General features: G+C 69.0%; 46 protein-coding genes. 19 read left to right on the forward strand and 27 right to left on the reverse strand.

Features of this window, described 5'->3' with window-relative positions; genetic code table 11:
• Positions 1 to 79 precede the first annotated feature (79 nt).
• The 9 genes from ACIRB1_RS46085 to ACIRB1_RS46125 form a co-directional block, all read right to left on the reverse strand.
• Complete coding sequence (locus ACIRB1_RS46085) at positions 80 to 307, reverse strand: hypothetical protein (RefSeq protein ID WP_403469952.1); 228 nt, start codon at positions 305 to 307, stop codon at positions 80 to 82.
• 12 nt (positions 308 to 319) lie between these two features.
• Positions 320 to 1,129: a peptidoglycan-binding protein gene (locus tag ACIRB1_RS46090; RefSeq protein ID WP_403469953.1), complete on the reverse strand. Its 810-nt coding sequence runs from the start codon at positions 1,127 to 1,129 to the stop codon at positions 320 to 322.
• Positions 1,130 to 1,232: 103 nt separating this feature from the next.
• The gene (locus tag ACIRB1_RS46095) at positions 1,233 to 1,565 is read right to left on the reverse strand and encodes a hypothetical protein (protein ID WP_403469954.1); all 333 of its coding nucleotides are present in this window, start codon (positions 1,563 to 1,565) and stop codon (positions 1,233 to 1,235) included.
• A 12-nt stretch (positions 1,566 to 1,577) separates the two neighbouring features.
• Entirely contained in the window at positions 1,578 to 2,216 is a 639-nt protein-coding gene (locus tag ACIRB1_RS46100) for a hypothetical protein (RefSeq protein WP_403469955.1), read from the reverse strand.
• 95 nt (positions 2,217 to 2,311) lie between these two features.
• A complete protein-coding gene (locus ACIRB1_RS46105) occupies positions 2,312 to 2,647 on the reverse strand; it encodes a hypothetical protein (RefSeq protein WP_403469956.1) in 336 nt (111 codons plus the stop codon).
• A 10-nt stretch (positions 2,648 to 2,657) separates the two neighbouring features.
• Positions 2,658 to 3,491: a hypothetical protein gene (locus ACIRB1_RS46110; protein ID WP_403469958.1), complete on the reverse strand. Its 834-nt coding sequence runs from the start codon at positions 3,489 to 3,491 to the stop codon at positions 2,658 to 2,660.
• Between the two features lie 64 nt (positions 3,492 to 3,555).
• Positions 3,556 to 4,278, reverse strand: a complete 723-nt coding sequence (locus ACIRB1_RS46115) for a hypothetical protein (protein WP_403469959.1) — start codon at positions 4,276 to 4,278, stop codon at positions 3,556 to 3,558.
• A 61-nt stretch (positions 4,279 to 4,339) separates the two neighbouring features.
• A complete protein-coding gene (locus ACIRB1_RS46120) occupies positions 4,340 to 4,825 on the reverse strand; it encodes a hypothetical protein (protein WP_403469960.1) in 486 nt (161 codons plus the stop codon).
• On the reverse strand, positions 4,825 to 5,850 hold the full coding sequence (locus tag ACIRB1_RS46125; protein ID WP_403469961.1) for a hypothetical protein: 1,026 nt from the start codon (positions 5,848 to 5,850) through the stop codon (positions 4,825 to 4,827). Before ACIRB1_RS46125 ends, ACIRB1_RS46120 begins: the two co-directional genes overlap by 1 nt.
• 240 nt (positions 5,851 to 6,090) lie before the next feature.
• On the opposite strand from ACIRB1_RS46125, the gene ACIRB1_RS46130 reads away from it, so the two are divergent.
• On the forward strand, positions 6,091 to 6,558 hold the full coding sequence (locus ACIRB1_RS46130) for a DUF3515 domain-containing protein (RefSeq protein ID WP_403469962.1): 468 nt from the start codon (positions 6,091 to 6,093) through the stop codon (positions 6,556 to 6,558).
• 804 nt (positions 6,559 to 7,362) lie between these two features.
• Positions 7,363 to 8,337: a ribosome-inactivating family protein gene (locus tag ACIRB1_RS46135; RefSeq protein ID WP_403469963.1), complete on the forward strand. Its 975-nt coding sequence runs from the start codon at positions 7,363 to 7,365 to the stop codon at positions 8,335 to 8,337.
• 222 nt (positions 8,338 to 8,559) lie between these two features.
• Here ACIRB1_RS46135 and ACIRB1_RS46140 read toward each other — a convergent pair whose 3' ends face one another.
• The 3 genes from ACIRB1_RS46140 to ACIRB1_RS46150 all read right to left on the reverse strand — a co-directional run bounded on the left by ACIRB1_RS46140 (position 8,560) and on the right by ACIRB1_RS46150 (position 14,071).
• Complete coding sequence (locus ACIRB1_RS46140) at positions 8,560 to 9,900, reverse strand: hypothetical protein (RefSeq protein WP_403469964.1); 1,341 nt, start codon at positions 9,898 to 9,900, stop codon at positions 8,560 to 8,562.
• Positions 9,901 to 9,968: 68 nt separating this feature from the next.
• Positions 9,969 to 12,407, reverse strand: coding sequence for a hypothetical protein (locus tag ACIRB1_RS46145; RefSeq protein WP_403469965.1), 2,439 nt, complete (start codon positions 12,405 to 12,407; stop codon positions 9,969 to 9,971).
• Between the two features lie 1,124 nt (positions 12,408 to 13,531).
• Positions 13,532 to 14,071 (reverse strand): hypothetical protein, encoded by a 540-nt coding sequence (locus ACIRB1_RS46150; protein ID WP_403469966.1) that lies wholly within the window; start codon positions 14,069 to 14,071, stop codon positions 13,532 to 13,534.
• Positions 14,072 to 14,361: 290 nt separating this feature from the next.
• Here ACIRB1_RS46150 and ACIRB1_RS46155 point away from each other — a divergent pair, with 290 nt between their 5' ends.
• Positions 14,362 to 14,907 carry a hypothetical protein gene (locus ACIRB1_RS46155; protein WP_403469967.1) on the forward strand — a complete coding sequence of 182 codons (546 nt, stop codon included), beginning with the start codon at positions 14,362 to 14,364 and terminating at the stop codon, positions 14,905 to 14,907.
• A 59-nt stretch (positions 14,908 to 14,966) separates the two neighbouring features.
• Here the strand turns inward: ACIRB1_RS46155 and ACIRB1_RS46160 are convergent, their stop codons facing one another.
• The 6 genes from ACIRB1_RS46160 to ACIRB1_RS46185 are packed head-to-tail and all read right to left on the reverse strand — an operon-like array spanning position 14,967 to position 18,129.
• On the reverse strand, positions 14,967 to 15,347 hold the full coding sequence (locus ACIRB1_RS46160; RefSeq protein ID WP_403469968.1) for a hypothetical protein: 381 nt from the start codon (positions 15,345 to 15,347) through the stop codon (positions 14,967 to 14,969).
• Entirely contained in the window at positions 15,337 to 15,930 is a 594-nt protein-coding gene (locus tag ACIRB1_RS46165) for a hypothetical protein (RefSeq protein ID WP_403469969.1), read from the reverse strand. Before ACIRB1_RS46165 ends, ACIRB1_RS46160 begins: the two co-directional genes overlap by 11 nt.
• A gap of 15 nt (positions 15,931 to 15,945) precedes the next feature.
• Positions 15,946 to 16,755, reverse strand: coding sequence for a hypothetical protein (locus ACIRB1_RS46170; protein WP_403469970.1), 810 nt, complete (start codon positions 16,753 to 16,755; stop codon positions 15,946 to 15,948).
• Between the two features lies 1 nt (position 16,756).
• Complete coding sequence (locus tag ACIRB1_RS46175; RefSeq protein ID WP_403469971.1) at positions 16,757 to 17,437, reverse strand: hypothetical protein; 681 nt, start codon at positions 17,435 to 17,437, stop codon at positions 16,757 to 16,759.
• 26 nt (positions 17,438 to 17,463) lie between these two features.
• Positions 17,464 to 17,736, reverse strand: coding sequence for a hypothetical protein (locus ACIRB1_RS46180; protein WP_403469972.1), 273 nt, complete (start codon positions 17,734 to 17,736; stop codon positions 17,464 to 17,466).
• A gap of 60 nt (positions 17,737 to 17,796) precedes the next feature.
• Positions 17,797 to 18,129: a hypothetical protein gene (locus ACIRB1_RS46185; RefSeq protein ID WP_403469974.1), complete on the reverse strand. Its 333-nt coding sequence runs from the start codon at positions 18,127 to 18,129 to the stop codon at positions 17,797 to 17,799.
• Positions 18,130 to 18,343: 214 nt separating this feature from the next.
• On the opposite strand from ACIRB1_RS46185, the gene ACIRB1_RS46190 reads away from it, so the two are divergent.
• Positions 18,344 to 19,243, forward strand: a complete 900-nt coding sequence (locus ACIRB1_RS46190; RefSeq protein ID WP_403469975.1) for a hypothetical protein — start codon at positions 18,344 to 18,346, stop codon at positions 19,241 to 19,243.
• 97 nt (positions 19,244 to 19,340) lie between these two features.
• Here the strand turns inward: ACIRB1_RS46190 and ACIRB1_RS46195 are convergent, their stop codons facing one another.
• Together ACIRB1_RS46195 and ACIRB1_RS46200 are read right to left on the reverse strand one after the other, a co-directional pair.
• Positions 19,341 to 19,796: a YqaJ viral recombinase family protein gene (locus tag ACIRB1_RS46195; protein WP_403469976.1), complete on the reverse strand. Its 456-nt coding sequence runs from the start codon at positions 19,794 to 19,796 to the stop codon at positions 19,341 to 19,343.
• An 86-nt stretch (positions 19,797 to 19,882) separates the two neighbouring features.
• A complete protein-coding gene (locus ACIRB1_RS46200) occupies positions 19,883 to 20,176 on the reverse strand; it encodes a helix-turn-helix domain-containing protein (protein ID WP_403469977.1) in 294 nt (97 codons plus the stop codon).
• A 151-nt stretch (positions 20,177 to 20,327) separates the two neighbouring features.
• On the opposite strand from ACIRB1_RS46200, the gene ACIRB1_RS46205 reads away from it, so the two are divergent.
• The gene (locus ACIRB1_RS46205; protein ID WP_403469978.1) at positions 20,328 to 20,801 is read left to right on the forward strand and encodes a helix-turn-helix domain-containing protein; all 474 of its coding nucleotides are present in this window, start codon (positions 20,328 to 20,330) and stop codon (positions 20,799 to 20,801) included.
• Between the two features lie 120 nt (positions 20,802 to 20,921).
• On the forward strand, positions 20,922 to 21,974 hold the full coding sequence (locus ACIRB1_RS46210) for a hypothetical protein (RefSeq protein WP_403469979.1): 1,053 nt from the start codon (positions 20,922 to 20,924) through the stop codon (positions 21,972 to 21,974).
• 608 nt (positions 21,975 to 22,582) lie between these two features.
• On the opposite strand, the gene ACIRB1_RS46215 is transcribed toward ACIRB1_RS46210, so the two are convergent.
• The 5 genes from ACIRB1_RS46215 to ACIRB1_RS46235 all read right to left on the reverse strand — a co-directional run bounded on the left by ACIRB1_RS46215 (position 22,583) and on the right by ACIRB1_RS46235 (position 27,990).
• Complete coding sequence (locus ACIRB1_RS46215; protein ID WP_403469980.1) at positions 22,583 to 23,563, reverse strand: aldo/keto reductase; 981 nt, start codon at positions 23,561 to 23,563, stop codon at positions 22,583 to 22,585.
• Positions 23,564 to 23,685: 122 nt separating this feature from the next.
• Positions 23,686 to 25,401 carry a chloramphenicol-biosynthetic FADH2-dependent halogenase CmlS gene (gene cmlS, locus ACIRB1_RS46220; RefSeq protein ID WP_403469982.1) on the reverse strand — a complete coding sequence of 572 codons (1,716 nt, stop codon included), beginning with the start codon at positions 25,399 to 25,401 and terminating at the stop codon, positions 23,686 to 23,688.
• A gap of 121 nt (positions 25,402 to 25,522) precedes the next feature.
• A complete protein-coding gene (locus tag ACIRB1_RS46225; protein WP_403469983.1) occupies positions 25,523 to 26,968 on the reverse strand; it encodes a fatty acid--CoA ligase family protein in 1,446 nt (481 codons plus the stop codon).
• Entirely contained in the window at positions 26,969 to 27,658 is a 690-nt protein-coding gene (locus tag ACIRB1_RS46230; protein WP_403469984.1) for an SDR family NAD(P)-dependent oxidoreductase, read from the reverse strand. It lies immediately after the preceding gene.
• Between the two features lie 26 nt (positions 27,659 to 27,684).
• Entirely contained in the window at positions 27,685 to 27,990 is a 306-nt protein-coding gene (locus ACIRB1_RS46235) for a hypothetical protein (protein ID WP_356586970.1), read from the reverse strand.
• A 269-nt stretch (positions 27,991 to 28,259) separates the two neighbouring features.
• On the opposite strand from ACIRB1_RS46235, the gene ACIRB1_RS46240 reads away from it, so the two are divergent.
• The 8 genes from ACIRB1_RS46240 to ACIRB1_RS46275 all read left to right on the forward strand — a co-directional run bounded on the left by ACIRB1_RS46240 (position 28,260) and on the right by ACIRB1_RS46275 (position 39,554).
• Positions 28,260 to 29,279: a diiron oxygenase gene (locus tag ACIRB1_RS46240; RefSeq protein ID WP_403469985.1), complete on the forward strand. Its 1,020-nt coding sequence runs from the start codon at positions 28,260 to 28,262 to the stop codon at positions 29,277 to 29,279.
• Complete coding sequence (locus ACIRB1_RS46245) at positions 29,276 to 30,463, forward strand: hypothetical protein (protein ID WP_403469986.1); 1,188 nt, start codon at positions 29,276 to 29,278, stop codon at positions 30,461 to 30,463. Before ACIRB1_RS46240 ends, ACIRB1_RS46245 begins: the two co-directional genes overlap by 4 nt.
• The gene (locus ACIRB1_RS46250) at positions 30,438 to 33,293 is read left to right on the forward strand and encodes an AMP-binding protein (RefSeq protein ID WP_403469987.1); all 2,856 of its coding nucleotides are present in this window, start codon (positions 30,438 to 30,440) and stop codon (positions 33,291 to 33,293) included. The genes ACIRB1_RS46245 and ACIRB1_RS46250 overlap by 26 nt, the downstream gene beginning before the upstream one ends.
• Positions 33,294 to 33,315: 22 nt before the next feature.
• Positions 33,316 to 34,911: an MBL fold metallo-hydrolase gene (locus tag ACIRB1_RS46255; protein WP_403469988.1), complete on the forward strand. Its 1,596-nt coding sequence runs from the start codon at positions 33,316 to 33,318 to the stop codon at positions 34,909 to 34,911.
• Between the two features lie 74 nt (positions 34,912 to 34,985).
• Positions 34,986 to 37,046, forward strand: a complete 2,061-nt coding sequence (gene pabB, locus ACIRB1_RS46260) for an aminodeoxychorismate synthase component I (RefSeq protein ID WP_403469989.1) — start codon at positions 34,986 to 34,988, stop codon at positions 37,044 to 37,046.
• Positions 37,043 to 37,987 carry a prephenate dehydrogenase dimerization domain-containing protein gene (locus ACIRB1_RS46265; RefSeq protein ID WP_403469990.1) on the forward strand — a complete coding sequence of 315 codons (945 nt, stop codon included), beginning with the start codon at positions 37,043 to 37,045 and terminating at the stop codon, positions 37,985 to 37,987. The genes pabB and ACIRB1_RS46265 overlap by 4 nt, the downstream gene beginning before the upstream one ends.
• On the forward strand, positions 37,984 to 38,295 hold the full coding sequence (cmlD, locus tag ACIRB1_RS46270; protein WP_403469991.1) for a 4-amino-4-deoxychorismate mutase CmlD: 312 nt from the start codon (positions 37,984 to 37,986) through the stop codon (positions 38,293 to 38,295). The genes ACIRB1_RS46265 and cmlD overlap by 4 nt, the downstream gene beginning before the upstream one ends.
• Positions 38,296 to 38,375: 80 nt before the next feature.
• Positions 38,376 to 39,554 (forward strand): 3-deoxy-7-phosphoheptulonate synthase, encoded by a 1,179-nt coding sequence (locus tag ACIRB1_RS46275; protein ID WP_403469992.1) that lies wholly within the window; start codon positions 38,376 to 38,378, stop codon positions 39,552 to 39,554.
• Positions 39,555 to 39,637: 83 nt separating this feature from the next.
• On the opposite strand, the gene ACIRB1_RS46280 is transcribed toward ACIRB1_RS46275, so the two are convergent.
• Positions 39,638 to 40,849: a Cmx/CmrA family chloramphenicol efflux MFS transporter gene (locus ACIRB1_RS46280; RefSeq protein ID WP_403469993.1), complete on the reverse strand. Its 1,212-nt coding sequence runs from the start codon at positions 40,847 to 40,849 to the stop codon at positions 39,638 to 39,640.
• Positions 40,850 to 41,142: 293 nt separating this feature from the next.
• Between ACIRB1_RS46280 and ACIRB1_RS46285 the strand changes: the two genes are divergently transcribed.
• Positions 41,143 to 42,462 (forward strand): cation:proton antiporter, encoded by a 1,320-nt coding sequence (locus ACIRB1_RS46285; protein ID WP_403469994.1) that lies wholly within the window; start codon positions 41,143 to 41,145, stop codon positions 42,460 to 42,462.
• Positions 42,459 to 43,199 carry a 4'-phosphopantetheinyl transferase gene (locus tag ACIRB1_RS46290; protein ID WP_403469995.1) on the forward strand — a complete coding sequence of 247 codons (741 nt, stop codon included), beginning with the start codon at positions 42,459 to 42,461 and terminating at the stop codon, positions 43,197 to 43,199. Before ACIRB1_RS46285 ends, ACIRB1_RS46290 begins: the two co-directional genes overlap by 4 nt.
• Here the strand turns inward: ACIRB1_RS46290 and ACIRB1_RS46295 are convergent.
• A complete protein-coding gene (locus ACIRB1_RS46295; protein WP_403469996.1) occupies positions 43,196 to 44,185 on the reverse strand; it encodes a transcriptional regulator in 990 nt (329 codons plus the stop codon). The two genes, ACIRB1_RS46290 and ACIRB1_RS46295, sit on opposite strands and share 4 nt — an antisense overlap.
• Positions 44,186 to 44,741: 556 nt before the next feature.
• On the opposite strand from ACIRB1_RS46295, the gene ACIRB1_RS46300 reads away from it, so the two are divergent.
• Genes ACIRB1_RS46300 through ACIRB1_RS46310 form a run of 3 tightly spaced genes read left to right on the forward strand, consistent with a single transcriptional unit; the run spans position 44,742 to position 47,020 of the window.
• Positions 44,742 to 45,239 carry a hypothetical protein gene (locus ACIRB1_RS46300; RefSeq protein WP_403469997.1) on the forward strand — a complete coding sequence of 166 codons (498 nt, stop codon included), beginning with the start codon at positions 44,742 to 44,744 and terminating at the stop codon, positions 45,237 to 45,239.
• A gap of 42 nt (positions 45,240 to 45,281) precedes the next feature.
• Positions 45,282 to 45,803, forward strand: a complete 522-nt coding sequence (locus ACIRB1_RS46305; protein WP_403469998.1) for a hypothetical protein — start codon at positions 45,282 to 45,284, stop codon at positions 45,801 to 45,803.
• Positions 45,797 to 47,020, forward strand: coding sequence for an MAB_1171c family putative transporter (locus ACIRB1_RS46310; protein ID WP_403469999.1), 1,224 nt, complete (start codon positions 45,797 to 45,799; stop codon positions 47,018 to 47,020). Before ACIRB1_RS46305 ends, ACIRB1_RS46310 begins: the two co-directional genes overlap by 7 nt.
• Positions 47,021 to 48,215 lie beyond the last annotated feature (1,195 nt).

Below are 48,215 nucleotides of genomic sequence, written 5' to 3' on the forward strand. Positions count from 1 at the left end.
TCGACGTCCTGTGGGCGATGCTGCGTGACAAAAGGCTGTTCACCTCCGCCCCGCCCGTCACGCAAGCAGCTTGACACGATCATTGAGATTCCTCCGGGTCATCGGTGCGCAGCCAGCGCGGAAGGAGGGCCTGAACCTGCGCAAGGGCCATGACCCGGGCGAACCCCCCGGCAACCGCCAGGGCTGTGACAACCCACGGCCACGTCGTGGGGATGTCGGCCGCATCGGCGATCGCCGGGAGCGCGACGGCCAGGGCAACAGCCGTCTGCAAGACCGTGCGCAGCGCCCGCTTGGTGTCGGTGTTCACCGCTGCCCCCGCTCAGACGTTCGGCACGCGGAGCTCGTCCCACGTGCTCCGGCCGGGCGGCCACTTCGCCTCAGCGCCGCTGAACCCGCACTTGCGCTGCCATGCCTCGTAGGAGTCGACGTCGGCCTGCCCGAGCACAGGGCCGGGGCCGACCTTGTACCGGCCGCACCCCTCCGCGACGAGCCGCTCCCCCATGGCGGTGAAGATCGGCGACCGCTTGCCGAGCGCCGGCCGCGTCCCGTTCAGGAAGAACGCCGCGCCGGGGTACGGCTCGGTCGTCGGCTTGCCCGGCGCGGTGCCGGTGGCGCGGGCGACGATCCCGGGGAACACCACATCGTGGAACTGCTTCACGCGGGCATCCCCCGGGCACGCGTGGGCGTCGGGGTTCCACGCCGCGAACTGGCGGTGGTAGCCGAACCCGGGATCGTTTGGCGAGCGGCACACACGGAGCGGGATGTCGTGCTTCTGGTGCAGCCAGACACCGAGCCGGATCAGCGTCTCGACCTGCTGGGCCGTCCACGGGTCCGACGCCTTCAGGTTGGACGCCGATTCCAGGGAAACAGCGCCGGTACCGTCAGCCCGCCGGTTCGCCGCCGCGTTCGCGTCCGCTCGGGTCTGCGTGCCGATGTACTGGCCGAGCGAGCCGTCGTAGCCGAGGCCGAAATGGCTCTCCAGGTTGGTCGTGCGCCAGTACTCGTAGGTCCGCTCGGGCGTCCACGGGGCGACGATGCTGTGCACGATGAACTGCGTCGGCCGGATCGCCGGCTGGTCATCCGACTCCGGCTGGAGCTCCATCTTCTTGGCGAACGGGCACCAGGCCACCGTCAGTTCCCCCTTGCGGTCAGAAGTCCATGAATGTGCGCGGCCAGCGCCGGGTTCGGTGCGGAGGCGGACGGGAGCGTGGGGACGGCCGCGGCCTGCGGGCTCATGAGCCTTCCTCCAGTGACGCCGGGCCGGTGTAGCCGGACATGCGCCGCGCTGTCGCGTCGGGCGCGCCGAGCGCGATGAGCGCCGTGTAGTCGTCCCGGGCCTGCTGCGCTTCGGCAGCGGCCTGCTCGGCGCGGTGGGTGGCAGTGTGGGCCGTCAGCTCGTCGAGCCGCGCCTGGTACTCCTGCTGCGTCACCAGGCGTCCGGGCCGGGACAGCAGCGGTGCCTCCTCGTCGGTGGTCTCGATCAGGCCGGCCGAGCCGTCGTCGTAGACAACCCAGTACGTGGAGGTCGTCTCTGCGCCGACAGCGCCGTAGGCAGGCGTCAGCATGGGCAGGGCTCCTTAGAGGCTGATCAGCAGGGCCCGGATGAACACCAGGATCCTGTGGAAGGTGGCGCCGTTGGTGCCGCGGCCCACGCCGACGTCGACCGTGAGCGTCGTGGATGCGCCGGGCGCCAGCAGGCCCGGGTTCGGCAGCACCTTCGTGCTCTGCGTGTGCACGTCGGCATCCGTGGTCGTGCCACGGTTGCGGTAGTAGTACATCTCGTCGCCGAGGTAGCCGGACGCTGCGCCGCCGCCTGGGGGGAGGTCGAAGTAGACGTCGACTTCCCGCTCGACGACGACCAGCGCGGGCCGGCAGGGGTCCGGATTGGTGATCGTCCGGGAGAACCTGTCGGCGAGCTGGTCGGCCGCGGCGGGCACGATGATGTCCGGATAGTCCCGCGTTTCGCTGTACGACGTCATGGAGGACTGGCCCCGCGGCTCGCCGCGGAGGATCCCGTCGTCCCCGCAGACGATCACGCCGCCGCTCGTGTCCGGGTCACACGCGTAGGGCCAGGCGCCGACTGCCACGGCGAGCGGGGAGGCGTCAGTGCCGTCACCGCTCAGGCCGCATCCGGTGACCGGGGGCTTGGCGCTGATGACGTACGGGCCCGTTGTACTGCCGTTGCCGTCGACCTGCACGCCGCTGCCGGCGGTCACCGTGCAGGCACACCGGCGGCTGCATCCGCATCCGGACAAGGCCACTCCCAAATGGAGAGATCTCGCCCGGCCCACAACCAGCAGCTACCCGGAGTCTAGCTTTCGCCCACGACAGGCAGGTGGATGTGCGGGCCGGTGTATCCGGACAGACGGCGTGCGGTCTCCTCCGTCAGCCCGAGGAGGGTGAGCGCGGTGAAGTCTCCGTGCGCCCGTCGCTGCTCGGCGGCCTCCAGGTCGGCGACGGCCTTCGCCGCCTGCTCCTCCAGGGCGGCGACCTTCGCCTGGTACACCTCCTCGGTCACCATCGTGCCGGGGCGTGGCAGCTCCGGCACGGCCCCGGCTGTGACCTCGATCCGGCCGGCCGTGCCGTCCTCGTAGATGACGTAGGAGACGACCGATGTCTCCTCGGCCGGGGGAAACACTTCGAGCATGATCTTGACCTCACAGGCTGATCATCAGGCAGCGGATGATGGCGTTGATCCCCGTGTAGACGGCGTTGCCGGAGCCGCGCCCGACCGTCGCGTCGAAGCTGACCGTCAGGGTGGCGCCCGCGGGGACGGTGCCGCCCGCGAGCACCTTCGTGGCCTGCGCGTGCGCGCTGCTGATGGTGCCCGTTCCGCTGTTGCGGGTGTAGTACATCTCGTCACCGTCGAAGCCCGTCGCCGCTCCGGCACCGGCGGGCAGAGTCACGAAGACGTCCACCTCACGCTCCACGACCACGAACGCCGGGCGGCAGGTGTCGGGATTGGTGACCGTGGTGGCAAACGTGTCCGCGCGGTGGATGGCACTGGCGGGCACCGGCCGGTTGTTGTAGGTGCGGCTCTCCACGTACCGGGTCATGGAGACCTTGCCGCGCGGCTCCGAGCGCAGCACGCCGTCGCTGTCGCAGGCGACGACGCCGCCGAAGTCGTCCACGCTGCACGCATACGGCCACTCCCCCGTGCTGGCGGTGACCGGTGCGCTCGCGGAGCCGTCCCCGGTGATGCCGCACCCGGCACTGACCGTGGCCGCTCCGGTGGGCACGAACAGGCCGCCGTCCGGCCCCACGGCGATGTTGTTGCCGCTCCGGTCGGACAGGTGCGCCGCCACGACGCCGGTCGATGAGTCGTAGCTGATGCCGTCCCCGGCCACGATGCACGGACGGACGTCCTCACAGCCGATCTCGGCTGAGACCACATAGGGGTTGAGGGTGCTGCCCGCGCCCGTCACCTCGGCGTTCTCGCCCGCGATGACGACGCAGTTGCAGCCGTCACCGCCACACTGACACCTGGCCAAGTCACCCCGCCCTTCGGTGTTCTTGGCCCGGCCCACAACCAGCGGCTGAGCGTCAGTGTACGGATCAGCTGTACAACTCCACGATCACAACACCGCTGCCGCCCACAGATCCCTGGACGGACCCGCCGTAGGACAGGCCGCCGCCGGCGCCACCGCCGTAGCCGCGCGCCGGGCTACCGCCGCCCTCACTCGCCCGCGGGTAGCCGCCGTGCCCGAGGAAACTCTCACCGCCAGCTCCGGACAGGCCGTTGGTGCCGTTGAGACGGATCGCACCGCCGCCTGCGCCGCCGCCCTGCACGAACTGGCCGCGCCCGGCGAGCGGAGCCGGAACACCCGAGGAAGCATCCGCCGCCGTGCCGGACGTCTGGAACGCGCCGCCGCCGTCCCCGCCGCTCGCCTGCACGAACCCGCCGAAGCTGCTGGAGCCGCCCGTGCCGCCGCCCTGCGTCGTCGTCCCTGCCGCACCGCCCGCGCCGACCACGATCGTCTCCACCGCACCCAGGGAGGAGACTGAGATCAGCGACTCCGAGTAGCCGCCTCCGGCGCCCCCCGGCCGCACGATGCACGGATTGGCCGCCGCGTTCGCACCGGCCGAACCCCCGCCGCCGCCCTGCACCTTCACCCGCACGCGGGCCAGCCACGGATAGTCGGCCTTCTTGAACTGGTGGGTTCCCGCGTCGTTGAAGAGCACGACCTGACGCAGTCCCATCGAGCCGCGTTTGAGGGAGAGTTCACCGGTGTCCTCATCCACCGTGAAGTAGTTGCCGTCCACGCAGGCACGCGCCATGAGAGGCCCCTCCCGGGGTATCGCACATGCCCGGCCCACAACCAGCGGCTCCCAGCAGAGGTTAGCTGGCCGGTTGGCCGCTCGCGGTGAGGTGCACCTGCACCCCGGCACCTGCCGGTATCGCCGGCAGCAGGCCCAGGCCCAGGAGCGGCTGCGTCCGCCACACGCGGACCGTCGCGCTCGAGGAAGTGACCTCCTCCAGGGTCACTATCACCGTGTGGTCGTCCTGCGGGTGAGGGTCCACGGGCAGGGCACTGATCACCGGCGGTGCCGCGAACGGGACGCCGTACGTCCACAAGGCGCGGCCGTCCTCTTCGGTGGTGAGGACGGCGCCGACCGGGGGCGCCCCGGGCGGGCCCTGCTCGCCGCGCTCCCCCGGCGCCCCGGGCGGCCCGGGCTCTCCCTGCGGGCCCTGCTCGCCGCGCTCGCCCTGCTGCCCGCGCCTGCCGGGCTTCCTCGACAGCGTCCGCGACTGGCGGTCCAGGTCACGCAGGACACCACCCATCGGGTCCAGGGTGCGCCGCGCCGCAGATCCTCGTACCGCCATCAGTTCTCCAGTTCGCTGCTCAGGGGCGCGAGCGTGACCTGCACGCTCTCACCGTCGCCGTCCTCGGACACCTTCAGGCCGCCGATCTTCAGCCGCTGCCGCAGCGGCCGGCACGTCACCTGAGTCGCCACATCAACACACCAACCCGGGACGAGTCGGGCCACGTCGACGGCGGCCTCTGGGGAGAGGGTCACCTCGTCGGAGCTGAGGAACACCGGCACCGGGAAGGCGGCGGCGCGCTTGGACCGTGCTGCCGATTCCGCGGAGGCGCCCGTCGTCACCGAGGTCTCCTCCGCGCTGCGCTCCAGCAGTCCGTAATAGGCGTCCGTACCGCCCGAGACGCCCTTGACGTCGCTGTCCTCGTCGCCGTGCACGATGTAGCGCGTGGCGAGCGCGGCGCCGTCCTCGGCGACGATCAGGCCCTCGGGGAAGTCCACGTCGGTGAGGGTGCCGACGCTCGCGTCCCAGTTCTCCGGCATGAGGACGATCGTGGAGCCGATGGCGGTGAAGTCCAGGCCGGTGTCCGCGAGGTCGCGCAGGTGGTCGCCGGTCTGACCGATGTCCTCGGTGTACTGCCGGCCGCCCTCCACACCGGACTCGCCGAGGATGTCCACGGTGTGGCCCGGGTCGTCCGGTGCGAACGCGTCCTCGATCAGCCAGTTCGCGATGTCGGTGAGGTCGGAGCCGTCGAACACGATCGACTGATGGGGCACGCGCCGGTCAAGCCACACCAGGATGTCCGACGCCCACAGCTCCACCTTGCCGAAGGACCACTCGGCCTGAATGATTGGTCCCTCCCACACGGTGACACCCTCCCGGGCGAGAACCAGCTTGTGTCTCCACGTGCGCACCGTGCCGAGCTGGGCGCAGCAGTCCCCGTCCGGGGTGATCACGACGTGCGCCGTGCTCACGTCGTCCAGGACTCTCGTCCACTCGACGGACACCAACGTGTCCGCCGATGTCACCACCGCCCCGCCACGGTCCACGATGTAGGCGGAGTGGACGCCGCACCCTGCTGAAGACAACGGGCCCCCTGTGGGAGAAGGAGGCCCGGCCCAGAACCAGCGGCGCCTGTCCAGGCTAAAGGCTGAGACGTCAGACACCTCGACCAACTGCTCGGGCGCCTCGCTCGTTGCGCTTCGCAGCCTGTCACCTGATCAGGAACCAGTTCGAAGAAGCTCAATGGCCCTGGGAGGCAGGTGCGGACAACGTTTCCTTTGGCGGCCCGTCGGTTACAGCCGACCAAGCGTTCCTACAATAGCCTTGTGATTTTCCGACGCGAAACGCTACTGGCCTCGCTGATTGCCGCGACAAGTCTGTTTACGATGTCAGCATGCGACCACTCGCCATCCGTCGCTGTTCCCACTCCCGATTCCAAAGCTGCGGGATACTGCGCGAAATTACACCAAAAACTGCCCGCGAAGCTGGACGGAATCTCCCGTCGAGACCCCAAGCCATCGTCCAAAATGACAGCTGAATGGGGAAAACTCGTCGTCCTGCGATGTGGAGTGGACCGCCCGGCAGAGGATTTGGACGGTAACGCTGACGGTGGAGACATCGGCGGTGTTTCGTGGTCGTATGCATCACTTTCCGATGGCAGTTCCCGCATGACGACGACATTGCGGAAAGTGTATGTTGAGGTAACTCTCCGCGGGAAATATGCTCGCGATGCTGGCGTTTTGACGGACTTGGCGCCTGCCATTAAGCATACGATTCCAGTAGGGATTGCCTGATCGGAAGCGGGAAAGCTAAAATCGGTGCGCGATCGAGGGAAAGAGGTTGTCCCGTACCCGGTGTGACGGCTGGTCGTCCAACGAAGCAACCGCCGATCGAAAGCTCGCAACGGTTGACCGATCGCTGCTACCGAGAGTCACGGTCCCGCAGGGCGCTGACGCCGTTGGCATCGGCGGAATGTTGACCGGTATGAGCCTGGCGGCGTGCACCACGAAGCCCCGGGACCGTGTGGATAATGCCTTCCGTGACTTCAGACATAGCCCGCCCAAGATGGTGGTCCGCGTTGCGAGGTTTCTTGATCTTCTTCGTGGCTGGCGGACTTGGCGACCTCGCCTTCAGGGTGATGATGCATCGCCCGGTTGGCGGGATGGCGTGGGGCTGGCTGCTGTTCGGGGCGATCGTGTGCGCGACGCTCTGCGCACTGTCCCCGGGGCGACGGCGCCGCTGAGTTCCTCGCAAGCGAGCGAAGGCGTCAGGCCCCTCCGGGGAGAGGGCGCATGGGCAGACAATTCCGGCATCGTGCCCCGCAGGCCGTTGCCAGCCGACGGGCACGTCACCGGGCCTGCGCGCATCAAGAACCAGGCTGAGGGCGTCCTTACGGTGCCGCGATCGGCCGTCGGCCGGACCATCACAGCGCTGTGGAAACCGCAGCTCGGAGGCCGTCTCCCCGGTGTCGGGAAGGCGGCCTCCGGGATTGTCCGGAGTGATTCAAGGGGCTCGCCTGACAACTTCCCGGCCCTGACGATCGAGCAGGGATCCGGAATTCCGGAGCCCGTCCCTCTCTCACGTAACGGAGTCCTCCCATGGCCTCTCGCCTGTTGCAGCGCGTGGGCACGTCCCTCGCCGTCCCCGCTCTCGTGGTCGGCGCGTTCGCGCTGGCCGACCCTTCGCATGCGCACTCGACGTCCTCGAAGGTGTCCAGCACTCTCAACCTGAGCCCTAAGGCCACCGAACTCTCGGCCTCGACCTGGTACCTCGCCCACTGGGACGTCGACGCCAGCGGCGAGGGCTACGCACACACGGTCAACCAACTGCGGAACATCATCGACGCGCACGGCGGTCACCGGCAGAACGTCCAGCGGGGCAGCCGGAACCTCGCCGTCGACGTCACCCCGGGCGCCAACGCGGACCACGCGTACATCGACCTCACCGTGACGACAGCCGGTGCGACCGTCCACCTGATCCTCAGAGTCAGCGACATGTACGTCGTCGGGTGGCACTTCTATGCGCCCCAGTACGGCAACATATACATCCCGCTCAGCCGCGACCACCCCGAGGACATACCCGCCGCCGTCCTGAGCCCCACGCAGAACGGGTTCGGGCAGTACGGCGACATGAACGGCCACGAGAACTACAACGACCTCGCCAGATCGGCCAACACATCGCTGGAGGACCTCAGCCTGAGCCACCAGAACCTCCGGCAGGCCATCTTCGACCTGCGGCAGAACCCGCAGAGCCAGTCGGCGAACTACATGAGGACCAAGTCGGTCGGCATCCTCCGCCTGATCATGGCCATCTCCGAGGGCACCCGCTTCCGCCCGATCGCCGCCGACCTCGGCCATCAGCTCACCACCGGCGGCCAGACCCACATGGCCCGCTACATCGAGCTGATCCGCAACTGGCGCGACATCAGCCGCGTCTTCACCAACCCCGGCGGCGCCCTCAACTGGGTCCACACGGCCGGCTGGGGCGACATCCGCGACCGCTCCGCCGCTGCCGCCGTCCTGATGGTCGCGCTCGCCGCCCGACCCGTTTCCAACATCAAGGACGAACTGTGAGGCCCACGGCCCGCCGCCGTCGCCACCCTCTCCCTTCGCACCGGGCTCGCCCCTCACCTCAGCGCCCACCGCAGGCGCCGTGAGCGGCATCAACCTCGCCCGGGTCATCGACAGCCCACTCGCGGCCCCGTCCTCCCCGCACCCGCCGCAGCGGGTCTCGGGGAGGACGGGGCCTGCTCGTCAGCCAGCCAAAACGATCGGACGGTTAGATGCCCGCCGCGGTCAGTAGCCGCGGCCGGTGACCCCGATCGTCAGGCGCGCGTCGTCGGCCGGCGGCAGGATCGCATCGGTTTCCAGGCAGACGCAGAGGCTGGCGCAGTCGATCGTGGGCCATGTGGGCGGGGCGCCGCCTGCTCCCCACACGCTCGTGCTCGTCTCGCAGTTGCCGCCGCATTCCACGGTGGCACGGCCGATCTGTCCGTCCAGGACGAGCGTCCCCCCGGCGGGCACGAAGCTGACTTCGAACACGGCCAGCGGGTCGCAGCGCTTGCGATCCGCGATCTCCGCGCACGACAAACCCCCGTCCTGCTCCGCCCGCTCGTAGAAGGAGACCGTCAGCCGCCGCAGGTCCTTATTCCCGGCGAAGACCGAGATCACAGGCATGTCTGTGCCCCACGCCGGACGGTTGGACAGGTCCAGTTCGTAGCATTCCCGGTTGGTGGCCATCGCCTCGCAGAAGCAGGAGGACGGCACGCCCGGCTGCGGGGGCGCCGGCGGAGTGCAGAACGGGTCCGCGCACGCGGCGGCCACGTCCGGGCAACCGGCGAGCCGGCACGGCCCGTCAGCGCACTCACCCGAAGCACCCTGGCCGGTGTGCAGGCACCACGTGATGCACTCCGTGTTGTCGTCGGCCGGCAAGTGGACGTCCAGCAGCGGAATCTCGTCCGTCCACGCCCACGGGGTGGCGGCCACGAGCACGAACTCCACGGTGATGATGTCGGATCCGGCGGAACACTGCCCGGTGCTGCATGAGCCGTCGCCGTGGCGGGCGGTGACGGTCGGCCCGTCCACGAGGGCCACCCTCCGGTAGGTGCGGCGGTGCTGCCGGGTGAAGTCGGCCGCCGTCTCCTCCTGGCCGGGACAGCAGTTGAACATGCTCACGCAGTCCCCGCCGCACGCGCTGCCGGTGCAGCCCTGCAACGCCTCGGCAAGCCAGTGCAGTCCGTACTCCACCGCGCAGCACGTGGCACCGAGGAGGATGCCGGTCACGGTGATCGTGCGCGGCTGCACCCGGGCCGGGCCGAGCGCGCCCCCGCCGGCGACCGCGTTCGTCACCGCCCGCTGCACCGGGTAGTCGTCGATCCCCTCGAAGGACAGCGGCAGGAACCCGGCGAAGTCCGCGCTCTCGGGGACGTCCGGGTCATACCAGGGCGCGGGGCTGTCCGCATCGTCCGGTGTCGTGTAGGGCAGTTGGTCGAAGACCTCGTTCGTCAGGGTGTCGCAGCCGCAGATGGCCGACCCGGAGTCCAGCGGAGAGCCGACCGACTCCAGATAGGCCCGCAGGCGGGCAGTGTTGATCACTTCCACGCCACCGACCGCGAGGTAATCCGTGAGCACCTGCATACCCCCGTGAGGACAGCGCCCGGCCCACAACCAGCGGCGGCCATCAGCTTACGGCCGCCCCCGCCAGCTCACATGCCGTACGTCAGCGCCATGCGGTGCATGACGCGGGCCGCGGTCGCCTCGGCGTCGCCGACCTCCGCGAGGTGGAACACCGGCGCGATGGTCACCCCGCCGCCGCTGCTGGACGCCGGGGAACCGTCACCGCCAAGCAGCTCTGTCAGACCGGACTGTGCGGCGAGCTGCCGGGCCCGCTTCGGCTTCGTCAGCGGGATGATCACCTCGGGGCCGGCCTCGCCCACCAGGGCGTGGGTCGGACCGAACACCAACCCGCCGTCCGCGAACGGCAGGTACTTGCGGACCGCGCTCGGCAGGCCGCTCTTGATGCTGGACATGATCCGGGAACCAATGGAGCCCAGCGCGCCCGCGATCCTCCCCGGCAGTCCGCTGAACAGGCCGACGATCCCGGAGATCAGCGAGGAGACGGCGCTGCGCGCGCTGCCCGCTGCGGAGGAGAAGACACCGGCGAGGCGGGAGCCGAGCCCGGACAGGGCAGAGGTGATCCGGTCCGGCAGCCCGGCGAAGAAGGAGCTGACCGAGGAGCCGAAGGAGCGGGCCGCGCCGAGCGCACTGGATCCGGCCGAGCGGAACAGCGCCGCCAGTCGGCCGGGCAGCGCGGTGAGGACGCCCAGGATGCGGCCCGGCAGCTGCGCGAAGAAGGAGGCCGCGGAGGAGATGAACGAGGAGATCGCGGCGCGCGAGGAGGTGAACGCGGAGCTGAACGCGGACAAGAGCAGCGAGCCGAGCGCGGACAGCGCAGCCCAGATACGGCCGGGCAGTGCGGTGAAGAGGAACACAATCGCGGCGATCTCTGTCAGCAGCGCGATCCCGACGGCGGCGGCGGCCTGCACGAACAGGGTGACGAGGAGGCCGGGCAGCGCCGCCAGACCCGACATGATCATGCCGGGCAGAGCGGTGAAGAACCCGACGACGGCCTGAAAGCCGCCGGTCAGCGCGGTCGTCACGGTGGTGACGAGCGTCGAGAAGAACGTCGAGATCATCGAGCCGAGCGCGGTGATCCCCGACACGATCAGCGACGGCAGATCCGTGATGAACGTGACAACGGCCGTGACCGCGGTGATCAAACCGGTCAGGACACTGACGACGTTCTCGATGACCGGCACGACGACGCTGATCGCGACCCACGCCTCGAACCCTGCCTCCAGCTGGAGGACCGGCGCGAGGAGGTTCACCACCGTCACCAGCAGCGGCGCCAGGGCGGCGATGAGGTTCGCGATCGGCGGCAGGATCGGCAGCAGGGCCTGCAACATCGCTGAGAAGGCATCGACCAGCTGCGGCAGGACGGGCAGCAGAGCGTCCGTGAACGCGGACACCAGCGGGACCAGGGCGACCGAGACCTGAGCGAGGACGGCGGCGACCTGCGCCAGGACGGGAGCAAGGACCTGGAACATCTGCGCGACCGCCTGCCCGACCCCGGCCACGAGCGGGGTCAGCGCGGTGACCAGGGTGACGAACGCCTGCGACAGCGGCGGCAGCACGGGCATGAGCGCATCCACGAGCGCCGAGATGATCGGCGTGAACAACGTCGCTAAGTTCTCCAGGACAGGGGCGAGGGCCTGGGCCAGGACGGCGACGAGCTGCCCGGCGAGCGGCAGCAGCGGGGCCAGGCCCTCCAGGACGGAAGCGATCGCCGCACCGACGGGCCCCAGGCTCGGGCCGATGGCGGCGAGCCCGTCGGCAAGCGCGGACGCGACGGTCTGAAGGCTGGGCGCGATGGCGGCCAGGGCAGGGCCGAGCGCGTTGATCACACCTGTGATCGCGGGGCCCAGGGTCGCGAAGACCGGTGCGAGCGCGGGCGCGATCTGTCCGAGCTGGGTGACGAGCGCCGACAGGATCGGCCCGAGCTGCGCGGCGATCGTCGAGATCGTCGCGAAGACGTTGCCGACCGCCGACTGCCCCGACGCGGTCTTCAGGAACGCGGCAACCTGCCCGGTGATGTTCTGGAGGTTGGCGAGGAACCCGCCGCCGGCACCGGAGGCGGATGAGAAGACGCTCGCCAGGATCGATCCGACGTTCTGGGCGATCCCGCCGAGCTGCTGGAACACCGTGAGCGCGTCGTTGATCCATTTCAGCCCGTCGCCCGCGCTGGTGGCCCGCTCCAAGAATGCGGCCAGCTTGTTGACCACGCCGCCGATCACGTTTCCGAGGCCGCTGAAGGAGGGCAGCGTCGACGACGTGAACCTGGCGATGGCGGTCAGCAGCCGGTCGATGTTCTCGGACCTAATCCCCGCGATCTGGGTCCTGAGCGTTGTGAACACGCCGCTGACGAGCTGCACCGATGCCGACGACTTCACGAACCCCAGCACCGCCGCGGCGAGACGGCCGAACTCGCCGGACACCGCCGTCATCCCGGTCTTGAGCGGCCCCTTCAGTGCGTCCGCAGCCGCCGCTATCTGGCCCTTCAGCGGCTCGAAGAACGCGCCCTGCACGCTCGCCTTCAGCGCATCGAACGCAGGCTTGAGGCCCCGCACTTCCTTCGCGGCTGCCTGAGCCGCCGGAGACAAGCCCGCCAGGGCGGTCTCGAACTGCTTCGCGTCGCCGGTCAGCGCCGTCGAGAAGGCCTCGCCCACACCGTCCAAGGCGAGCTTCAGCGTGCCGATGGCCGCCTGGACGCCGAGGAACGCCGCCGGGGCCCGGGGCCGCAGCCGCGATCCCCACCGCCGGGGCGAGCGCGGCCGTCAGCGTGATGACACCTTGCGCGGCGCCCGCCGCGGCGATCCCGAGCGCCCCGAACCGCAGCGCCGAGGTGAGCGTCGTACCGAGACGCCCGGCCACCCCGGACAGCCCGGCCAGGGCCCGCGTGAACCGGTTGTTGTCGACGTCGACGTTCGCGTTGACCGTGACGTCCGGCGGGCGGTGCGCGCGGATCCGGGCGTCGAAGCCGTCCAGGTCCGGGATGACCCGGATTGCGATCTCTTCCCCGGCGAGCAGAGCACGGAGGCGCTCCATGAACCCGGTCAGGTCGGGGGCGACCGGGACGTTGATCGAGTCGAGGGAGCGCAGCCCGTTGAGGAGGCGCGCGTCGAACCGCCGCAGGTCCGGGTCCACCCGGACGGTGACCGCAGCGGCGTCCAGGCCGCGCTGAATGTTGCGGCGGATCTGCGCGCCGAGATCGCGAGTTGCGCGATTGAGAGCGCGCTGAATGCGGATGCCGAGGTCACGCGCGTCGGCGACGGCTCCGCTGTCGTCCAGATCAATCCGGATGACTGCGCGGCCGTAGTCCTCGTCCTCGCCGGCCACCGGGCAACCCCGCTTTCGCGTGTGGTTGCCCGGCCCAGAACCAGCGGCTACAGCAGGCGCCTACGGGCCCGCGTGATCTTCAGACTATCCGCCTACCTGCGGCCCTGCGTCCGCGCTTCCTCCGCCGCGGCCTGCGCCATCAGCGCACGCGCCGCACTCGGGTCGATGCGGGCTGCACTGCGCGGCCGCCCACCTCCACCTGGTCGACGGGCACCCTTCGGCGGGGCATACAGCTGGGCCCTGTTCCGCTGCCGGGCGGCATCGTCCTCAGCTGCCATGTCCATGCACGCCTCAGCGGCGTTCAGGAGCCGTCTCAGCGGCCAGGTGTGCGGGTCGACGCCCTGGAGGGCGAGACTCCCGTCCCACGCCTCCCAGCCTGCCGCGATGGAGTCGAGGAGGCGGAAGACGACGTAGTAGGGCGGTTACCACCGCCCCCATACAGCTCGACCACCCATTCCAGGAGCTCGACGATCACGCGGGTCGGCAGGCGGAGCCCGTCGACCACGCGGGCGCCCTCGTGCTCGGCCGCGAACTCCTCGGCCTCGTCGAGGTCGTGGAACGTCTGAAGCGTCTCCCCGTCCTTGACGACGTTCAGCTGCAGGAAGAGGTCCGCCGACTCCTCCAGCATCTGGCGGGCGAGGAACAGGCGCAGCGCACGGGCGGTACGGCGGACGTCCTTCGGGTCGGCGTCGGTGAGGTTGCCGAGGTCGACACCCTTCGCCTTCTGTGCATCGCGCAGCTCGGCGTAGGCGTCCATAAACTCGTCGCCCATGACCTCGGGTTGGAACTCCAGCTCGGTCCCGCCGATGTCGGCGACGTGCGGCTGAGTGTTGAGGGCAAAGGATCTACGCACAGGTCTTCCCTGTCTCCCGCTCCTCGCCCGGCCCAAAACCAGCGACGCACCACAGAGAGTAGCCGCACACCTGGGCTGGTCAGGTAGGTCTCGTGGTCGGAGACATCGCACACCGCGCCCCGCGCGGTCGCTTCGGCCATCAAACACCCTTCGACGACACTCGAAACGTTGGTGCCCTCCATTCGGCGACACCTAAGTTGAGGCGTCCTGCAATCCACCGCCGAGCAGCATTCCTTGGCACGCACCATGAGGGGGTACCAGTGCAAAGTAGATTGTCAAAGATCAGGGCGATGTTCGCGGTTGCCGTGGCCACCCTGGCGCTGACCTTCAGCGCCGGCGTCGCATCAGCCGGTACTGAAGGCGCCACCAGTCCCTACGCCTCCCAGGCCAAGCAGGCGGGACTCACCGCCTCTCAGACTTCGGCACTCCAGAACGAAGTGGACCGGTACCTCGCCCAGACAGGCGGAAAGCAAGTGGCCGCCAACGTGATCGACCTGGGCGGCAAGAACCTCATGTTCGTGGCTCTCCCTGGCGAAGCTCACCCCCGCGACATGACCAAGGGGGCGCTGGCAGACCCCTGCGGCTCGACTATCGCCTACGGATACTTCTGCGCCTTCAGCGGCATCAACTTCACGGGCACGTCGATCCCCATGTACAGCTGCGCCCGCTACAGGATCCCGTGGACGGCTGACGGGTCGTGGATCAACAACCAAACCACAGGCACCGTTGCCAACTTCCTGGACGACAGTGGCGTCTCGCGCTGGCACGACGCAGGTGCCTTCAGCTGGGACGACGACGCGCCCTGGTACTGGGTCCACTGGGTGAAGAACTGCTGAGTGGCGTCAACGGCGCTGCGAAGAGGGGCGCGGCTGCACATCGGCATCGTCCCTCTTTCTCAGCGCCCCAGGCGCAGGGCCCTCGCCAAGAAGTTGTTGGGGCGTGTGCCGGGATGTCTGGCGTAGGCGGAGTACACCACCTGCCCGTCGACCACGAACCGGAGCACGCCGTTGCGGCGTCGCGGCCTGATCAGGTGCGGCCGGGTGCCGTCCAGCACGTAGCGGACGGCGGGGTGGTCGCACACGATGACGCCTTCCAGGCCGCGCGGCCCTTCCTGCACCTTCCAGCTCACATACCGGCCCATGGACCCGGGCGCTTCTGCCTCGGCGATCCTGGCGACGCGCTCGGTGCGCTGGCTGATGCGCCGGTGGGCGATGCTGCCCCGGGCGCGCAGGAGTCGGGCGAGCCGGCCGGGCTCGATCCGTACCTCAACACTCACAGTCGACCTCCGGGCACTTGCAGCCGGGCAGCGCGATCGTGACGCGCTGCTCGACGCCGACGCAGCCGCCTTGCGGGCCGAGGGTCTGCTGACGGCCGAGGATGTACGGCCGGCCGCGCCGCGGCCCTCGCCCGCCGGTAGCAGCGAGGCAGCAGGTGATCGCGTTGAAGACGGCAACGGCATCGATGTGGGTGATGCGGGCCGCCGCTTCGAGGTCCTCGCACGACGGCGGGCAACCGTCCTCGGTCGGCCCCGGGGCGCACCGCAGCACCGTGACGACGAGTTCAACGGCCGTCGACAGCGGCGGCGTGCAGCCGCGTACGTTCTGCGGCGTCGTGTCCTCGGCGGGGAAGTTCGTCGAGCCGTACATGCGGGACAAGTTGACCGTGAGCTGGCCGCCGACGTCGCCGGTGCACGGGTCGGCGCACTCGTCCCACGCGGGCAGGCCGGGCACGAGGCAGCGCCGGCAGGTCGGACACCCGGGATAGTCCTCCACCTGCGTGGCCATGTCGTCGAGGGTGGCGCACACGCAGGCCAGGAGGTCTGAGGCGGCCTCATGGATCGCGAGCGGAAGGAGCGGCACGGTGGTGGTCCTCTTCTACGGCCAGATCTGGAGACGCGGGCGCTTGAAGTCCGGGTTGTAGACGCGGCTGGGCGAGGTCTGCCGGTAGGGGTTGACGGCCGTCAGCCACATGTCGACCGCGGGGAGGCCGGTCCGCAGCTCCGAGTAGATGACCGTCGGGTCGGCGAACTCCAGGTCGACGCCCTGCCGGGACAGCCGGCTGAGGTTCTTGTTCGTGGCGACCTTGCAGCCGCAGCCGCCCGAGCAGTCCTTGACGAGGTGGCAGACCAGCGCGCTGAACGCGGCGATCGCCGCCTCGTCGAGGGGCAGGCCGATCCGGTAGGTGACGCAGAAGGTGTTCGGGGCTCCGCACGATGCGGCCATGTCCTGGCAGTCGGGCCAGCACCCGCCGTCCGTACGGACCAGGAGGCCGGAGGCGTCGACCCGGTACGCGCCGGTCGGCAGGGTCTCACCGTCGACCTCGACGGCCAGGATGTCGTGCACCGGGCCTTCGAGCCGTACTTCGCACAGTTCGCCGCACGAGCAGTCGGACTGGCATCCGCAGACGCTGGCGTTGCGCCAGGCCCCGTCGCGGCCGAGGTAGGGAATCCACGGCCCGGCCGTGCCCCCGCGCACAGTGAGCGGTTGGGCGTCCAGGCAGCGCTTGCGGCACGGCCGCACCGTGTACGGGCAGGACGGGCCCACGCGGCGGCCGGACAGCGCCCACAGGATGAACGTGGCGACGGCACGCTGCCGGTCGATGGTCTCCTGCGGGACGCTTTCCGGGAGTTGGCAGCAGTCTGGTTCGAACGGCCATGGCTCGCACGGCCCGATGCGCAGCGGCATGTCACCGCCTCCCGCGCTTCTCGTACGGACTCGGCTCCGGGAACGCGCCACGGATGAACCGGCCGACCGCCCCGTTGTGGAAGCTGTCCGGCATCGTCGACAGGAACGGGGACGCGGCCTCGAACTGGGGGCCGCGGCGGGCGACCTTGACGTCCCGCATCGGCGTGCCGGTGACGCCGATGATCACCCCGTACACGGTCCGCTTGTGGACGTCGTGGCCCTGCCCGACCTCCAGCGCGCGCAGCATGCCCTCCTTGTGGACGGGCAGCGGCACATGCAGCTCGAACGAGATCGGGTCCTCGTGGCCGAGGCCGACGAGGAAGGCATGCGTCTCCCTCATCGCGGCCACGTACGCGCTGGAGCGCGTCCCATACTGCGCGAACACCTCCCGCACCGGGCCGCGGTGGAGCACCGGGAACGGGGCGGGCTGCGGGGCCATGACGAAGAAGTCGTCGTTGGCCCACAGGAACGGGTCCGAGACGTCCGGGTGTTCACAGGCGGCGCGCATCGCCGTGGTGGTGTTGACGTAGGCGGGCAGCCCCCGTTGGTGGGTGGGGACGTGGCGGGCGCCGGCCGCCCACCAGGGCCGGTAGCCCACGATCCACACGTGCCGGTGCGGAAGATGGGCCGCCCACGAGCGCAGCGCGTACCGCAGCTGCTCGTTGTGGGACCCCTCCCGCACCGGAACGACAATGTCCGGCAGCTCCATTACGAGGCGAGGGACATCGAGTCGCAGGTCACCGGCGTGTAGTCACACGACGGCACCGGAGGAGCGACCGTCGTCAGGAAGGTCCTGCGGTGACACGAGGCGTCCAGCGGCGTCAGCATCGGGCCCGGGGTGCCGGCCGAGTCGATCGGCTGCACGTCGTACGGGCCCACACCCCACGATCTGCCCGCGCGGGTGGAGCCAGTGATCTGGAGAGTGACCGCCTCCGACCCGATCTCCAGATCACCGATGATCCCGTTGGTGACCCACGGCATCAACCAGTACAGCCACTGCCCTTCGGCGCCGTCCGCACACTCCTCACCCAGTACCTCGGCTCAGAGTTCCAAGGCGAAGCCCGTCGAACACTGGATGGAGCAGGTGTCGAAACCGATCGGAGTGCCGTCGAAGCCGAGATAGACGGGATTGCCCGTGAGGATCTCGATCATCTCCGGGGACACGGAGAACACGTTGAGTTCCAGGTCCAGGCCGTTGAACGTCGGACAGCCCCGTTTGAAGCCGCAGACTTTGCCATTCGCGGCTTTGTACTGGATGTCGTCACCATCGTCCGAATTGACGTTCATGGCCAAGGTGCTGAAACACTCGAAGACGAACCCGTTGTCTTCACCGCAGACAGGGTTACCACACTGGTCGAGGCGCGTGATGCGCATCACATCGGCATTCGCAATTAGTGGACAGGACATGCCCAAGGACTCCTGACGTCTCGCAGAAGTCCGGCCCACAACCAGCGACGAAGCACATTTTAGACGCGCCGCATGCAACTTGGCTTGCGTCAACAGCGTTGATACTTGTGACGGGCAGTCCTGGTGGTGGTGCACCGGAACGTCCCTGCCCGTCACCCCTTACCTGTGAAGGAGAACGGCTGTGGCCGACGCTGCGGCATCCCCTGCGCCGGATGCATGCAAGCCCCGGAAGCGGAGCGCGGACGCTCAACAACTTGAGGCCGACTTCCGAGCGGAGATAGCCCGAAGAGGCGGAACCGTGGAAGGCGACTACGTCGGCGTTGCTAAACCAATCCAGGTGCAGTGCGCCAGCGGTCACGTCAGCTACCCGCAACCAAGGTCCGCGCTGAAGGGACATGGATGCGTGGCCTGCGCCGGTAGGGAGACGGGCAGATCAGAGTCCCGGTTCCGTGAGGCTGTCACGGTCCTGGGCGCTGAGGTCATCGGCCCGTACATCGCGGTCGGCAAACCCATCGTCATTCGCTGTGCGAACGGACATGAATCCCGGCCAATCCCGAAGAACGTGCTGAACGGTCAGGGGGTCTGCGGCATGTGCGCGCGGAACGCCCCGGGCATGACCGAGGCACAGTTCCGCCTGACTGTTGCGGACTTGGGGGGCGAGGTTCTCGGGCCGTTCCTCAACGTGAACACGCCGATCCTGATTCGTTGCCGAAACGGCCACCAGGGTTACCCGCGTCCTGCGGACGTGCAGCGCGGCATCGGCATCTGCAACGCGTGCCACGGCAAGACCTGGGACGTGTTCTATACGGTTGTCGACGACATTCGGGACATCCTGAAGTTCGGCATCACCTCGGGTGACTCCCGGTGGCGACTCAACTGCCACAAGGCGGATGGGTTTGACCGGGTGGTGAGGTTGCACGAGAAGCTGCCGGAGGGGGTGGCAAGGGAGTTGGAGAACCACGTGAGGTTCACTCTCCGAGACGCGGGCGAGCATCCGGTGAGGGGTCGTGAGTACTTCCCCTCCCGGGTGCTGCCGGTCGTCCTGGATGTCGTGGACAACCACCCGGCCGTCGCACGCTAGAGCAGCGGCCGCATCCCGACGAGCAAGCAGCACCCGACCGGAAGCGTCGAACCCGGCGCCCGCCCGACGGCACAGCCGGGCCCCCAGCCTGCCGTGATCAGCCCACCAAGCCGAAACGGCCCGCCAGTTCAGCTGACGGGCCTCCGCGAAAGATCGCGGCTACGGCTCTGCCTTCTCCGCATGGATGCCACGCATGCTCTCGACCAAGATCTTCGCGAGTTCGAGATCTCCGCTTCGTGAACATGTACGCGATGAAGTCCTCTATTTCGAGACCGACTTCGGCGTACTCACTCAGCTCAGCGTCCATCGGCACGGGACGGCCGTGCTTCTCCTCGAACACGTGCCGGGGGCCCTGGTACTTGTTGAGGCCGAGGATCTTCGCGACCTCGGAGCCGCCGATGCCGCTGCGGCGGACCTCTTCCCAACGGCTGCGGTAGTCGGAGTCGTCCAGGTCGCCGGCGGGCAGGATCAGCCGCGCGGTCGGAGCCCCGTATGCGAGGTCATCCGACGAGGTCTCAGCCGGGGTCCACGGTTGTGTAGCCTGTGGGACCAACGTTCCTTCTCCTTCGTGGGTTCGTTCGGGGAATTGAGGCCGTCGAGCTCTAGCCAGCTCGGCGGCCTCGTTGTTTGCGGGCGTCCTCACGACGCCCTCCGGGGCGCGGCCATGGGCGGCTCGTCGTCGAGCCGGGGCACGCCGTTGCTGGGTTGCAGATCCGAGACCGAGCAGCCGATGACGCGCGCCATTGCGCGCAGTCGCTCGCAGTTCGCGTTGCGACGGCCCGCCTCGATGTCACACATCAGCTGGAAGCTGAATCCGCACTGCTCAGCCAGCGCCTTCTGTGTCAGTCCGGCGTTCTCGCGTGCTCGTGTCACCGCCTCCGGCGAGTGATGGAGGGGCGCGCCTTTGCGACGTCGCATGCGGTTGGTGTTCACGTACGCAGTCTATGCGTAGTGTCGCGTAGTGCGAACATTTCGCGCGCAGTTTGCAGTGGGTGTGACCTCAGTCACACGATCACCTGTCAACCTCTGCCATTGCGTGCCACCGTGTAGCGAACTACTGCGTAGTTATGCGAACCTTCACCGCATGAACGCGCAGACACCCGAGCCCCCCGCCGAGGCGGCGCTCATCAAGGAGGCTCTTCGCCGAGCCCGCCTATCAGGGCGGGAAGCGGCGCGACGAGCGGGACTGAGCGAGACCCGCTGGCGGCAGATCGTCAACGGCTACCAGGACGTCGGAGGCGTACGCATCCCTGTGAACGCACCCGACGAGACACTCGTGCGCATGGCGCAAGTGGTCAGCGTCAGCTCCGATCAGCTCCGCCAGGCAGGCCGCGGCACCGCCGCGGAACTCCTCGACGAACTCGCCGCCCCGCCGACGCCGGCGAGCGCGCCAGGAGCAGCCGACAGCAATGCCCAGATCGAGGCGATCACCGCACTACTGGCCACCCTCAGCCCCGAGGCGCGAGAGCAGGTGCTGAGTCGATTCAATCGCCCAGCAGCCAGTGACGCCGACCTCGCGCCGTCCTCGGAGAACTCCCGGCCCCGCAAGGTCAGTTGACATATGACATGTTCGTGAGTAACTCTATTGTTACGGTCCAAGATCACAGTGGAAACCGGTTACCGAGAAGTACGATCATTGCCCCCTAGATCGAACGCGCGTTCTGATTAGGGGGCATACGTGACTCACGTTCTCTTATCCGGTGTACTGGGTGCGGCAGTCCTGGCCCTGGTTCTGATGCACAAGAGCCAGCAGAAACTGGCTTCACGCCTGGCAAAGATCGAAGCCGAGCTCGCCGCGGAGAAGATCGCTCGCCTCACGCAGCAACTGGTTCCGCCCGCCCTACCGGCGGAAGAGGTACCCGCCGAACCTGCGCGCCGCAAACGCCATCTCGCTCTTTACATCGGCGGCGGGGTAGCTGCAATCGTCAGCTCGCTCGGCGCGCGTCTGCGCTCCGTGTGGAAGCGAAGCCCCGCCCTCGCAACGACCGGCACCATCGCCGTCGTCGCCGTAGCATCCACCGCTGCGGCCTTATGCCTCCCCACAAACGGCACCACGACGGACACCCCCGACGCTCCGCAGCCCGCCGCCGTTTCGGACCCACCCCACGCCGAAGTCTCCGCGACCCCTGACACCCCGCCTGGGACCAGCCTGACGGACGACAACAGAGCGGCCTCCAACGACACCCCGTACAAGATCACCGACGACAGCAACTTCAAGGTGCTGAGATCCGGCGCGGAGGAACCGTCAGACCCCGCCTTCAGCAACGAAACGGAACACCCCGGCAAGAATGCCGACCAGCTCTCGGAGCCGATTCGGCCGACCACACCGGGGCCGAACCCCAGCGACCCGCAGCCGAGCCCCAGCGACGCGGAGCCAGACCCCAGCGACCCGGAACCGAGCCCCAGCGACCCCGAGCCGGCGGCGCCTCTGTCTCTCACGGTCGGGCCAGTGAGACTCGCAGACACAGAGAAACGATGGTGTGAGGACGTGACCGCGGAGTTCCGCAACACCGGCGGCTCACCGGCGACTTCCGGCACGGTCACCTTCGGAACGCACATCCTCGACCTGTTCGGCACAGACTGGGCAACGATCAAGCAGACCCAGGACCTGCCCGCCCCGATCCCGGCTGGCAGCGAAAGTGAACACACGTGGACGCTGTGCGTCGACGCCTGGCGCGTCCCGCCCGGCTGGCACATCGACACCCTGGACGTCACCGCAGTGCTGAACTAGCGGAGTGCCCGAAGGGCGGCCTCGGCCCGATCTCACCGGCAGGCCATACGTCCAACTAGACCGTCAGAGTGGGCAGTTTTCACTTCGGGCGAGCAACGGGCGAGCTAACGATCTTGACGGATGCAAAAAGGCCCCCGCCTCAGCGGGGGCCTGGTCATCATCGCAGGTAGAAACGGTTCTGCCTGGGCAGCGAGTGGTGGGGCGGGTGGGACTCGAACCCACGGCCGACGGATTATGAGTCCTTTGAGGATCTTGGCGGTCCTTGCCGATCAACGCTCATCATTGACGTTTTCGCAGGTCAGATGAGGTTATCCATGTTGGGGCTGGTCAGCCCTTGTCAGTCTGTTCCTGTCCTTGCGGCCTCAACGCGGCCTCAATCCGTCGTAACGCAGAAATGGTCCGGCCACACCAAGAGGTCGCCCCAGCTCAGACGAGGGCATCGAACCCGCCCGCAGCGGATTGCCCTTCCAGCGCGGAAGCTCCGCCCCTGTGACTCGGGCCAGGCCTCTCTGACCGCTGTCGCAGGCCAGAGGAATGCCAGGTCCCTCCTGACTCAGCACGCCCCTCACGGCGCCAGGCCGACGCCGACGGACAAACCGCGTCGAGCACTACGGGCGTTCCATCATCCGCATCTGCTCCTCCGTGTGATGCTCGCCCGCGGCGGGCGGGAGGGCGTCGAGCCGGGCGAGTTGCTCGCGGCTCAGCCGGACCTCGGTGGCCGCCACGTTTTCCTCGACGCGGGCGGCCCGTCGGCTGCCGGGGATCGGCACAACGTCGTCTCCCCGGGCGAGCAGCCAGGCGAGGGCGACCTGTGCCGGGGTGGCGCCGGACTCGGCGGCAACAGCTTCGATCTCGTCGACGATGTGCAGGTTCCGCGGGAGGTTCTCCGCAGTGAAGCGGGGATTGTCCGCCCGGAGGTCCAAGGCGTCGAAACACCCGGCCGAGCGGACGGTGCCGGTGAGGAAGCCGTGGCCGAGCGGCGAGTAGGCCACGAATCCGATGCCCAGTTCCCGCAGGACCGGCAGTACGGTCTCCTCCGGGTCGCGGGTCCACAGGGAATACTCGGACTGGACCGCGGTGATCGGGTGGACGGCGTGTGCGCGGCGGATCGTGGCGGGTCCCGCCTCGGAGAGACCGATGTGGCGAATCTTGCCCTCGGCGACCATGTCGGCAAGGGCGCCGACGGTGTCCTCGATAGGGGTATCGGGGTCGACGCGGTGCTGGTAGCAGAGGTCGATGTGGTCGGTCCCGAGCCGCCGCAGCGAACCCTCCACGGCGGTACGGACGTTCGCCGGGCTGCTGTCGAGCCGTCCCGTCCCGCCGCCCGCGTGGGAGACCAAGCCGAACTTCGTGGCGAGCACCACCTGGTTGCGACGGCCGCCGATCGCCCGGCCGACGAGCCGCTCGTTGGTGTAGGGCCCGTAGATCTCGGCGGTGTCGAGGAAAGTCGCACCAAGGTCGAGGGCGCGGTGCAGGGCACGGACGGAGCCCACTTCGTCCGAGCCGGAGCCCGTGTAGCCGAAGGACATGCCCATGGCCCCCAGGCCGATCCGGGAGACCTCCAGGTCCCGCAATTTCGTGTGCCTCATCGGACCGCTTCCTTGGGACGCGAGGGTGAGTGTGGGTGCCGCCGGGGCACCGTCCCGTCCGCTCCGGTGGAAGAGGGCGGAGGCGGAGGGGACAGTGCTGCCCGGCGGCAGCGCGGTGGCGGTCAGACCTCGTACTCGACGCCGACGCCGCCGAAGTGGAGCCGGCCCTGGACGTGGACCTTGTCGCCCTGCTCGTCGTAGCCGGTGAGGAGGCCCGCCTCCATGAGCCGCAGGACGATCTGCGTGCTCAGCTCCTGCTTGCCGACCGCGCCGAGGCGCTTGACCAGCGTCTTGTAGCCGAACTCCGCCTCGGCGAGGTCCTGGAAGATCTGGCGGGTGTCGTCGTCCATCGGGTACTGGGCCATGTCGAGCCCGTCCTCGTTGGCCAGGATCTCCCGCTGCTCCAGCCGGAAGCCGATCGGCTCGACGCGGTAGTGCGGCTTGAGCACGGCCTTGCCGCCGGTCCACTGGAAGCGGCTGATGCTGTTGAGCCGCTTGGTGAGGTCGCTGATCCAGCGGATCCGCGCCGCGTTCAGTTCGGCCTCGCTGAATTCGTCGCTGAGCTCGGGACGCTGGTGGCGGCCGATGGAGATCATCGTGGACGCGCGGTCGCGGAAGGAGGCCACGGTCCCGCCGGAGTCCTCGGGGCCGTTGCCCACCAGGCTCTCGAACCATTTCTTCCGGTTCAGACGGTCGTCGTCGGACTCGGTGATACGGCGCTTGCGCCAGAACTCGGAGTCGGGCTCGGTGAACGAGGCAAAGGTGTAGAAGGAGGCGAGGAACTGGTGGTACTGCTCGTAGGCCTCGCGGTAGGTGCGGTTGTACCAGGCGTGCACCGCGTCCTTCTCGCCGCCGTGGCGGGTGATGCGGTCGATGGCCGCGGCGGCTGAGACGGCCGACTGCGAGGCCAGGTGCACGCCTTGCGAGAACAGTGGGTCGGTGAAGCAGGCGGCGTCGCCGCAGAGAAAGAAGCGGTCGGCGGAGAACAGTTCGGTGTCGTAGGACCAGTCCTGGACGATCCGCACCTCGTCGACCTGTTCCGCGCCGTCGAGGATGTCCACGGCCTTGACGCATTTCGCGAGGGTGGTCGAGTAGAAGGCGTCGGCGCCCTGGTCGCGTACCTCGGCGGCCTTCGAGCGGTCGACGACCAGGCCGACGCTGTACAGGTCCTCCTTGACAGGGATCATCCAGACCCAGCCGTCCTCGAAGGTGATCGAGTACGTGGTGCCCTTCAGGTCCCCCTGGAAGGGGTCCTTCAGCCGGAAGTACGACCAGACCGCGAAGTTCCGGTAGAACTCGTCGTACTGGCGCACGCCGAGCTTGCGGGCGAGGGGGCCGCCGGAGCCGCCCGCGTCGATGACGAAGTCGCTCATGACGGTGATGCTTTCGCCTCCCTGGCGCACCGTCAGGGACACACGGTCCGGGTCGGACAGGTCCACGTCGGTGACGGGGGTTTCCTCGTGGACGGTTATCCCGCGGGTCCGGGCCTCGTCGAGGAGGAGCTGGTCGAATTCCTCGCGCTTCACCTGGACGGCGTGGTCGAAGACCCAGGGCGTGACCTTGGGAGCCGCGAAGGAGAAGGTCCAAGGGGCCTGGTCCTGGCCCCAGAGGAAGGTCGCCGACGGCTTCTTGACGTAGTTCTGCGCGTCGATCTTCTCCTGGAGACCGAGGCGGTTGAGGATCGACATCGTGCCGGGCAGGAGGGACTCACCGACGCGGTAGCGGGGGAAGGCGGACCGCTCGTAGATCGTGACGTCGTGGCCGAGCTTGTGCAGGGTGAGGCCCGCGACACTACCGGCCGGCCCTCCGCCGATGATCGCGACCTTCGCTTGTGCCATCACGTACTCCTTGGGACGAGGACGGGCTACTGTGACTGCGCGCCGGTGCGGCACGCGGAAAGCTGGGGGTGGGGCGCGGTCGTAAGGGATCGGCGCACGGGTGCGGGCGCGAGGAGGACGTTCACTCCTCGTCCGCGCCCGGCCGGGACCGCAGCTTCTTCAGGCGGTCCGACATCGCGATCGTGTCGACCACGTTGATCTTCGAAGGGACCTTGAACGGTTCGACCCGGCCGGCGAGGAACTCCGTCACATGCTTGCGCAGGGCCGCGCGGGTGAGCTCGCCGCTGGGCTTGATGTCCACGCACACCGCCTGGCCGGTGATCGCGTTGGGCCTCCCGTACACGACACAGTCCTCGATGAGGGGACTGCCCATGAGGACCGACTCGAGTTCCAGCGGGAGGAGTTTCTCGCCTCCGACGTTGACGACCTCCTTGGCCCGGCCCTTGATCCGGAGGTAGCCGTCGGCTGCCTCCTCGACCAGGTCGCCGGTCCTGAACCAGCGGTCCTCGGTCAGCGAGTCGTCGTCGTAGTTCAGATAGCCGAGGAACTGAGTCCGGCTTCTGAGCTGGAGTTCGCCGTCGACGATCCGGTACTCCACACCGGCGTCGGAGATCTTGAAGTACGTGCTGCTCGACGATTCGCTCGTGGTGGTGGCGATGCCGGTCTCGCTGGTGCCGAAGGTCTGGAGCAGCCGCACCCCCGGGAAGGTCCGGTGGACCCGGTCGAGCAGTTCGTCGGACATCGGCTCGGTGCCGTACGTGATCAGGCGCAGGCTGCTGAGGTCGTACGTGCGGTGGTAGCCGCCGACCATGATCAGGTTGAGGTAGGTCGGGCTCGTGGGGAGGACGAGGATCCGGTGGCGCTCGATCAGCGCGCAGATCTCGTCCGGGGTGCGGTAGCGGGGAAGGACCGCGGTGCCCCCGACGAGGAGCGTGCTGAGCAGGGAGTTGATGCCTCCGATGTGATCGAACATCAGCACCATGAGGATGGTGAGGGCGTTCGGCCGACGGCGCGGTCGCTTCTGGAGCTTCTCGCCGACGAGGACATCGAGACTGTGCAGGATGACCTTCGGTGCGCCGGTGCTGCCGCTGCTCAGCAGGACGAGTCCGGCAGCGCCCGGGTCGCCGAGCCGGGCGTGCACCGTGCCGGCGCCCTCAGCGGCGTCGGGGGCAGCGGCCTGGGCCGGACCGGCGCCGCCGGACCGGCCGGTGGAGGCGGCCGTCGGCTGCGCGAGGTCCCGGATCTCGACACCGGCCTCGGTCGTCCCGACCAGGTGACTCGGCCGGCAGTGCTCGGTGAGGGTGTCGAGCGTCGTGTCGGTGAGCGTGACCACCGGCACGACGACGTTCCTGTCCAGGAAGAGCGCGAACAGGGTGGCCACCGAGTCCGTCGAGTAGTCGCCATGGACGACCACGGTCTGCCGGGGCTTCACTCCGTGGAGTGCCAGCCGTTCCCGCGTGTCACGGATCCGCTTCAGGAGCTCCGCGTACGTGACGGCGGTCCCGCGGTCGAAGAGCGCCGTACGCGTGCCGAAGTCCTCGAACCTCCGCACCAGTTCGTCGCGCATTCAGTGCACACCCCCAAGAAAGAGAGTCTCGCCCGTGATGAACTCTGATTGCCGACCGATCAGGAACTCCACCGGTCCGACGATGTCGGCCGTCGTGCACTGGCGGGATATCGCCTGGCGCGCGATCAGGGTGTCGATCTTGGGCCGGGGTACGGTCCTCGTCAGCATGGTGTGAACGGGCGGAAGCCCGATCCCGTTCACCCTGATCCCGAACGTGGACAACTCCTTGCTCATCACGCGGACGAGTTGTTCGACCGCGCTCTTGCTGGCCGAGTAAGCGAGTTGTCCTTCTATGGCCCAGGGCACCGCGACCGTCGAGACATTCAGGATCGCGGAGGTCTGTTCCGTCGACTTCCGCAGCAGTTTGACCGCTTCTCTACAGCAGTTCAGCACGGCGAAGAAATTGATGTCGAATATCTTGCGGGAAACCTCGTCGGGGGTCGTCAAGAAGTGGTTCATCGACGAGGTTCCCGCATTGTTGACCAGTGCGTCGAGCTTTCCGTACTCCTGCCGGACACTCCGGAACATTCTTTTCGTCTGACCGAGGTCCGCGAGATCCGCCTCGTGGTGCCGGTAGCGGGGGTGATCGATGGTCGATGGCCTTCTGCTGCACCCGACGACGTCATGCCCGGCCTCCAGGAAGTGCTCCGCCAGGGCCTTTCCGATGCCGGTCCGGGTGCCGGTGATCATGAGGATCATGAGAGCGACGACCTGTGCTAACCACGCACGCCGGCGAGTTCCAGTTCTTCCTCGATGAATCCGACCAGCCTGCGGACGCTGCTGAACGGACTCACCCGGCGGGACACGGCCTTCTCGGACGTGAGCGAGACCTCCGCGCCGAACTCGTCCTCGATGTTCTCCTCGACCAGCGAGAGGAAGGCCACCAGGTACATCGATTCGAAGACACCGGAATCACCGTACAGACACAAGTCGAGCACACGATCGGTGGGAATCTTCTCCTCGCGCGTCAGATTGATCTCGTCGAGCGCCGCCACAACGACGCTTTGGATTCGCTCCGTCACCTTCAGGCCTCCCGTCCAGCACAAAAGTCAAGAACAGCTGACATCGACGGCCCAGTGATGCTCCGGACGTGGCCGACGCCTGGATTTTTATGTCATACGTGCCCAGCTCACGCAAGGCGTTCAGACTGTGCAACTGTCCCGTTCCTTCAGTTGCACAGGGTGGTTATCTGCACGCTCTTGCGAGCGGCGATCGATGTCCACAGAATTCGAGAACGCCGGACCCGGGAAAGGGCCGAGTTCGCAAAGCGGAGCGAAGGAAGGGGTGGGCCATGCGCGACCACACGGACAAGAAATCCGGCGCGGCCGGGCACGATGACAGGTACGTCCAGGTCGGCGGACTACCGGCATTCGACCCGGGCGACCCCGCCGAGAACGCGGTCATCAACCGGCTCGTCGGGAACTGGCACCGGCGGGCGGCCGTGAAGCGCGAGGAGCCTGACGTCTACGCCCTTTTCGATCCCGGTCGCCCGGACTTCCGCGAGGACATGGTCCCTTTCCGGTCGCACCCGATCTGGGATCGCCTCTCCGACGAGACCCGATCCCGTCTGCTGAGCTGGGGCTGGGTGGCGTACAACCGGAACACGGTCCTGGTCGAGCAGCGGATCGCCAACCCGGCCTTCGAACTGGTCATCGGCGGCGCGTACCCCGGTCTCGGCGGCCAGCAGCTGGAGCTCGCCGTCGCGCAGGCCATGGTGGACGAGCAGTACCACACGCTCATGCACATCAACGGCAGCGCGGTGACGCGGCGGATGCGCCGGAGCGACTTCTCCGACCGGGTGCTACCGGACTCGCACATCACCACGATCCACCAGGCACATCTGGACCGGTGCGAGGAACCGTGGCAGCGCAGCCTCACCACGCTGGGTTTCGCGACGGTCGCCGAGATCTCCATCAACGCGTACCTCGACCTCCTCGCCGACGACCAGCAGATCCAGGTCGTCAACTCCACCACGGTGAAGCTGCACAACCGCGACGAGTACTGCCATGCCTCGATCTCCGGCGAGATGATGAAGCAGGTGTACGAGGCACTCCCGGCCGATCGGCGCCGTTTTCTCCTGGAGAAGGTCGTGGCGGGTCTGGAGGCCTTCGTCGCCCCCGACTTCACGACCTGGGAGACGATCGTCGCGTTCGAAGGCGTACCGGACTGGGAGAAGGCCGCCGCCGAGGTACGCGAGGCGCAGGGCGGCACCCACCTCGTCCAGGACCATTCGGGGATCCACACCCTCCTGACGGAGATGGACGTCCTCGACCAGGTCGAGTTCGCCTGGGGCACGACGGTGGCCCGGTGACCGGCCCCCACGGGACAGCGGCGCGCACCGGCCTGCGCCCCGCCGCCATCGCCGTGCGCGACATCTACAGCTTCCTCGCCGATCTCGGTATGGACTGCGACGTCAACCCCTGCACGGCCTTCGTCGGCACCGTCGAGCCCGGGCGGGTCGAGGACCGCGACGGGTGGCGGGAGTTCGTGGGCCGGCTCGGGCTGTCCCGGGCCTTGGCGCACCTGGTCGACGTGGCGGAGGAGGACGTGGTCGTCACCCTCGCCCCGCAGCCGGAACAGGTCGAGGGCGGCGCGGACACGCTGGCGGATGTGGTCACCGCCTACCACAACAGCCACCCGCTGCGGCTCGACGAGGCAGTGCACCTCGCGTGCTGGCCGCACACGAACGGCGAGTACGTCGTCTTCGTCAAGTTCAGTCATCTGATCGTCGATCTGACCGATGTGGTCAGCCTGCTCCGGCACATCAGGGCCTATCTGTGCGGCGAGACCCCGGCGGGCCGGATCGGCGCCCGTTACCGCCACCACGAGCGGGCCCTGGAGCAGTACGCCGCCCTGCCGGCCGCCGACCCCGCGGAGGTCACCCGGGCTCTCGGCGACCTGCCCGCACCGGGCCGCAAGGGGATCCCGACGATCTCCGCGTCGACGGAGGACTGGCTCCCGCTCCGCGAGGGCGTCACCTTCGATGAACTGCTCAGCGCCGTCACCGCCGCCCTGCTCCCCGCCCTCGGCGGCGGCCTGGTCCTTCAGTACCCCTTCTCCCGCTGGGAGTTCGCGACGAAGGGCGGCTACTTCGTCGAGATCAAGCCGCTCGTCCTGCGGGCCGGGTCCGCCGCCGAGTACACCCCCGAGTACTTCGCGGACACCCGCCAGGCCCAGGAGTCGCTGGGCCGGTTCACGATGTCCGACCTCGATGCCTTCGCACGGGCGTTCACCAGCGGCCGGATGCCCCGCGTCGTCGTCTCCGACACCACGTTCATGCGTCCGGAACCGGACCGATGGCGCTGGGTCCCGGTACGCAGCGCGCGGGTCTTCGAGGATCTCAAGTTCCTCGCCGACCGGTCGTGGCCGGGCCCGCCGCTGTTGCGGATGCAGTACAAGCGCGGCTTCCTCTCCCCCGGAACCGCGGCCGAAGTCCTCGACCGACTCAAGCAGCGAATTGGAGCAAGTGGTGGAACTCTCGGACCTGTTGACTGACCTCTTCCGGCGCCATCGCGGACGGACCGCGCTGCGGACCGCGGGGCGGACCTGGACGTACGAGGAGCTCGACCGGGTCACGAGCGCCCTCGCCGGCCGGATCGACCGCGAGTGCCCCGCGGGCCGCCGCGTCCTGCTCTCCGGGGAGCACACGGCGGAAGCCGTGGTCTGGGCCCTCGCGGCGATGCGCAGCCACGCCGTTCACACCCCGATGAGCCCCGGCCTGCCTGCCGACCGGTTCGAGGAGTTCGCCGGCGTCGCGGACGCGGCACTCCTCGTCTGCTTCGACCGCCAGGCGCTGGAGCGAGCCGAGAAGGCCGGCCTCCGCGCCCTGCACGCCGGTGACGTGGGCCGGCCCACCGAGCCCGCGCCTGCGCCTGCGCCTGCGGAGCCGGCCCATTCCCGCATCGCCTACTCCATCTTCACCTCAGGTTCGACCGGCACCCCCAAGCTCGTCGACGTCGGGCACGGCGGTCTCCTCAACCTGTGCCGCTCCTTGCGGCGCCTGCTCGACATCACGCCGGACGACGAGGTCCTCCACTTCGCGTCGCTCTCGTTCGACGCCTCCATCAGTGAGATCCTCGGCACCCTGTACGCCGGGGCGACCCTCGTCGTCCCGGTCCGGGACCAGGCTTCGTGGCTGGGGTCCGTCTCACGGCACCTCGCCGCCCACGGCTGTGACCTGGCCATGCTTTCGCCGTCCGTCTACGCCCGGCTCGACGAGGCGGCGCGCCGCCGCATCCGCAAGGTGGAGTTCTGCGGCGAGGCCCTGGGCGAGAGCCAGTACCAGAAGGCGGCCCGGTACAGCCGCGTGTTCAACGCGTACGGCCCGACGGAGACCACCGTCTGTTTCTCCCTCGCCGAGCTGACGGAGTTCACCCCGACCATCGGCACCCCTCTCGACGGCTTCCGCGCCTTCGTCCGCGACCCCGAGACCGGCGAGCACGCCACGACGGGCACCGGCGAACTGGTCATCGTGGGCGACGGCGTGGCACTCGGCTACGCCGGCGGGAGCCCGGCCGAGAGCAAGGCGTTCGCCACGGTCGACGGCTCCCCCGCCTACGCCACCGGGGACGTCGTGACCCTCTCCGACGACGGTCACCTCGCGTACGTCGGACGGACGGACGAGCAGATCAAACGCCTCGGCCACCGGGTGAACCTCGCCCACGTCGAGTCCACGCTCGCCCACCACCTGGACCGGGCGGTGGCGCTCGTACGGCAGGGCGACACGATCCTGCTGGTCACGACCGTGGACGGTGACACCACGGAGGAGTCGTTGATGGGCCGGATCAGGGACCTGGTGCCCGTCTGGGAGGCGCCCGACCGGGTGGTGCTGGTCGACGCGCTCCCCCTGACCTCCGCCGGGAAAGTGGACCGGAACGTCCTGCGGGAGCAGCTCACGTCCCCGGTCGGCACCCTGGACGGGGACGCTGCGGAGCTGCGGCAGGTGCTCGACGTCGTGGCCGCCGTCCTGGGGCAGGAGATCGGCCCGGACACGTCGATCTTCGACGCGGGCGGCAGTTCCCTCGCCATGATCCAGGTGCAGGTCAAACTCTCCGAGACGTACGGCGAGGAGGCGGTCGAGGCCGCGTTCGCCGCGATGGAATACGACTTCGCTCCGGCCGCCTTTCTGCGCCACGTGCGGGGAGAGGCCGTCGCCCCGGCCGAGTCCGCGGTCGAGGCACTGCTGCGCCGGGTGGAGTCCGAGCTGGACGACCTGCGAGCCGAGCTGCCGGTGCTGCTCCACGACACCCCACACGAGCCGGTGCCGTGGGCCGGGTCCGGCGACCGGGTCGTGCTCCTCACCGGCGCGTCCGGTTTCATCGGGGGACACGTTCTGGACCGGCTGCTCCGCGCCGGCCGCCCCGTCCTGGTCGTCAGCACCGGCGATCCCGACCGGGTGCTGACCGAGCACCGCACCCGATTCGGGCGGAAGGCCGCCGACTACGCCCAGGTGCAGGCGATCTCCTACGAAGAACTGGAACGGTGGGTCGAACGGCGGCGCGGACCCGTCCTCGACGCGGTGGTGCACTGCGGCTACCAGGTCAACCACCTCCTGCCGCTGGAAAGCCACATGAGCGGCAGCGTACGCAACACGGCGCTGGTCGTCCGCGGCGCGGCGGCTCTGGGAGCCCGCTCCTTCGTCTTCCTCTCGGCCGCCTCAGCCGGGGCGGACTTCCTCCCCCTGTCGGCCGAGACCCTCATGGCCGTGGGTGACCCCTACTCGCGGTCGAAACTGATCAGCGAGGAGTACGTGAACACCCTCGCTGTCCTTGGATGTGCGGTCTCCCACTACCGGCCCGGTCTGGTCTACGGGCACCGGCCCGAGGACCACGGCTACCTCAAGGACGACTGGTTCACCGCTCTGATCGAGACCGCGCGCCGGGTGCACGCGATGCCCCGGCTCAGCGGCTACGTGCCGGTCTGCGACGTCGGCCCCCTGGCCGAGACCGTTCTCGGGGACCTGGCCGCGCGCCCGGGCGCGGCCGGCGGCCGATCCCGGGGCTCGGACTCCCGGTCGGCGGTCGTGGTCCACCGCACGTACGCGCTCGACGAGCTGCTGCACCACACCGGGCTCACGGAGTCGGACGTCCTGCCGCCCGCCGAATGGTTCGAACGAGTGCGGGACGGCGGAGACGTCCCCGCGCCGCTGCTGGCCGCCATGCAGGCCGCACTGAGCGGTCCGGGCTGGCCCTCCTCCTGCCGGGAGGTCGACCACGACATCCTCGGCCGGCTGCTCGGCACACCGCCGGACGCCCGGACCGGGGACGGGACGGGGACCGTCACCAAGGCCCAGAAGGGCGCCACCCACGTGTCGTCGTCGCGCTAGCAGGAACGGAGCCGTTGCCCCCATGCGCTATTCGTTACGTCAGGACATCGCGGTCGAGCCGGTCATCGCCGGCTGGTACGGCTGGTCGTACCTGCTGCCGCCGCAGTGCCTTGCCCGCTTCGTCCGCAACCGGTTCACCCGTATCGTCGAGAGTTACCTCGACGACCCGCAGGTCCACGCGGCGGCCGTCCGGCAGCGTCGGATGCACGGCGGCCCCTGGATCCACGCCCACGAGCACCGAGACGCCATCGAGGCCTGGTACCGGGACACGGCTCCCCGACGGGCCCGGCTGGACGAACTCTTCGAGGCGATCCGGCGGTTGGAGGAGGACATCCTGCCGCGCCACCACGGCGGGTGCCTCGACCCCGTCTACCAGGAGCTGCCGCAAGCCCTGGCCGGACGGGTGGAGGTGTTCTACGGCAGGGACAACCGCACGGCCGACTACCGCTTCATCGAACCTCTGATGTACGCGTCGGAGTACTACGACGAGTCGTGGCAGCAGGTGCGTTTCAGTCCCGTCACGCAGGACGCGCGCGAGTTCGCCCTCACGACGCCGATGCTGGAATACGGCCCGGAACAGCTGCTGGTCGACGTTCCCCTGAACTCCCCCCTGCTCGACACGGTCTTCCGCGGCGGTCTGAGCGGAGCCGAACTCGACGACCTGGCGGCGGAATTCGGGCTGCGAGGCGAGCGGGCCGCCCGGTTCGCCTCGTACTTCGAGCCCACCCCGCCGCCCGCCGCGGCATCCGCCGCTCCGCCGGCCGGCGACGCCGTCCTCGAATACGTGGGCCATGCCTGCGTCTTCGCCCGCCACCGGGGCACGACCTTCCTGGTGGACCCGGTGCTGAGCTATGGCGGCTACCCCGGCGGGGCGGAGAACCGGTTCACCTTCGCCAATCTGCCGGAGCGCATCGACCACCTGCTCATCACGCACAACCACCAGGACCACATGCTGTTCGAGACCCTCCTGCGGATCCGGCACCGGGTCGGCAGGGTCCTGGTCCCCAAGTCCGCCAACGCCAGTCTGGTGGACCCAGGACTCGGCGGCATCCTGCGCCGACTGGGCTTCACCGACGTCGTCGAGGTCGACGACCTGGAGACGCTGCACTGCGGCTCCGCCGAGGTCGTCGCCCTGCCCTTCCTGGGGGAACACGGCGATCTGCGGATCCGCAGCAAGACCGGCTGGCTGCTCCGGTTCGGGGAGCGTTCGATGCTATTCGCCGCCGACTCCACGAACATCTCGCCGACGATGTACACGAAGGTGGCCGAGGTGATCGGGTCGGTCGACACCGTCTTCATCGGCATGGAGAGCATGGGCGCCGCCGCGAGCTGGATCTACGGTCCGCTCTACGGCGAGCCGCTGGACCGCAGGACTGACCAGAGCCGGCGGCTCAACGGCTCCAACTTCCCGCAGGCGAGGGAGATCGTCGACGCTCTGGAGCCCGACGAGGTCTACGTGTACGCGATGGGCCTCGAACCCTGGATGGGCGTCGTGATGGCCATCGACTACGACGAGAGCCATCCGGCCATCGTCGACAGTGACCTGCTGGTGCGGCACGTCCGGGACAAGGGTGGCACCGCCGAACGGCTGCACCTCCGCCGGACGCTGCGCCTCTGAGCGGCGCCCGGGGCACCGCTTCCCGCCCTTCAGTCCTCCCACTTCGCGAGCCCTCCGAGACAAGGGGCCCCATCATGCGCACGCTGCTGATCGACAACTACGACTCCTTCTCCTACAACCTGTTCCAGTACATCGGTGAGGCGACCGGCCAGCCCCCCGTCGTCGTGCCCAACGACGCCGACTGGTCGCGGCTGCCCGTCGAGGACTTCGACGCGATCGTCGTGTCACCGGGGCCCGGCAGCCCGGACCGGGCGAGGGACTTCGGGATCAGTCGGCAGGCGATCACCGAGAGCGGTCTGCCCGTCCTCGGCGTCTGCCTCGGCCACCAGGGCATCTCCCAGCTCTTCGGCGGCACCGTCGGCCTCGCCCCGCAGCCGATGCACGGCCGGGTCTCCGAGGTGCGGCACACCGGCGAGGACGTCTTCCGAGGCCTCCCTTCCCCGTTCACCGCCGTGCGCTACCACTCCCTGGCCGCCACCGACCTCCCCGCCGAGCTGGAGACCCTGGCCTGGAGCGACGACGGCGTCGTCATGGGACTGCGGCACCGTGAGAAGCCCCTGTGGGGGGTCCAGTTCCATCCGGAGTCGATCGGCAGCGACTTCGGCCGGGAGATCATGGCCAACTTCCGCGACCTCGCCCTCGCCCACCACCGGGCCCGGCGGCACGCCACGGCCACCCCGTACGAGGTCCGCGTGCGCCGCGTCGACGTACTGCCGGACGCCGAGGAGGTACGCCGGGCCTGCCTGCCTGGCGACGGTGCCACGTTCTGGCTGGACAGCAGCGCCGTCCTCGAAGGTGCCTCGCGCTTCTCCTTCCTCGGCGACGACCGCGGCCCGCTCGCCGAGTACGTCACCTATCGGGTCGCCGACGGTGTCGTCTCCGTCCGCGGATCCGACGGCAGGACGACGCGGACGACGCAGCCCTTCTTCACGTACCTGGAGGAGCAGCTCGACCGCCGGCGCGTACCCGCCGTCGCCGGTCTGCCCTTCGAGTTCAACCTCGGCTACGTCGGCTATCTCGGCTACGAGCTGAAGGCCGAGACGAGTGGCGAGCCCGCGCACCGGTCGCCGCACCCCGACGCCGCGCTGCTCTTCGCCGACCGCTTGATCGCGCTCGACCATCAGGACAACTGCTGCTACTTGCTCGCCCTCGACCGCCGCGGTCAGGACGACGGGGCACGCGCCTGGCTGAGGGAGACCGCGGAGACCCTCACCGGTCTGGCCGTCCGCGCCCCGGCGGAGCAAACCCCCAGCATGGTCTTCGGCGCTCCCGAGGCGGCGGCCGGCTTCGGCCCCGTGGCCCGGGCACGCCACGACAAGGACGCGTACCTCAAACGCATCGACGAGTGCCTCAAGGAGATCCGCAACGGCGAGTCGTACGAGATCTGCCTGACGAACATGGTCACGGCGCCGACGGAGGCGACCGCCCTGCCGCTGTACTCCGCGCTGCGCGCGATCAGCCCCGTCCCCTACGGCGCCCTGCTCGAGTTCCCTGAACTGTCGGTGCTCAGCGCCTCGCCCGAGCGGTTCCTCACGATCGAAGCGGACGGCGGTGTCGAGTCCAAGCCCATCAAGGGGACCCGTCCTCGCGGAGGCACGGCCGAGGAGGACGAGCGGCTGCGGGCCGACCTGGCCAGTCGGGAGAAGGACCGGGCCGAGAACCTGATGATCGTCGACCTGGTCCGCAACGATCTCAACAGCGTCTGCGCGATCGGCTCCGTCCACGTGCCCCGGCTCTTCGAGGTGGAGACCTACGCGCCCGTGCACCAGCTGGTGTCGACGATCCGGGGGCGGCTGCGGCCCGGCACGAGCGCCGCCGCCTGTGTGCGTGCGGCCTTCCCCGGCGGCTCCATGACCGGTGCGCCGAAGAAGCGCACCATGGAGATCATCGACCGGCTGGAGGAAGGGCCCCGAGGCGTCTACTCCGGCACGCTCGGCTGGTTCTCCCTCAGCGGTGCCGCCGACCTCAGCATCGTCATCCGCACCATCGTGCTGGCGGCCGGCCAGGCGGAGTTCGGCGTCGGCGGGGCGATCGTGTCCCTCTCCGACCAGGAGGAGGAGTTCACCGAGACCGTGGTGAAGGCACGTGCCATGGTCTCCGCCCTCGACGGCACCGCGGTGGCGGGCGCGCGATGAACGGCTTCGCCCGGAGCGTCGTCGTCGGCGGGAGCGGAGCGGTGGGCGCCATGTTCACCGGCCTGCTGCGGGAGGCGGGCAGCCGAACTCTGGTCGTCGACGTCGCACCGCCTCCGGAGGAGCGGGACGGCTGCCTGGTCGCCGACATCACCGCACCGGGGCCCGAGCTGGCGGCTGCCCTGGGCCGCGCGGACCTCGTCCTGCTCGCCGTTCATGAGGCGGTGGCCCTCGAGGCTGTGGCTCCCGTGACGCGGCTCATGCGACCGGGCGCGCTGCTCGCCGACACCCTCTCCGTCAAGACGGGCATGACCGCGGAACTCGCGGCCCACGCCCCCGCTGTCGAGCACGTCGGTCTCAACCCGATGTTCGCCCCGGCCGCCGGCATGGCCGGCCGGCCCGTGGCCGCCGTGGTGACGAGGGACGGGCGCGGCGTCGCCGCCCTGCTTCGGCTCGTCGAGCAGGCCGGTGGCAGACCCGTACGGCTCTCGGCGGAGGAGCACGACCGGACGACCGCGGCCACCCAGGCCCTGACCCACGCGGTGATCGTCTCCTTCGGGCTCGCCCTCGCCCAGCTGGGCGTGGACCTCCGCACCCTCACGGCGGCGGCACCGCCACCCCATCAGGTTCTGCTCGCCCTGCTGGCCCGCGTACTCGGCGGCCGCCCGGAGGTGTACGGCGAGATCCAGTGGTCCAACCCCCGGGCCGCGTCCGCGCGTCGGGCGCTCGCTGAGGCGCTGCGCTCCTTCGCCTCGCTCGTCGGCGACGACCACGGCCGTGGCGAAGAAGACGGCGCCCAACCCCGGGGAGCCACAGGCCTGGACGGCGTCTTCGAGGAGCTGCGCCGGCTCATGGGGCCCGAGCTCGCGGCACACCAGGACCACTGCCGAGAGCTGTTCCGCACCATCCACCGCACCGACGACGAAGGTGAGACGGACCGATGACCGAGCAGGACGAGTTGCACCGACTGCGCACGGAACTCGACGCTCTCGACGGGACGCTGCTGGACACCCTGCGCCGCCGCATCGACTGCGGCGTCCGCATCGCACGGTACAAGTCCCGGCACGACGTCCCGATGATGCAGCCCGGACGGGTCAGCCTGGTCAAGGAGAGGGCTGCCCGCTATGCGGCCGCCCACGGCCTCGACGAGACGTTCCTGGTGAACCTCTACGACGCGATCATCACGGAGATGTGCCGCGTCGAGGACCTGGTGATGAGCCGGGCGAACCAGCCCTCCGGGGACCTGCGTTGAAACCCTCCCTCCGGACCACCCCGCACGACCCCCACTACAGCCCTGCCGGCACCTTTCCGTGGAGGGCCAAGGAGACCACGATGCACGCGACCACGACGCTCGCGTCCCTCACCGGGCGGACGGCGGCGCAACAACCCTACTGGCCGGACCCGGAAGCCCTCGACGAAGTGGAGCGGGAGCTGGCACGACTCCCCGTGCTCACCACCGAGAACGAGGCCATCGACCTGATGAACGGGATGGACCTGGTCGCCCGCGGCTCGGCGCTCCTCATCCAGGGCGGTGACTGCGCCGAACGCTTCCACGAGGCCGTTCCCGAACTGGTCCGCCAGAAGGTGGACAACCTCCAGGGCATCGCCGCGATCATGCGGGCCAGCAGCGGGCTGCCCGCGGTGGCCGTCGGCCGTATCGCCGGTCAGTACGGAAAGCCACGCTCCTCGCCTTTCGAGACGGAGGAGTCGGGCTCGCGACGGAAGATGCCCAGCTACTGCGGCGACGCCGTGAACAAGCCCGAGTTCGAACCGTCGGCCCGCAACCCGGACCCCCGCCGGCTCCTCACCGCGTACACGTGCTCGCGGTTCGTCCTCGACGAGATCCGGCACTCCTGGTCGGGGCGGCCTGTCCTGGAACGGGTGTACACCTCACACGAGTTGCTTCTCCTGCCCTACGAACGGCCGCTGGTACGACGGGGCGTGCACGGTACGTACAGTGGTTCCGCCCACTTCGGGTGGATCGGCGAGCGGACGCGCCGGGACGACGGCGCCCACGTCGCCCTCGCCCAGGCCGTGCACAACCCGATCGGCGTGAAGCTGGGGCCGTCGGTGTCGCCGCAGGACGCGGTCGCCCTGAGCCGGTTGTTGAACCCGGAGGGCGTCGCGGGACGGCTGACGTTCATCGTGCGCTTCGGCGCGAAGGACGTGGACCGGCTCCTGCCGCCGGTGGTCGAGGCGGTCACCCGCCATGGCGCACCGGTCGTCTGGCTCTGCGACCCCATGCACGGCAACGGACTGAAGCTGTCCGGCCAGAAGACCCGGTTGATCGAGCCGATGCGTGCCGAGATCGCGGTATTCACCCGAGCGTTGCGGGCGCACGGGCAGTGGCCGGCGGGCCTCCACCTGGAGCTGACCCCGGACCCGGTCACCGAGTGCGTGTCGGAGCGGGACGAGCCGCCGCGGTTCACGAACTACCGGTCCACGTGCGACCCGCGTCTGAACCCCGAGCAGTCGGCGGAGATGGTCTCCCATTTCCTCTCCCTGCTCTGAAGCATGTCCCGTACGCCCCCGCGGCTACGGCCGGTGGCCCGTCCGCACGAGGAGGACGGGCCACCGGACACGGGGAGCTGGGGTCAGGATCGGGCATCCACAGGATGATCGGCCGTACGGTTCTCGGTGGCGCCGGGGTCGTCCTTGCCACCGGTGATGCCGGCGGCCCGGGCAGCCCCCGCCAGGACCAGGGCGGTGGCGACGAGCACGGCGCTCACCACCAGCGGCGAGCGGTAACCGAGGTCGGCGCCCAGGGCGAGGCCACCCAGGGCGGGTCCGGCAGCGGCGCCGACGTTCATCGCGGCGGTGGCGAAGCCGCCGGCCAGCGTGGGCGCGGCCGAGGCGGTGTAGAGGGCCTGGGCGATCAGCGTGGAGCCCACGCAGAACGACAAGGTCCCCTGGATGAAGGCGAGGATCAGCGCCACGGCGGGGTTCGCGGCCGTGAAAGCGAAGAGCAGCCAGCCCACCACGAGCGCCGCACCACCGACCGCCAGCACCTGGCCGGGACGGCTGTCCGCGAGCCGGCCGCCCACGTTGACCCCGACGAAGGCCCCGATGCCGAACAGCGCCAGAGTGGCAGGCACCCAACCGGAGCTCAGGTCCGTCACGTTGGTGATGACAGGTGTGAGGTACGTGAACGAGCAGAACGTCGCTCCGTTGACCAGCGCCCCGAGCACGAGTGTCATGATCACCCGGGGTGTCCGGAAGGCCCGCAGCTCGTGGCGGACGCTGGGAGCCGCGGGGTCCACGGGCGTGGCCGGGACGGACCGAAGCACCGCGAAGACCGCCGGGGTGCAGACGATCGCGACACCCCAGAAGGTCGAGCGCCAGCCCCAGACCTCGCCCAGGACCGCGCCGAGGGGGACACCGGCGATCAGGGCGAGGGTGACACCGCTCAGGAGCACCGACGTCGCACGACCCTTGGCCTGGGGTCCTGCCATGCTCGCCGCGGTAGCGAGGCCGACGGCGAGGAAGCCCGCGTTGGCCAGTGCGGCGATCACTCGCGTGACGAAGAGGACCTCGAAGCTGTGGGTGAGGGCGCCCACGACGTGGGCCAGGAGGAAGGTGATGAGGAAGGTGAGCAGGGCTCGGCGTCGCGGCCATCGCAGACTCAGCATCGCGACCAGCGGCGCGCCGACGATCATGCCGACGGCGAAGGCCGAGGTGAGCGAACCGACGGCAGGGAGGGACACACCGAAGTCGGCGGCCATGTCCTCCACCAGCCCGGACAGCATGAACTCCGACGTTCCCTGGGCGAATACGGCCAGCCCGAGAACGTAGATGGCAAATGGCATGAAGATGCTCCAACTACATCGCAGAAAGAGGGAACGCGACGCATGGACGGAGGGTCCTGCGGTCGCGTGGGAGACGTCCCGGAGAGAGTTCCGGTCGTGATCCCGCGATGCGGTTGATCCGTGGCGGACGCACGACGTCCTGCTCGGCGACGGAGCCGGAGAAAGCAGGGTCGTCAGAGGTTTACGCGATCAGCCACCGGATCACCGGTGGCCCGCTTCTTTCCGCCTCAGGACTCGACATGTCTCTCAACATAGCAACGCCCAGATCGCCGTGTCTAACGGAAAGAGTGTTCATGACGACCCATCAAACAGCCATGATCATGGTCGGTCTGGCGTTGATCCTCTTGCTCGCGCATGCCCTCGGGCGCCTCGCACAGCGGTGCGGCCAGCCGGCCGTCCTCGGCGAGATCCTCGCCGGCATCCTGCTCGGCCCGACGCTGTTCCACGGCGCCCTTTCAGACGCCGTCTTCCCTTCGGACGTCCGGCCGATGCTCAGCACGCTCGGCAACCTGGGCGTCGCGCTGTTCATGTTCCTCGTCGGGCTCGAGCTCGACGGCCGGCTGCTGCGCGGGAACAAACGTGCTGCGCTCGGAGTGTCCGTGGGGTCGATCGTCTGCTCGTTCGGACTCGGCGCGCTGCTGGCGGTGTGGCTGTGGAACGATCACGCGGTCGGCGACCGGCTCGGCTTCGTGCTGTTCATCGGCGCGGCCATGTCCATCACGGCCTTCCCGGTCCTGGCCCGCATCCTCACCGACCGCGGAATCCAGCGCACCAGGGTCGGTGCGCTGGCCATGGCGAGCGCGGCCGTCGGGGACGTCGTCGCTTGGCTGTTGCTCGCCGCCGTCCTCACCTTCACGGGGAGCCAGAGTTCGTGGCAGGTGCTTCTGGTCCTGCCGTACGCGCTGGTCATGATCGCGGTCGTACGGCCGCTTCTCGCCAGGTTCCTGGCCACCCGCGAGCCGCGCGGGGCGCATGACGGGGAGCGCGGGCCGGGTGCCGCACCCCTGTGTGTGCTGACAGTGGTGCTGCTCGTCTCCGGCGCCCTGAGCGAATGGTTCGGGCTGCACTTCATCTTCGGGGCCTTCCTCGCCGGCGCGATCGTGCCGCGCGACGGCACGGAGCGGCTCCGCGCGGCGGTCGTCGACCGCTTCGAGACGATCACCTGGATGTTGCTGCCCGCGTACTTCACGGTGGCCGGGCTGAAGGTCGACCTGAGCGCGGTGGACGGGGACGGACTCGGCGAGCTGGGGCTGATCCTCCTCGTCGCGATCGGCGGCAAGTTCGGCGGCGGTTACCTCGGAGCGCGGGCCGCGGGCCGGCCCGGGCGGTCGGCGACGACCCTGGGCATCCTCATGAACACCCGTGGTCTCACCGAACTCATCATCCTCGGCGTGGGACTGCGACTGGAGTTGCTCGACACCGATCTCTACTCACTCATGGTGGTGATGGCCCTCGTCACCACCGCCATGACCGCGCCGCTGCTGCGCTGGGCCTACCCACGTCAGATGGTCGACGCGGATCTGCGGGAACTGGCCGCGCAATGGCAGGCGACGGCATGCCGCACCGAGCCCGCCCGGCCTGTGGACGGGAAGCCGTCGGAGGCGAAGCGATGATGCCCACGCTCCTGACCGGGCTGGTACCGGAAGCGGCCCTGACCGCCGAGGAGTTCGGCGACGTACCGGACGCCTGGATCTTTCCGGAGGAGGCGGCTGTGCTGAGCCGGGCGAAGGACCGCCGGCGCCGGGAGTTCGCCACGGTACGGCACTGCGCGCGGGTCGCCCTGACGTCCCTCGGGAGGCCGGCCGGACCGATGGTCCCGGGCGAGAGAGGTGCCCCGACCTGGCCGGAGGGCGTGGTGGGTTCGATGACCCACTGCGATGGCTATCGTGCTGCCGCGGTGTCCCGGAGGATCGACGTCGCCGCCCTGGGAATCGACGCCGAACCCCACGCGCCACTGCCGCGGGGTCTTCTCCGCCGGATCGCGTCACCCTCCGAGCGCAGCCACCTGACGGCACTGCGCCACACTCGTCCGGCGCTCCACTGGGACCGGCTGTTCTTCAGCGCGAAGGAGTCCGTGTACAAGGCCTGGTTCCCTCTGACCGGGACCTGGCTGGACTTCCGCGAGGCGGAGCTGACCCTGGATCCGTACCGGCAGACCTTCCGCGCCCGTCTGCTGCGGCCGGGACACGATGACGAAGGGCGACCGCTCCACACGCTCCTCGGGCGGTGGCGGGTCGGCCGCCGGCTCGTCGTCACCGCCGTCGCCCACGGGGTCACGGCCTCCGACGCCGGAGGCATGACGTACGTCCCGTGGGAGGCCGGCTCCGCCACCGCGTACGGACGGCGCTAACCGGTCAGGGAGTCCTCACAACGCAGTTCCTGAGCCATTCCCTTGAGGTCGTCGGCGCAGGCGGACAGGATGTCGGCCACCGCGCTCCGTCCGTGCAGGGGAATGGCGGGAGCGAGGCGCTTCCAGTCCTCGGTCGTCCGCAGCTGCGTGTGCAATCGGTGCAGGACCAGCCGTCCGCTCTCACTGAGCCTCAGCGAAGGGTCGTTGCGGAGACCGTCGAAGAGGGTGATACGGCGAGCGCGATCGGGCGCGGGTCCCCTGCCCGTACGGTCTTCGTCCGGAGCGATCGCCATGGTGGCGGTGGGAGCGGCTGGGTCCGCCGGACCGTCGGACCGGCGGCTGTCCGGAACCGGCGGCCGCCCCTGGGCCAGTCGGTGGCGCACGTCACGGGCGGTCCCCACGGAGATCCCGGACCGCTTGGCGATCTCCCGAAGCGAGGCTGCCGGATTCTGTCTGATCACCTCGGCGGCTACCCGGCGTCCCTCCACCGTGGTGGACGGACGGACCCGGCCGTCACGGCCGACCCGCACGTCCGGTCGCGCGCCCGGGTCGGCGATGCCCCTGCGCAGCGCGCCCACGCCGGTGGCGTTCCAGCCGGTCCTCTCGGCGATGCTGCGGTCCGACCACTGGGGGTGTGTGCGCAGAATCCGTAACGCGGCCTGCTTTCGCTCGTCGGTCGAGAGCGGAAGGCCGTGCCGTGTGTTGGACTCCACGGCGAGCAGGAAGGCCGCACGCTCGTCTCCCTCGAACCAGCGGGCGCCGATGGTGCGCCGGTTGCGCAGCTCCGTGGCCCTTACCCGGTGCATGCCGTCGACGACGCGCAAGGTCGCCCGGTGCACCAGGATCGGCGGGAACTCCGCCTCGCTCTCCGCGAGTGCCCGTACGTGTGCTGGGTCGAGCGCGAAACGTGGCGAGTCGGCCGGCAGCAGGGTGCGTATGTCGATGTCGAAGGTCGAGGCCTGTCGTTGATCCGATACTGCGGACATCAATGCCTCCAGGAATGCGCGTCATCCATGGCAGGAAGGGCGGGTTGGTCCGCCGCCCAGAGCACGACGGGGCGCAGCGCCGACGCACGGCGACGGCGCGCGGGGAGAGGATTCACCGCATCTGGGCGCGCGGGAATGACGAGTGGGGGGTTGGGGGGCAGGGAAGCAGAGCCGACGAAGCGGCTGCGGGTCAGCGCGCGGTGCGGGGATGCGGAGGTGTCAACTGCCGTGCCGGCGAAGCCTGGTTCTCGTCATGGCCGTGGCGTCCGGTGAGGACGCCGGTCTCGGACGACTGGCACTCGACTGGTTCGCCCACTGGTCCTGCCGGTCCCGCGGCTGCATCATGCGATCGCGATCCTTTCGACGGATGAGCGTGGCCCCGTCGGGGCACGTGAGGTAGCCCGATCTTGACGCTAGGTCAGCGTACGATGAATCGTCAACATGTCCGCTGGCGCGGACAGTCCTGTTCAGCCGGCCCACGTTGTCCGAGATCAAGCTTGTCCGCTCCAGCGGACAGGGATACACATGACCCGTGTCTTCGAGAAGAAGGGGTGGCATGGGCGGGGAACCGGCAGACCATGACGGAGTGCGTCCGCTGCTGCGGAAGTTCGATCAACGGCTCACCGAACTGATCCACGCCCTCTACCCCGATGAACAGCAGCGGCCGGGATACGCCCGCCTCGCCCGGGAGATCAGCACCGCGACCGGTGGCTCCATCTCGGGGACGTACTTGTGGGAACTCGCCACAGGCAAGAAACGCAACATCACCCTCGAACAACTCGACGTCCTTGCCCAGTTCTTCGGGGTGCCTCCCGAATACTTCCTCAACGAGGAGGTGTCGCAGCGGGTGAAGGCCCAGCTGGCCCTCGCCACCGCCCTGAGGGATGCCAAGGTACGCAATCTGGCCATGCGGGCCTCGGGGCTCTCGCCCGCGAGTCTCGACTCCCTGCTGACCATCGTGAACGAGACGAGGAAGGTCCAGAACCTCCCCGAACAGGGCCACCAGGGCCCGGGCACGGACGCCGAGGCCGACGGAGAAGCGACGGCCACGTGATGCGGGCCGCCTTCGAACCCGACACCAAGGAAGGAGCGGCAGTTGCTGCGCCCCCTCACCTTGCATCGGCGGTGTCGGAAGCTCGCCGAACAGATCCGGCTCCCCCAGCCGTTCTCGATCGCGAGCTTCCGTGACCACGTCGCGGCGCAGCGTGGAAGACCGCTGTACCTCCATGCGTTACCGCCCGAAGCCGCGACGGCAGGTGCCTGCGGCCTTTGGCTCGCGACGACCGCCAACGACCACATCTTCTACGAGCAGCGGACGTCCGCGCTCCATCAGGAACACATCGTGCTGCACGAGTTCGGCCACATGCTCTTCGACCACCATCCGGTGGCCGGGGAAGCGGACGACGGTGACGCCCTGAGCACGGTCCTGCCGGATCTCGATCCGCGCATGATAGGACGCATCCTCGGCCGGACCAACTACTCCACCCGCCAAGAGCGCGAAGCGGAGCTGCTCGCGAGTCTCCTGCGCACCGGGGCGGACCAGCCGCCGCGACAGGAACGACACGGCCCGCTCGCCAGTCTGAGTGCGGCCCTCGGGGTCGAGGGCCCCGCGTGCTGACCTCGCACCTCACCGCGTTCGGCACCTGGCTGACCTACCCGAGCTGCCTCTGCCTCTGCCTCGCCGTGCTCCTTCGCGCGGCGCCGTCGCTGCGCGCCGCGGATCAGCGCGGACTCTGGATGGCCGTGACCACCGCGGGCGTGGCGATGGCACTGGACCTCCCCGCCGTCACGAGGCTCGCCACGCATCTCGCTGGCACCAGCCACGCGGTCGACCTGGTGAAGAACCTGACGGGAGTGGTCTCCGCGGGCGCCGTCCTGTTCTTCGTCTCCGCCCCCATCGGGAGTCGCCGGCTGCACGCCGGCCTCTGCGGTGCGATCGGCACGATCCTGGTCGCCCTGACGGTCCTCGACCTCTCCGCCCCGGCGCATTCCTCCCACTCGGTGATCGCCGCCGGGGGCCCGTCGCCGTCCTTCTCGTACTGGCTGACACTCATCTCCACCCACGTGGTGGCCAATTCCGTGTGCGTGATCGTCTGCTGCTGGTACGGCCTGCGCACGGACGACCGCCCCCTCGCCACCGCTCTCTGGTTGTTCGCCTCAGGCACCGCGCTCGCCACGCTCTTCTGGATCGGCCGGCTGCTCCGCCTCGCGCTGGACGTGGCATGGGCTCTGCCGTATCTCCCGCTCCTCATCAACCTGCATGCCCTCTTGCGCGCGACAGCCATCCTCGTACCCACCGCCGTCAAGCTCGGCCGCACGCTGGCCAACGCCCGCACCGTGTGGCGGCTCTGGCCCCTCTGGCACGAACTGGTAGCCACCGTCCCCCATGTCGTCCTGACCAGGCGCCGCTCAAGACTCCTCGAAGTCCTCTGGCCACCGGTGCCCCACCGGCTGCTCGCCTACCGCAAGCTCATCGAGATACGGGACGCCATGCTGGAACTCGACCATTACGTTCCACCCGAGCTCCCCCTGCTCGCCCGCGACCATGTCCGCCCCCTGGACCTCACACCCGTCCAGGCCGACGCGGTGGTCCTGGCGTGTGTGATGAAGGATGCCCACCGGGCAAGGCTCGCGGGCAGCCCCCGGTGCGAATTCCCCGCAGAATCGTTTGACCATGGGAAGCCTCCGCTGCTCCCCACCCGCCAGGAGCACGCGTCAACTCTTTCGGCCGAGAAGACCCACCTGATCGGGCTGGCCCGGGCCTACACCTCGGCACCCGTCCGCTCGTTCGTCGCCTCTCCGCACAGCCACGCGCCGGGGCACCGGGAAGGCTAAGGCGTTCACCTGACGCGAAGCGCCCCGGAGGAGGACCTTCCTCGGATCAGAACGCTTCTGCTACGGCCGCCGCCCGAAGTTCGAGCAGCTCCGCCTCGCCCGCAGCCACGTACCCGCCCCGTGCACCCGCCCCGGCCCCGGCGCCTCGCACGACGTCTTCCGCCAGGCCGACACCGGGTCACCTCGGAGCCGACAGCGGCACCGCAGGACGTGATCCTGCCGTCCCGGTGCCTCACAAGTTTCACCGCAGACCGCTATACGGTCCTGGCTGCCGCCCAGGCTCTATCCGTCGAACGCACCGAGCTTGGCGAGGGGCAGTCGGCCCGCGGGCAGAGTCCCTCCTGGGCCGTTTCCAGTACGGACAGTTTCCCGCGCCCTACGAGGGCGGCAATTCCACGCCGCGCTGCGGACGTCCCCGGCCGCATCGGCGCCATCCACTACCCACAGCAGCGCGCCCGCGGGCGACTTTCCTCATACCTTGGGCCTCAATGCGGCCTCAACCCCGCCCTCGACCTCTCGTGCAGGCCGCCGTTACAGCCCACGCGAACCAAGGTCCGCCTTGTTCTCGCAGGTCAGGGCAGCATCAACCACAGTCGCCGCAGACACCGTTGAACTTGTGAGCAGCGGATTCAATCCGTTCAAGCAGAGTTGACGACCCAACAGGACAAAATGAACGTTTCCGCAGGTCAGAGCCCTGCACAAGTGGGGCGGGTGGGACTCGAACCCACGGCCGACGGATTATGAGTCCACTGCGCCGCTTCACGATGACGTCCGTCCGCCCAGCCGTCCCGTTCTCCTGCCTGGCCATCTCCAGCCAGGACAACGGGAACACCACCCGAGATGGAGCAACAAGCAGTGTCCGAAAGCGGTGAGTGAATCATCGGCCAGCGGTTCCAAGCCATTGAAGGGCGACCGCCGACAGGTCTCACTACAGCACTGATCTGCATCAACACCCCTCCAGGAAGAAAAACGGGTGCATTCGACCCGGATTCGACCCGAGGCCCACCTATCCCGAGAACGAACATCTATGAACTGCAACGATGCACGAAGTGCCGCTGCACCAGCCAAATATGAGCAAAAGGGTGAGCATAAAGCGCCACTGAGGGGCCACGAAGTTTCCGGACAGGCACCCAATAGGGTTGTCCTGAACAAGGAAACGAGGAAGAAGTGGCGCCACCCAGTAAGTACTCTCCGG

The organism is Streptomyces sp. NPDC096013 (assembly GCF_044763565.1).
Taxonomy (GTDB): Bacteria; Actinomycetota; Actinomycetes; order Streptomycetales; family Streptomycetaceae; genus Streptomyces.

What these genes read in the sequence shown, in the direction of transcription:
- ACIRB1_RS46300 (WP_403469997.1), top strand. Translation starts at nt 44,742, where the DNA reads ATGGGCGGGGAACCGGCAGACCATGACGGAGTGCGTCCGCTGCTGCGG.
- ACIRB1_RS46115 (WP_403469959.1), bottom strand. Translation starts at nt 4,278, where the DNA reads ATGGCGCGTGCCTGCGTGGACGGCAACTACTTCACGGTGGATGAGGAC.
- ACIRB1_RS46205 (WP_403469978.1), top strand. Translation starts at nt 20,328, where the DNA reads ATGAACGCGCAGACACCCGAGCCCCCCGCCGAGGCGGCGCTCATCAAG.
- ACIRB1_RS46290 (WP_403469995.1), top strand. Translation starts at nt 42,459, where the DNA reads ATGATGCCCACGCTCCTGACCGGGCTGGTACCGGAAGCGGCCCTGACC.
- ACIRB1_RS46095 (WP_403469954.1), bottom strand. Translation starts at nt 1,565, where the DNA reads ATGCTGACGCCTGCCTACGGCGCTGTCGGCGCAGAGACGACCTCCACG.
- ACIRB1_RS46140 (WP_403469964.1), bottom strand. Translation starts at nt 9,900, where the DNA reads ATGCAGGTGCTCACGGATTACCTCGCGGTCGGTGGCGTGGAAGTGATC.
- ACIRB1_RS46120 (WP_403469960.1), bottom strand. Translation starts at nt 4,825, where the DNA reads ATGGCGGTACGAGGATCTGCGGCGCGGCGCACCCTGGACCCGATGGGT.
- ACIRB1_RS46185 (WP_403469974.1), bottom strand. Translation starts at nt 18,129, where the DNA reads ATGCGCATCACGCGCCTCGACCAGTGTGGTAACCCTGTCTGCGGTGAA.
- ACIRB1_RS46240 (WP_403469985.1), top strand. Translation starts at nt 28,260, where the DNA reads ATGCGCGACCACACGGACAAGAAATCCGGCGCGGCCGGGCACGATGAC.
- ACIRB1_RS46135 (WP_403469963.1), top strand. Translation starts at nt 7,363, where the DNA reads ATGGCCTCTCGCCTGTTGCAGCGCGTGGGCACGTCCCTCGCCGTCCCC.
- ACIRB1_RS46155 (WP_403469967.1), top strand. Translation starts at nt 14,362, where the DNA reads ATGTTCGCGGTTGCCGTGGCCACCCTGGCGCTGACCTTCAGCGCCGGC.
- cmlS (WP_403469982.1), bottom strand. Translation starts at nt 25,401, where the DNA reads ATGGCACAAGCGAAGGTCGCGATCATCGGCGGAGGGCCGGCCGGTAGT.
- ACIRB1_RS46170 (WP_403469970.1), bottom strand. Translation starts at nt 16,755, where the DNA reads ATGCCGCTGCGCATCGGGCCGTGCGAGCCATGGCCGTTCGAACCAGAC.
- cmlD (WP_403469991.1), top strand. Translation starts at nt 37,984, where the DNA reads ATGACCGAGCAGGACGAGTTGCACCGACTGCGCACGGAACTCGACGCT.
- ACIRB1_RS46105 (WP_403469956.1), bottom strand. Translation starts at nt 2,647, where the DNA reads ATGCTCGAAGTGTTTCCCCCGGCCGAGGAGACATCGGTCGTCTCCTAC.
- ACIRB1_RS46215 (WP_403469980.1), bottom strand. Translation starts at nt 23,563, where the DNA reads ATGAGGCACACGAAATTGCGGGACCTGGAGGTCTCCCGGATCGGCCTG.
- ACIRB1_RS46295 (WP_403469996.1), bottom strand. Translation starts at nt 44,185, where the DNA reads ATGTCCGCAGTATCGGATCAACGACAGGCCTCGACCTTCGACATCGAC.
- ACIRB1_RS46230 (WP_403469984.1), bottom strand. Translation starts at nt 27,658, where the DNA reads ATGATCACCGGCACCCGGACCGGCATCGGAAAGGCCCTGGCGGAGCAC.
- ACIRB1_RS46275 (WP_403469992.1), top strand. Translation starts at nt 38,376, where the DNA reads ATGCACGCGACCACGACGCTCGCGTCCCTCACCGGGCGGACGGCGGCG.
- ACIRB1_RS46255 (WP_403469988.1), top strand. Translation starts at nt 33,316, where the DNA reads ATGCGCTATTCGTTACGTCAGGACATCGCGGTCGAGCCGGTCATCGCC.
- ACIRB1_RS46225 (WP_403469983.1), bottom strand. Translation starts at nt 26,968, where the DNA reads ATGCGCGACGAACTGGTGCGGAGGTTCGAGGACTTCGGCACGCGTACG.
- ACIRB1_RS46280 (WP_403469993.1), bottom strand. Translation starts at nt 40,849, where the DNA reads ATGCCATTTGCCATCTACGTTCTCGGGCTGGCCGTATTCGCCCAGGGA.
- pabB (WP_403469989.1), top strand. Translation starts at nt 34,986, where the DNA reads ATGCGCACGCTGCTGATCGACAACTACGACTCCTTCTCCTACAACCTG.
- ACIRB1_RS46180 (WP_403469972.1), bottom strand. Translation starts at nt 17,736, where the DNA reads ATGCCGTGGGTCACCAACGGGATCATCGGTGATCTGGAGATCGGGTCG.
- ACIRB1_RS46285 (WP_403469994.1), top strand. Translation starts at nt 41,143, where the DNA reads ATGACGACCCATCAAACAGCCATGATCATGGTCGGTCTGGCGTTGATC.
- ACIRB1_RS46265 (WP_403469990.1), top strand. Translation starts at nt 37,043, where the DNA reads ATGAACGGCTTCGCCCGGAGCGTCGTCGTCGGCGGGAGCGGAGCGGTG.